Here is a 57,275-nt window from a genome sequence, read left to right as displayed (position 1 = left end):
ATGGTGCGATAGCCGCCGCAGATCGCCGCAATGATCGGCACGACGGCCCAGCTCGCGTTGAACGCGTAATCGGGTTCGAGAAAGTTGATGTAGTGCGCGTTAAATGCGCCCACGAGCCCCGTCATCAGCGCCGAAAGCATCAGCATGGCGAGCTTGAGCATCACGCTGTTCACGCCCACCACGCGCGTGGCGTCCTCCGACTCGTGCATCGCCCGCAGCGCGAGTCCCACATGGCTGCCGCGCAGCCGCGCATAAATCGCGGCGAACACGAGCACGAGCGTGAGCACGACGAGATAGCCGCCGCTCTTGCTCCCGAAGTCGAAGCCCGCGATCTTTGGCAGCCCCGGAATGCTGGAAAGGCCGCTCGCGCCGCCCGTGAGATCGGACCATTCGGTTGCGATGATGCGGAAGATCTGCGCATAGGCGAGGATGGCGAGCGCGAAGTACGGCCCCTTCAGGCGCAGCGCGGGCGCCATGGCGAGCGAGGCGACAGCCGCCCCCACGCCGCCCGCGAGCATCGCGGGAAACACGGGCCAACCCGCCTTGAGCGTGAGGAGTGCCGAGATATACGAACCCACGCCAAAAAACGCCGCGTGTCCAAAGCTCACCATGCCGCCGAGGTTGCCGAGCAGCGCCCACGCGAGCGCCACGCCCGCGATCGTGAGCGAGGCCACCACCAGGCTCATCAGATACAGGTTCTGCCCGAACACGAGCGGCACGCCCGCATAAAGCACGGCCAGCGCCACGGCGAGCGCAGCCAGACGCGGGCTGGACCACGCCGTTGTGGTTTTCAATGTCGACATCGATCTCATCCCCTTCGTTTCGACACACCGAACAAGCCGTTCGGCAGCACGTAGAGCACGAGCAGAAACAGCAGCATGCCCGCGAGTTCCTGCAACGCCGAACTGGCGAGCGTGACGGTCAGCGCTTCGGTAATGCCGAGCAGCATCGCGCCTGCCAGCACGCCAGGAATCGATCCCACACCCGCGAGCACCGTGATGATGAACGCCTTGACGGTAAGCGCTTCGCCAACGGAAGGCTGGATCGCGCTCGACGCGTAGATCGACACGCCCGCGCACGAAGCGAGCAGCCCCGCCACGATGAACGAGATCAGTTCGGTCTTGCGCGGGTCGATACCCATCAGGCGCGCCGCATCGCGGTTGCTGGAGATCGCGCGCACGGCGCGGCCATACCACGAACGCGAGAGCCACCACCAGAGTGCGAGCATCAGCACGACGCTGATACCGAACGAGAGCACTTCGCTGCGCATGGAAAGCAGGTTGCCGAGCATCACGCTGTCCTGCAGCCATGCGCTGCCGGTCGAGTGCACGTCGGCGCCCCAGCCCAGCAGCACGCCATTGGTCAGCACGATGCCGATGCCGTAGGTCAGGATCAGCGAGTTCAGCTCGCGGTCGCGTTTGATGCGGCTAACCAGATACCACGCGGCGGCGGCGGCCGCGCAGACCACGGGAATCGCCACCGGAATCGCGAACACGGGGTTCAGGCCGAGCTTCGTCTCGAACGTGTAGGCGATATAGGCGGCAAGCAGCACCAGCTCGCCGTGGGCAAGATTGATGATGCGCATCGAGCCGAACACCAGCGCGAGCCCCAGCGCGACGAGCGCGTAAGCGCCGCCCACGAGCACGCCCGAATACAGCGATTGCAGCAACAGGTCCGTCATCGCGACTCCTCCTTCGTTGCGCGCGCAATTACCACGGCAGCGCGGGGTAGTTCAACTTGCCCGTGGCGCGCTCCTTCGGCCACACGAGCACGATGCGGTTGCCCTGGATCTGCGCCATGTTGTTCAGGAACGCGGGGTTGTCGCCGTTCGGCGCGAAGCTCACCTTGCCGATCAGCGTGTCGTGCGGCTTCGCGCGCAGTTCGGCGCCAATGCCGTCCTGCTTGAGCGTGCCCGCGTCGGCGGCGCGCGCCATGGCGTCGAACAGCAGCCGCGACTGCACGTAGGCGAATTCGGCCAGGTAGTCGGGTTCCTTGTGATACGCGGCCTGGTACGCCTGCACGAAGGCCTTGCCGTCGGCCGTACCGAAGTCCGCGGGGTACGGCAGCATCGCGCAGCCGATCACGTTGTTCACGAGATCGGGATAGTCGGTGGTCATCTTCGGCGTGACGATGGACCACGCGCCCATCACGGCTTTCAGTTGCGGGCGCAGCACCTTGGCGGCGCGCAAAATGCCGATATAGTCGTTCTCGTACGCGATCATCAGCAGAACTTCAGGTTTGTCCTGCAAGCGCACCTTGTTCACGAGCGGCTTGAAGTCCGTCATCGCCGGGTCGAATGCATGCACCGTCACCGTCACGCCCTGCGCGTGCAGTTGCGTCGAGACTTCGTTGCTGAGGTCGGTGGTGGCCTGCTTCGTCGAGGCGAGAATCGAAACCGACTTCACGCCCATGGCGTTCAACTGCCCCACCACGGCCTTCGAGTAGCCCGATGCGGGCCCGATGCGGAAAAAGTGCTTGAGGCCGCGCGTGGTCATCGCGCTGTCCACGGCCCCCGAGGTGATATAGACGATACCCGCCTTGTCCGCCGCTTCCGAAGCCGGGCTCACCGAATTGGAGCCGTAGCCGCCCGTTATGGCGAGCACGCCTTGCGATGCGAGCTTCTCCACCGCCGAAACGGCCTTGGCGGGCTGCGCCTCGTCGTCGACCACGGTGAGCGCGACCTTGTGCTTGCCGCTGCCGTTGTTGAAGAGATCGGCAGCGAGCCGGATGCCTTCGAGCTGCGCGTTGCCGGCGCGCGCCATCGAGCCGGTGAGCGGCAACTCCACACCCACGGGCAGCGTGTCGGCAAATGCGGCGGGCGTATGGGCGAGCAGCGCGCAGGCGCTTGCGGCGCCCGCGCCGATGCGAAAGAGTGCGCGCACGAGGGCGCGCGGCTTGCTGCGAGTCGCGAAGCGGACCATCGAACCTCCAAACCTGAGTCTCGGGAATAGGCAGCGGCGCCGTTCACATGCGGCGCTCGCCCTGTTTCGTTGTTCTATCTTTTTGTTACCACGGCACGCCCGGATACACCGGTTTCGCCGTTGCGTAGTTCGCGGGCCAGACGAGCGCAAGCTTGCCGTCGCGCGCGAACTGGCCCATGTGCGCCACGTAGTTCGCGTTGTCGCCGCGAGCGTCGAACGCCACCTTGCCAATGAACGTGTCGTCGCGCCGCGTGGCGCGCAGCGTGTCGGCCAGACCGCCCTTGTCGAGCGTGCCCGCCTTCTGCGCGTTCGCGATCGCGTCGAACAGCAGTTGCGCGTAGACGAACGACGTCTGCGACTGATAGTTCGAGCCGGTCTTGAAGAGCCGCTGGTACGTATCGGAGAAGTCGCGCTGGTCCGCCGAGTGGTAGTCGGCCGGCGAGGAGAGCACGGTCGCGCCATACACGTTCGGCACGAGATCGGGGAACGACTGCGCCATCTTCGGGCTCGCGAACGCCCATGGCGCCGCAATCGCCTTCAGGTCGGGCTTGAGCACGCGCGAGGCGCGCAGAATGCCCACATAGTCGTTCTCATAGCCGAGCATCGCCATGGCGTCGGGCTTGTCCTGCAGCTTGACCTTGTTGATGAGCGGCTTGAAGTCGCTGATCGAGGGATCGTAGGCATGCAGGAAGGTCTTCACGCCCTGCGCCTTGAGCGCCGTATCGAGCTGCCTCGCGAGGTCGCTCGTCGCGTCCTTCGTCGAGTAGACGATCGCCACCGACTTCACGCCCAGCGAGTTGAAGAGGCCCACCATGCCCTTCGTGTAGCCGGGCGTGTTGCTCACGCGAAAGAAGTTCTTCAGGCCGCGCGTGACCATGTCATCGCTGGTGCCGCCCGACGTCACATAGACGAGTCCCGCCTTGCTCGCGGCTTCCGAAGCCGGGCCGGCGCAGTTCGAATTGGCTGCGCCCGCAATCGCGACCACGTGCTGCGAGGCAAGCTGCTCGACGGCGGCAACGGCCTTGGCCGGGTTCGATTCGTCGTCGACGGCCACCAGCGTGATCTTGTCCTGCGGATGGCGCCGGTTGTAGATGTCGGCCGCCACCTGAATGCCGCGGTACATTTCGGTGCCCGCCTGCGCGAGCGCGCCGGTGAGCGGGAGTTCCACGCCCACGCGCCACTCCGTGGCGTGCGCGAACGACGGCGCGAGTGCGATGGCCAGCGCCGTCGCCAGCGCGCCGCGCAAGTTCGCCGGTGCGGGCCGTCCGCGTCCCGGTTTGCCGATGCCCACGTGCTGCGTCCTGGGTCCCGTCATGTCTCCTCCTTTGCCTTTGGGGGCTTTTGTGTGCTTTGGAGTGTGCTGCGCGGCGGCCGCCTGATTCGCTTGTGCGCGCCACTGGACAGGTGCCAGTGTGGTTCAGGCGCGCAAAGCCAACAATTCGTTTTCGGGAAAGCGGGCGTTCGGCTGGCTGGAAGTCGGCATTTGTCCCAATGCCTGCACGTGTGCAGCCTGCGGATCCATCAAGGAGGGGCGAAAAAAAACCGCTGCACTGAGGCAGCGGTCATGGAGAAACGGCCCGGCGCACCGCATTCGCGATGCGCCATCAAACGGACGGTCTATGGTGCGCTCAGGCCGGCGCGTTTTCGGTGCTCAGCTTCGTCACCATGCCGGTCTTGGCGTCGTAGGAATAGCCCTGCTGCTCGAGATGGGCGCTGACCGCTTCGACGACCACTTGCTGCTGGGACTCCTTGCGCAGCAGTTCATGCTCCGGCACGACCTGGCCCAGCTCGGCGGCGAGGCGGCGGCTCAGCGAGGCTTCGCCGGCGCTGCGGGCCAGACCCACGATCGCCTTTTCGTTGGCCTGGGCCAGTTGCTGCTTCAGTCCGTTCGCGTACTCGGACCAGCGCTTGATGTTCTCGCGCGCATCGGCAATCGCGGCGGCGTGCTTGGCCGTATCGCTGGCAAGCTGGGCCTTCAGCGCTTCGACTTCTTCGGGATCGGCGGCCGCAGGCTGCGCCTCGGCTACGCCCTCGGCGGCTTCGCTCGACGTCGCGGCCTTGGCGAATTCGCCCAGTTCGGCGAGTTCGGTCGCGCGCTGCTGCGCGGCGTCGGCGCGCTCCTGCGCCTCGGTCAAGCTCGCCGAGAGACGCTCGATTTCAGAGGCGTCGGCCGTGCGCTCGTCGCTCAGGCTGGCGAGCTGCTGCTGGGCATTCTGCAGTTCGGTGGCGGCGGCATCGCGCTCGGCCTGGGCACCGGCGACCTGGTCACGCTGGGCCGCGTGCGCTTCCTGCTCGGCCTGCAGCGCCGCGCGAATCGCTTCGAGTTCGCCTTCGAGCTTCGCAACCGCTTCCGAATGCGCCGCTTCCAGCGCGGCGCGCTCAGCTTCGTCGCTTTCGGTCGAAGCTGCCGGCCCGGCCTGCTCGCTCGCCGCGGCCTCTGCCGCTTCGGCTTCGGCTTCGGCGGTCTGGGCTGCGTGCGCTTCGCGCTCGGCGGCCAGTTCGGCGACCGCGCGCTCCAGTTCTGCCTCGAGGGCCGAAACGCGCTCCGCCAGTTCCTCCGCGCGCTTCTCCGCTGCGTCGGCGCGCTCAATCGCGCTCGCGATGTCTTCCTCCAGACCCGACCCGGCATCGGCCTTGGTCTCGTAGGCGCGCGTCATCTTGTCCAGCTGGACTTGCAGGGCGTCGAGTTCCTGGACCGTGGTTTGCAGCTCTTCGAGCGCGTTGTCGCGTTCATTGCACGCGTCCTCGACGCGCTCGCGCATCGACTGCAGGCGGCGCGCCACGGCGCGCTCGGCCTCGTCCTGCGCCGACGTCCACAGACGGTCGAGCGCGTCGCGCATCGTATCCGTCACGGTTTCCGGCAACGCAGGGCGTTCCACGACTTGCTGCACGCGCGGCGCGCGCTCCTCGCGCCACTTGCGCAGGGAGGCAGCCACCGCGACCACCGAGCCGGTATGAACTTCGGACCAGATGGCCATGGGAGAAACCTTCTGGCCCTCGTCGGCCATCCGTTCCGCGATTTCAGCAACCAGGTCGTCCGTGATCGTAATGCTGCTTGACATATCTGCCTCGAGAAAGTGCGAGCCCACCCCGCGTTTCTAGAGATTGTCGGGCAACCACCTCCCGGTTAATCGCTCGAAAAGCCGGGTTTAAGGGGAGGTGTTCACAGGATTGCGGCGCCAGGCGTGGTTGGCTTCAAACTGGTGCCGGAACCCAGGATGACGCCGCCACGGCGTGCGCGGCGCTGCGCGAGCGTGCGCAACAGAACGAGAAAAGTCCAAAGCCAGGCGCGAGCCGCGGGCGCACAACGTGCTCGCGCGTCACTGCACGCCGCAATTCGTGCGCACCGCGCACGCGGCGCGCGCGCTGCCCGCCACTGTGCGTGGCGTGGGCGAGCTGGGCGCGCTCGCCACGGCCGCCATGATGGCGGGCGGCATGCAACGCGTATTCGACATGACGCTCGGCTACGTGAACGACCGCCAGCAATTTGGCCGCTCGCTCGGCAAGTTCCAGGCCGTGCAGCAACAGTTGAGCGTCATGGCCGAGCATGTGGCCGCCACACGCGTCGCGGCGCAGTTGGGCTGCGCGGGATACCACACGTCGGAACAGCGCATCGCGGCGACCATTGCGAAGGCGCGCGCGAGCCGCGCCGCGCCGCTGGTGGCGAACGGCGCGCACGCGCTGGTGGGCGCGATGGGCATCACCGCCGAGTTCGACCTGCAGCTCTACACGCGACGGTTGCACGCGCAACGTCTTCAGTACGGATCGGAGTCTTTCTGGGACGACGTGGTCGGCACGCACGCCATCGATCATTGGAGCAATGTCGCGGCGGGGGTCATCGGCATTTACGATGCGCTCGATGAGGCCGCGGCAGTCGGGACGTAACCGCGCAACGCGCGGGCCTCACGCCGTGCCAACGCGCTCCAGGACCACATCCAGCAGCACGTTCGCGCCGTCGATGAGTTGATCGTCGTCCGTATGCTCGCGCGGATTGTGGCTGATGCCGCCGCGGCTCGGCACGAAGATCATCGCGGCCGGCGCGATACGCGCGATCATCTGGGCGTCATGGCCCGCGCCCGAGGTCATGCGCCGGTTCGAGAACCCCCGGCGTTCGGCGGCGGCTTCGATGGCGCGTGCGAGCGCCGCGTCGAATACCACCGGTTCGAAACGCACGAGACGCTCGGTTTCGATCTTCACGCCTTCCTTGCGCGCCACCTCGACCAAAAATTCCGCGAGGCGGCGCTCGGCGTCCTGCAAACGCGTTTCATCGGGGTCGCGCAGATCGACCGTGAATACAGCCTTGCGGGGAATCACGTTGATGACGTTCGGCTCGATGCTCAGCATGCCGATGGTGGCGAGCGTCGTGCCGCTCTGAACCGCCAGTTCACGCAAGAACGTGGAGACCGCCGCGGCCACCCAGCCCGCGTCGTGACGCAGATGCGTCGGCGTCGTGCCCGCATGATTGGCGTTGCCTTGCACGCTCACGCGCTGCCACGAGATGCCTTGCAGATTCTCGACCACGCCGATGCGAACGTTCTCCGCTTCGAGAATCGGGCCCTGTTCGATATGCAGTTCGAAATATTCGTGCGGCGTGATGACGCCCGGTTCCATCTCACCCGCGTAGCCGATGCGGGCCAGTTCGTCGCCAAGACGCGTCCCGTCGATGCCGCGCGCGTCGAGCGCCGCTTCCACGGTCAGGCCGCCAGCGTAGACCAGCGAGCCCATCATGTCCGGCTGGTAGCGCACGCCTTCCTCGTTCGTGAACGCGCCCACGGTGATGGACCGGCCCGGCTTCACGCCCGCTTCGCGAAACGCGCGCACCACTGCGAGCCCGGCGAGCACGCCGTAGCACCCATCGAGCGCACCCGCGTTGCGCACGGTGTCGATGTGGGAGCCCATCATCAGCGGACGTCGCGAGCCGGCGTCGGAGCCGGCGTGCAGGGTGCCGAACACATTGCCGATACGGTCGATGCGCACGTCGAGATCGAGTTCGCGCATCCACGCGACTACGCGGTCGCGTCCGGCTTTTTCGTCGTCCGTGAGCGCGATGCGCGTGCGCCCGCCCGCTTGCGCATCGGCGCCGATTTCACCCAGTTCGCGCAGTTGGCGAAGCAGCGCTTCGCCGTTCAGTTTCAACGTATTCATGCTTGGTTGGTTCCGACCGGCAGGGCCAGGCGCGCGATTTCCGCGAAGTAGCGTGCGCCGGTCATCAGGATATCGTCGTTGAAATCGTAGCTGGCGTTGTGCAGCGGAATCCCGCCGCGCTCCGGAGCGTCGCCGTTGCCGATGAAGATGAAATTGCCGGGCACGACCTGCAGGAACGCACCGAAATCCTCGGAGATCATCATTGGCTGCACGTTGGCGTCCACGGCGGCGTCTCCCGCCACGTTGCGCGCGGCGTTCACCGCCACATCGACGAACTGCTCCGAATTCACGGTCGGCGCGAACTCGTGCGTGTACTCGAAGCTGCATTCGGCGCCGTGCGTCTGGCAAATGCCGACGCTGACTTCACGCATGCGGGTTTCGAGCAGCGTTTGCACTGCCTTCGAATAGCTGCGCGTATCGCCCTTGATGATCACGTTCGAGGGAATCACATTGCGAATGCCGTCGGTGATGAATTCCGTGCAGGAAATCACGGCTTGCAGGCTCGGGTCGAGATTGCGCGACACGATGGTTTGCAGCGCGAGCACGATCTGCGCGGCGATGACGATAGGATCGGCGCCCATGTGCGGGCGCGCCGCGTGCGTGCCACGGCCCTTGATATGGATAACGAAGTTATCCTCGCTCGCCATGATGCCACCCGCGCGCGTGGCGAACGTGCCGGCCGGCATGCCCGGCATGTTGTGCGCGCCGAAGATCGCATCGACGGGAAACCGTTCGAACAGGCCGTCCGCCATCATCGCCTTGGCGCCGCGGCCGTGCTCCTCGGCTGGCTGGAAGATGAAACGCACCGTGCCGTCGAAGTCGCGCTGCTCGGCCAGCAGCCGCGCCGCGCCAAGCACCATCGACATATGGCCGTCGTGCCCGCATGCGTGCATTTTTCCCGCGTTCAACGAGGCATGCGCGCGGCCCGACGCCTGCTCCGCGATATTGAGCGCGTCCATGTCGGCGCGCAGGCCGATCACGCGCTTGCCGTTGCCCGCTGTGAGGTTCGCCACGAGCCCTGTGCCGCCAATGCCACGATGCACTTCGAGTCCCAGCGTCTCGAGGATGTTGGCCACGTAGTGGGCGGTATGGATCTCCTCGAAGCTGGTTTCGGGACGTTGGTGCAAATACTGTCGCCAGCTTTTGAGTTGGCCTTGCAGTGTGCTTTCCATCTGGGTGTCCTTTTTTCGGTTACTGCGTGACCTGGCTCAGCCAGGCGTCGCGGCGCGCCGCCACGGTTTGCGCAGACGCGCCGACCAGCTCTGCGTACACGCCCGGCGCCGTCGCGCCCTCGGTGCTGATCAGCAGCACGCGTGAGTTAGCGTCGAGCCCGGCTGCGCGCGCAAGAGCGGGATCGCGCATGAGCGTCGCGAGGCCCGCGAGCCCCGCCGCGCCCGATTCGCCCGACACGACGGGGACGTCGCCTGCCACGCCGGTGGCGAGGCTGCGCATCGCTTCCACGGCGTCCTCATCGTCGATCAGCATGAAGTTGTCGACACACGGCTCGAGTATCTGCCACGCGAGCGGCGAGGTCTCCCCGCATGCAAGGCCCGCCATCACGGAATTGACCGAACCCGTGGCTTTCGCGGCGCGACCGGCGATGGCGCTTTGATACAGGCAGTCGGCCTGACGCGGTTCGACCACGATGAAGCGCGGTCGCGCGGCGCCATGTTGCTCCCACAGGTAGCTGGCTACGCCGGCCGCGAGACCGCCCACGCCGCCCTGCAGAAACACGTGCGTCCACGCATCGCCGGACTGTTCGATCACTTCCGCTGCGATGGTGCCGTAGCCTTGCATGACGTCGCGCGGGATCGCCTCGTAGCCGTCATAGGAGGTATCGGAAACGACGTGCCAGCCGTTCGTCTTCGCGAGTTGCGCCGCATGCTCGACCGATTCGTCATAGTTGCCCGCGATGCGAACGATACGCGCGCCGTACGCGGCAATCGCCGCTTCGCGCTCGGCGCTGACGTTCGCATGCAGAACGATCACGCAGTGGCAGCCAATCGATTGCGCCGCTGCGGCAAGCGCCTTGCCGTGGTTGCCATCGGTCGCGCTGATAACGGTGAGGTTCGCGACCATCTCGCCGTAGCGGCCCTCGATCAGCTTGCGAGGATCGATCTCCTGCAGCGGCCACAGGCGCATGATGAGGCGCATCAGCGCGATGGGTGCGCCCAGCGCCTTGAAGCTGCCAAGAGGAGAACGAAACGATTCGTCCTTGAGGCCGATGCGGGCAACGCCCAGACGCGCGGCCGCGCCGCTCAGGTCCCAGAGCGGCGTGGGCTCCGGGCTGATCAACGCCCACCTGGCGAGCCATGCGCGGCTCTCGTCGCCCGACTTCACGTTCAGGATGTTCCCGAGAGTTTCGGGGTAGGCATGGCGCGTGGCGCGCGGGTTGGCGATCAGCATGGGTTGGCTCCGGTGGACTTGCGATGTCGAAATGATATTGCGCAACCCCCGCGAAAAAGTCTCATAATGCCGGCACGTCACGCAAAAAAATATCGACTTTCAGGCTCCAGCGTAAATGGCGACACATCTCGACTCCTTCGACCGCAAACTCCTGATGGAAGTCCAGCGCGACGCCCAGATTCCCCAAAACGAACTCGGCGCGCGCGTGAACCTCTCCACGGCAGCGGTGAACCGGCGTTTGCGCCGTCTCGCTGACGAAGGCGTGATCGACCATTACGCGGCGATCGTCTCGCCCGAGAAGGTCGATCATCCCATCACGATCGTCGCGACCGTCGAGGTGGAAAGCGAGCAGATCGATTTGCTCGACGCCATGAAGCGCACCTTTGAGCGCTGCCCGCAGATTCAGCAGTGCTACTACGTCGCGGGCGAGTGGGATTTCGTGCTCATTTTCGCGGTGCGAAACATGGACCAGTACACGGAACTCACGCGCGAGCTATTCTTCTCGAACAACAACGTGAAGCGGTTCAAGACGCTGGTGAGCATGAGCCGCGTGAAGGTGGGGCTCGAAGTGCCGCTCGCGCTGGACGGCGAATGAGGAACGCGGGTTGCGACGCTAACGCAACGCGGTCATCTGAAGAACAGGAGCCACGACCCATGAGCAACGCAGTGCATCATGCCGGAGCCATTGAAAGCGAGGAGTTGTTCCACCACCCGGAAGTCGCGACGCTGCGCGCAGATCTAGCGCTCGCGCTGCGTGCCGCCGCGCATTTCGGGCTGGGTGAGGGCGTCTGCAATCACTTCAGCGTTGCGCTGCCCGGCGAAGACGGCCTGTTTCTGCTGAACCCGCGCGGCTTGATGTGGAGCGAGGTGATGGCCGACGATATCGTCATCGTCGATACACAGGGGCGCGTGATGGCAGGCCGCCATGCCGTCGAACCGACGGCGATGTTCATTCACGCCGCCATCCACGGGATCGCAAAGAAGGCCTGTGTGCTGCATACCCACATGCCCTACGCCACGGCCCTCACGCTCACGGAGGACTGCGGGCTCGATACGACCTTGTCGCAGAACGCCATGCGCTATCACGGCCGCGTCGCGCTGGACCGCGAATACAACGGGCTCGCGCTCGGCCCAGAGGAAGGCGAGCGCATTGCGCATGCGCTCGACGGCAAAGATATCGGCTTCCTCGGCAACCACGGCGTGGTGGTGTGCGGCCAGCGCATCGACTACGCGCTCGACGACCTCTATTACCTGGAGCGCGCATGCGCCGCCCAGGTGCTCGCGGGTTCTACCGGGCGCGCGTTGCGACCGGTGGCGGCCGATCTCGCGCAGCGCGTGGCCGACCAGATTCAGGGCGAGCGATTGCAGTCGGAGCTGTTCTTTGCGGCGCTGCGAAGAACGCTCACGCACGCCTGACGAAAGGGGCGCACTACCTCCCCTGCCACACCGCCTTGCGCTTCTCTGCAAACGCCGCCGCGCCCTCTCGCGCGTCGGCGGAAACGAACACCGGGTCCGTGATCTCGCGCTGACGTGCAAACATTTCCGCACTGGACCAGTCGCGCGACTCGCGCATCACGCGCTTGCTCGCGGCCACGGCGAGCGGCCCGTTCGCCACGATCTTCTGTGCGAGTTCGAGCGCGCCCGCCAGCGCTTCGCCCGGCGCGGTGAGACGGTTGACGAGGCCGAATTCGAAGGCGCGTTGCGCGCCGAACATGTCGCCCGTGAGCACGAGTTCCATGGCGATGCGCTCCGGCAACTGCTGCTGCAGACGCAACAATCCGCCCGCCGCGGCGCATAGCCCGCGCTTCACTTCGGGCAGACCGAACTGCGCGTTGTTCGCGGCCACGACGAGATCGCTCGCCAGCACGACTTCGAATCCGCCCGCGAGCGCGTAGCCTTCCACCGCCGCAATGAGCGGCTTGCGCGGCGGCGCTTCAGTGAGCCCGGCAAAGCCGCGGGCCGGCCGGCTCGGCCGTTCGCCTTTGAGGAAGCCCTTCAGGTCCATGCCCGCGCAAAACGTGCCGCCCGCGCCGGTGATGATGGCGAGCCGCAGGTCGTCGCGCTGCTCCAGCTCGTCCAGCGCGGCGGCTATCGCTTCGGCCACCGCCTTCGTGCAGGCGTTGCGCGCCTCGGGACGGTTGATCGTGAGGATCTGGATACCGTCGCGGAACTCGATCAGCAATTCGTCGCTCATGGTCGGCCTCGCTCAGCGCGGCTGCATGCGAATCGCGCCGTCAAGGCGGATGGTCTCGCCGTTGAGCATCGGATTCTCGAGAATGTGCAGCGCGAGCGCGGCGAACTCATCGGCTTCACCGAGTCGCGGCGGAAACGGCACCATGCGGCCAAGCGATTCGCGAATCTCCTCGGGCAGGCGCGCAAGCAGCGGCGTGTCGAACAGGCCAGGCGCGATCGTACACACACGAATGCCCTTGCTCGCGAGGTCGCGCGCGGCCACGAGCGTCATGCCCACCACGCCCGCCTTCGACGACGCGTACGGCACCTGCCCGATCTGCCCTTCGTACGCGGCCACCGACGCGGTGAGCACGCAAGCGCCGCGCTCGCCTCCGGCATCGGGCTCGTTGCGTGCCATCGCCGCCGCCGCGAGGCGCAGCGCGTTGAAGGTGCCGAAGAGATTCACGCGCACCACGTTCTCGTAGGCTTCGAGCGAGCCCGGCGAACCGTCCTTCTCGATCAGGCGCACCGCGCCGCCACGGCCCGCGCAATGCACGAGCGAGCGCAGCGTGCCGCGCTTCGTGGCCGCCTCGAACACGGCGTTCATGTCGTCGGCGCTCGTCACGTCGGCGGGCACGAAGCTCGCGTGAGCGCCGAGTTCATCGGCCACGGCCGCGCCGCGCGAGCTGGCGAGATCGGCGATCACGACCTGTGCGCCTTTTGCCAGCAGCCGCTTCGCGCTCGCGAGGCCCAGCCCCGAAGCGCCGCCCGTCACCACCGCCACCGTGCCGGCGAATTTGTTCTGTTCGTCCATGTGTCGTTTCTCCTTCGTTGTTCGTGGTCGCGCTTTAGAGGCGTTCGATGAGCGTCGCGTTGGCCATGCCGCCCGCCTCGCACATCGTCTGCAGGCCGTAGCGGCCGCCGCTCACTTCGAGCGAATTGAGCATCGTGGTCATGAGGCGCGCGCCCGAGGCGCCGAGCGGGTGCCCGAGCGCGATCGCGCCGCCCGCCGGGTTCAGCCGCGCCGCGTCCGCGCCCAGCGCCTTCTGCCAGGCGAGCGGCACGGCGGCAAATGCCTCGTTCACTTCGAAGTGCGAAATATCGTCGATGGTGAGGCCGCGTTTCTTCAGCAGACGTTGCGTGGCGGGAATGGGTGCGGTCAGCATCATCAGCGGATCGTCGCCGCAGACGTCGAACGCCACGATGCGCGCACGCGGCTTCAATCCCAGTTGCGCCGCCTTCTGCTCGCTCATGATGAGCAGCGCCGAGGCGCCATCCGAGATTTGCGAGGCGTTACCGGCCGTCACGTTCCAGCGGATGCCAGGGAAGCGCGCCGCGAGTTCGGCGCTTTCGAACGAGGGTGCGAGGCCCGCGAGCCGCTCGACGGTCGTACCGGCGCGGATGGTTTCGTCGAGGTCCACGCGACGCACGCCTTCGGCGCCCGGCACATCGATCGGCACGATCTCGCGCGCGAACTGCCCCGCGGCGCGCGCGGCATCGGCGCGGCGGTGCGACTGCGCCGAGTAGGCGTCGAGCGCCTTACGCGTGAGCGCCCACTTCTGCGCCACGAGATCGGCGCTCACGCCCTGCCCGACCATGCCTTCGGGATAGCGCGCGTGGTACAGCGCGCCATACGGATCGCGGCCGATGCGCGACGAGCCCATCGGCACGCGGCTCATCGACTCGACGCCACCGGCCACGACGATCTCGTTGACGCCCGCCATGATCGCCTGCGCCGCGAAATGGATCGCCTGCTGGCTCGACCCGCACTTGCGCTCGATGGTGGTGGACGGCACGTGCTGCGGAAAGCCTGCCGCGAGCCACGCGAGGCGGCCCGGCGTGGAGGCCTGCTCGCCCACCTGGCTCACGCAGCCGATCATCACGTCGTCCACGCTGCCGGGGTCGAGGTCGTTGCGCACGATCAGTTGCCCCAGGACCTGCGAGAGCAGATCCACGGGATGCAGGTCGACGAAGGCGCCGCCCGCCTTGGTCCGGCCCATCGGGCTGCGCACTGCGTCGACGATTACCGCGCTGTTGGTCATGGTTCTCTCAACGATTGGAAGTGACATGAAAAATGAATCGCTTGAATCAAAATACACCTTGCTGACTCACTATTTCAATAGTGGTAAACATATTTCGGCACTACTGGATCATTTTTATTGATTTCTGACTCACGATCCGCAACACTGTTTGGGCGGCTTGACCCCGAGAGATCGAAAAAGGAGACATCAACACGCCGTTACGAGCGGCCCGGCAGCGCGAAGGCAAAAAAATGAGCCAGGCGTCTTAAAAAATTGTTCCGGCGTGCAGCGGAAAGCTAGAATCCGGGGGTTGCCGCGAGCCGCACCGGCGCGCCGCGCCCTTACCCCGACGAAGGACCCGACATGAACGATCAGGCCAACTCCCGCACCGAAGACGCCGCCGACTCGCAGCTCGTGAGCGCGCTCGCGCGCGGCATCCGGATCCTGCAGTGCTTTTCGATGGGAGACGCGGAGCTGTCGGCGCGCGATCTGGTCGAGCGCACCGGGCTGCCCAAGCCCACGGCGCTGCGGCTCATCAACACGCTCTCGGAGTTCGGCCTGCTGCGCTATTCGGAACGCATTTCGAAGTATGTGCTCGGCACGGAAATGCTGAGCCTCGCCGCGCCGGCGCTCGGCCGCATGACGATCCGGCAGATCGCGCGGCCGATGATGCAGGAGCTGGCCGACTACTGCCACGGCCAGGTGACGCTCGCGGTGGGCTACCGCCTGAACATGGCGTACGCCGAAGTGATTCAGGGCGAAGGCAGCGCGGTGTATCGCTCGGAAACGGGCACGCGGCTCTCGCTTTCGCGCACGGCGTCGGGCCGCGCGTATCTGTGGACCGTGCCGGGCGCGGAGCGCGAGCAGTACTTGCAGGAAACGCTCGCGCGCGACCCCGCCAAGGGCGAGTTGCTCGCGCAGCGCCTCGCGCTTGCGCAGCAGGAGTTGCGTGCACACGGCTGCACGCTCTCGCACGGCGACATGCAGCGCGAGATCCATTCGGTGGCGATTCCGTTGTCCGCCCCGATCGACGACGAGTATTGGGTTTTTAGCTGTTCGATTGCAGTTTTCAACATCAGCGGCAACCAGCTGACCGACGACATCGCCCCCCGGCTGATGTCGCTTGTCAGGCGCGTGGAGGCAGCGCTCGGCAGCATGACTGGGGCCGCGCATGACATGGAGACGAGACCGTGGAGCGTGTCCGCGAACTAGCTGTAGCAGCACCCACGCGGGAAGCCCTGTGCTTCCCCGCACTCAACCAGATCATCACCTACAAGGAGCTGGACGAACGCGCGGAACGCATCGCGCACTGGCTCCTCGGCCTCGGCCTGCAACCCGGCGACGGCATTGCACTGCTGTTCGAGAATCACCCCGCGCTCGCCGTCATCGCCATCGGCGCCGAGCGCGCCGGCCTCTATTACACCCCCATCAGCATCCAGTTGAAAACACGCGAGGCCGCGCACGTCCTCGAGGACTGCGGCGCGCGCGTGCTGATCGTTTCGCAGGCCATGCACGCACTCGCCGCCACGCTCGTGGCGGAAGGCGCCGCGCAGGGCGTCGCCTGTTTCGTGGCTGGCGCGGGTGAAACGCTGCCCGGCTTCGCCTCGCTCGAAGCGGCACTCGCCGGGGTCGATGCGAGCGCGCCGCTGCCACCGCTTCCGCGCGGACGCGACTTCCTCTATTCATCGGGCACGACCGGCCTGCCCAAAGGCATCCGCAAGCCGCTCGTGCCGTTCGAGCAGCGCGATGCCGACGACACCGAAACCGCAGCATGGCGCAAGACGTTCGGCTTCAACGCCGATTCCGTCTACCTGAGCACCGCGCCGCTCTACCACGCCGCGCCGCTGCGCTACCTCATGCGCATGCTGCACACGGGCGGCCGCGCCATCGTGCTGCAGAAGTTCGACGCCGAGGCTGCGCTCGACGCCATCGCGCGCTACCGTGTCACGCACAGCCAGTGGGTGCCGACGATGTTCATCCGCCTCCTGAATCTGCCCGGGACCACGCGCGTGCAATACGACGTGAGCAGCCTGCGCGTGGCGATCCACGCCGCCGCGCCCTGCCCGCCGCACATCAAGGAGCAGATGATCGCGTGGTTCGGCCCGGTGATCTACGAGTACTACGCGGGCTCGGAAAGCGTGGGCCTCACGGCGATCGACTCCGACGAATGGCTCGCGCATCGCGGCTCGGTGGGACGCTCGAAATACGGACGGATCCATATCATCGATGATGAGGATCACGAACTGCCTGTAGGCGAGATTGGCCGCGTGTTCTTTGAAGGCGGGCCGGCTTTCGAGTACCACAACGATCCGGTGAAGACGCGCAGCGTCTACAACCGCCACGGCTGGGCGACCTATGGCGACATCGGCCATGTCGATGCCGAAGGCTATTTGTACCTGAGCGACCGGCGCGTGGACCTCATCATCAGCGGCGGCGTGAACGTGTATCCGCAGGAGATCGAGAACGTGCTCGCCGAGCATCCCGCGGTGGCCGATGCCGCCGTGATCGGCGTGCCGCATCCCGAGTTCGGCGAGACCGTGAAAGCGGTCGTGCAGCCGCGCGAGCGCGACGCCGCGAGCCCGCAGCTCGCCGAGGAGCTGATCGCGTTCTGCCGAGAGCGCCTTTCGCCTATCAAGGTGCCGCGCTCGGTCGACTTCGAGGAGGCGCTGCCGCGCCACGACAACGGCAAGCTGCTACGTCGCATTCTCAAGGAACGCTACCGCCAGCCCGCGGCTTGATACGGATAACGAAATAGCAAGAGACACTGGAGACACCCCCGATGCGCACTGTATTCCGTGACGATCACGAGATTTTCCGCGAGCAGGCCCAACGCTTCATCGAGCGCGAAATCGTGCCGTTCCATCATCAATGGGAACAAGAAGGCATCGTGCCGAAGTCGGTCTGGCGGCGAGCGGGCGAGGAAGGCCTGCTGTGCTGCACGATTCCCGAAGAGTATGGCGGTGGCGGTGGCGACTTCGGCCACGCGGCCATCATGATCGAGGAGCTGGCGCGCGTGAATGCGAGCGGCATCGGCTTTCCGCTGCATTCGGACATCGTCGCGCCTTATATCTTCGCGTACGGCAGCGAGGCGCAAAAGCGCGAGTGGCTGCCGAAGCTCGCGCGCGGCGAGCATATCGGCGCCATCGCCATGACCGAGCCGGGCACCGGCAGCGATCTCAAGTCGGTGCGCACCACCGCGCGCAAAGATGGAGACCACTACGTCATCAACGGCCAGAAGACCTTCATCACGAACGGACAGAATGCGAGCCTGATAGTCGTGGTGTGCAAGACCGCGCCCGAACTGGGCGGCAAGGGCGTGTCGCTGATCGTGGTCGAAGAAGACACGCCGGGTTTCAGCAAGGGCCGCAAGCTCGACAAGATCGGCCTGCGCGCGCAAGACACGTCCGAGCTGTTTTTCGAGGACGTGCGTGTGCCCGTCGCGCAGCGGCTCGGCGAGGAAAACCAGGGCTTCTCGTACCTCATGCGCGAACTGGCGCAGGAGCGGCTCGTGATCGCGGTGCGCGCCGCCGCCTCGATCGAGGGCATGCTCGAGCGCACGATCCGCTATACGCGCGATCGCAAGGTGTTCGGCCAGGCTATCTTCGATTTCCAGAATGCACGCTTCAAGCTCGCACATGCGCGCGCGAAGGCGGAGATGGTGCGCACCTATGTCGATCACTGCATCGCGCGGCACCTGCGCCGCGAGCTTTCGCCCGTGGACGCCGCCATGGCGAAGCTCAACGCGACCGAACTGCAGAACCAGCTGCTCGACGAATTCCTGCAGCTGCACGGCGGTTACGGCTACATGTCCGAGTATGTGGTCGGCAGCGCGTGGGTGGACGCGCGCGTGATGCGCATCTACGGCGGCACCGACGAGATCATGAAGGAAATCATCGCGCGCACGCTGTGAGGGCGCGTGAATCGACACACCAGCAAGCAGGCAGGAAAGCACACATGATCAAGCCTCTGGAAGGCGTTACCGTCGTGGAATTCGCGGGGCTCGGCCCGGCGCCGTTCTGCGGCATGCTGCTCGCGCAAATGGGCGCGCGCGTGATCTGCATCGGCCGCGAGGGCGCCCCCGCGCCGTCCGGACCGCTAGCGCGCGGGCGCGAATACGTCGCGCTCGACCTGAAGAGCCGCGACGACATTGCACGCGCACTCGATCTGATCGCGAGCGCCGATGCATTGATCGAAGGCTTTCGCCCCGGCGTGATGGAGCGGCTCGGACTCGGCCCGCAAGTGTGCCGCGCGCGGCGCGCCTCGCTCGTCTACGGCCGCATGACCGGCTGGGGGCAAACGGGGCCGCTCGCGCACACGGCGGGCCACGACATCAACTACATCGCGATTTCGGGGGCGCTGCATGCGGTGGGTCTCGCGGGCGGCGAGCCCGTGGTGCCGCTGAACCTGGTCGGCGATTTCGGCGGCGGCGGCATGCTGCTCGCGTTCGGCGTGGTGGCCGCCATTCTGCTCGCGCGTTCGACAGGCGAAGGCTGCGTGGTCGACGCCGCGATGACCGACGGCGCGGCCATGCTGATGAGCATGATGTACGGTTTCTACGCGGCGGGGCACTGGCAGGACGAGCGCGGTGCGAATCTGCTCGACGGCGGCGCGCCTTTCTATCGCACCTATCGTTGCTCGGACGACCGCTATATCGCCGTGGGCTGCATCGAGCCGCAGTTCTACGCGGCGTTCATGAAAGGCATCGGCGCAGAAGACCTGCTCGAACTGCCGCAGCGCGACCGGACGCACTGGCCGCGCGTGCAGGAGCGCATCGCCCAGGCGGTTGCCACGCGCACGCGCGAAGAATGGACCGCCGTGTTCGAAGACAGCGACGCGTGCGTCACGCCCGTGCTGAGTCTTGCGGAAGCACCGCTCGATGCGCACAACACGGCGCGCGGCGCGTTCGCCCAGCGCGACGGCGCGTGGCAGCCGCAGTGCGCGCCGCGTTTCGTGGACTACGGCAGCGAGGGCGGTTAACCTCGAACCGCGCCCAGCGCTTCTTTATCGTCGGCGAGCAGCGAGAGCTGCCCGCTCGCCACGAGATGGCTAAGCGGCGCCGGTCGGCCGAGCAGGAAGCCCTGCACTTCGTCGCAGCCTTCGTCGGCGAGCAGCGTGAGTTGCGCTTCGGTTTCGATGCCTTCGGCCAGCACCGGAATGCCGAGGCTCTTGCCGAGCGCGAGCACCGCGCGAATGATCGCGGTGGCCTGGCGGCTCGATTCGGCCTCGCTGATGAAAGACTGGTCGAGCTTGATCTTGTCGAACGGGAACGAGCGCAGCGTGTCGAGCGACGAGTAACCGGTGCCGAAGTCGTCCAATGCGATACTCACGCCAATCGCCTTGATTCGCTGCAACACGTCGAGCGAGCGCTCGCGGTCAGCGAAAATGGTCGTCTCGGTGAGTTCCAGTTCCAGCCGCCCGGGCGCGAGGCCGGTCTCGACCAGCACGGTCTCGACGAGCTTCGGCAGATCCGCGTGCGAGAACTGCACGGGCGAGAGATTCACGGCCACCTTGTAAGGCGGCGACCACGAAACGGCACGCGTGCACGCCTCGCGCAGCACCCAGGCGCCAATGCCGAGAATGAGGCCATTCTCTTCGGCGAGCGGAATGAATTCGGCGGGCGAGATGAAGCCGAGCCGCGGATGCTCCCAGCGCAGTAGCGCTTCATAGCCGCAAATTTCGCCGCTCGCGATCGAGGTCTGCACCTGGTAGTGCACGCTTAACTGCTCGCGCGCGAGCGCCTCGCGCAAGTCGTGCGTGAGCGAGCGGCGCGCCCGCGCGATTTCGTCCATCGCCGGCTCGTAGAAGCACACCGACTGCGCGAGGTCCGCCTTCGCGCGATACATGGCGAGGTCGGCGTTGTTGATGAGCACGGTCTTGGTGGTGGCGTCGTCGGGGTAGATGGCGACGCCAAGGCTCGCGCCCGAAAGCACTTCGGCGTCGTCGTAGCGCACCGGCCGGTACAGCGCGTTTTCGAGGCGCGAGAGCAGATCGCCGAGTTCCTCGCGCGAGGCGAAGCGCGTGAGCGCCACGAACTCGTCGCCGCCCACGCGCGCCACGAACTCGCCTTCGCGCATCAGGCTCGAAAGACGCCGCGCGAGAATGCGCAGCACTTCGTCGCCGGCATGATGGCCGTGCAGGTCGTTGATTTCCTTGAAGCGGTTCAGGTCGATGCCGATGAGCGCGAGCTTGCGCGTGTCCTGCGTGCGCGCCAGTTCGGCGTCGATGCGTGCGTTGAAGCTCGCGCGATTGGGCAGGCCGGTGAGCATGTCGCTCATCGCCATCGTGCGCAGATGCTCGACGGATTCGGCGCGCACGCTGTCGTCGAGCAGAAAGCTCACGCAGCCCGCGCCCGCGATCACGAGCGCCATGCACGCCACGGCGAGCGCGAGCGCATGCAACGCGGCGGGATTCGAAAACTGCCCGTCGATCGCCAGCGGCACGACCTGGAACGCGGACATGCCGGTGAAGTGCAGCGCAGCGATGGCGAGGGCGAGCACGCCCGCCACGAGGCGCGCGGACGCGTCGGCGCTTGCCCGCGCGCTGGCTGCGTTCTCCTGCGGGCGCCTCGCGGCCACGCCGGCGAGATGCAACGCAAGCGCGCTGATCGAGACCGCAAACACGATCGACAAGGCGATCCCAATGCGATTCCAGATCACGATGCCTTCCACGCGATACGCGAGCATGCCCGCGTAATGCATGAGCGCGACCGCCAGCCCGACGATCGCGCCGCCCAGCGCGGGCGCCGCGCGCGTGAGACGGTTCGCGGCCTGGCTCGTGGCGAGCAGAAATCCCGCGAAGCTGCCCACGAGCGCGATGAGCAGCGACGTGATGGTCAGCACGGGGTCGAAGGCGATCGGCACGCCCGGCTCGAAGCCGAGCATGGCGATGAAGTGCGTACACCAGATATCGGCGGCCGCAACGACGGCCGCGATGAACGACCAGCCCATGCGCTGCAGCGATCGCGTGGCGAACGAGCGCAGGACGAGCCGCGCGGTGACCCACGAGCCCGCGGCGCAGATCAGCAGCGCGACGACGACGAGCCACAGGTTGTGCTTGTAGACGATGCAGCCCATCACGCTCATCATCGGAAGGTCTCCTTGTTCACCACGTGTTCACCCCGGGCGTCGCACGACATTATCACGACAATGCGACGAGGCCGAGCACCTCTCGCAGCTTCACGCTCGTCGCGTGCAGCGACGACGACGCGGCCGCCGCTTCGTTCACCAAAGCGGCGTTGCGGCGCGTGGTGTCGTCCCTCTGCGCGACCATCGCGTTGACCTGCTCGATGCCCTGCGCCTGCTCGTGGCTCGACGCCGTAATCTCGCCCATGATGTCGGCCGCGCGGCCAATGCTGCGCACTTCGCCGGCGACCACGGCGAAGTTGAGCGCCTGTAGCCGGTCGAACGCGAGGTGATGCACCGCGAAGAATTTCGCGGCGAGCACGACCGCCGCGATAGCGGAGAGAACGAGCGTGGAATACATCACCGCGTCGGCGGCGCGTGCGACGTCGTCGAGCGCGCGAATGGCCACGCGCGGTTGCGAGCCGGACGGTCGAAGCGACTGCGCGCGACCCGGCGAATCTGCCAGCATGAACGACACTCGGATGAGGAAATAAAGTTGCAGGTAGGCGTTAATGCGGCGGCAAATGGTGGACCTTGATGCGCCTGATTGAAATCGGCTGCAAAAAGAGCCGCCGTAATGGCGTCGGCGCGACTCATTGGCGGGCTCGACAACAAAATCGGGACCCGCGCACGAGTTTACGGCAGCAAAAGGGGAAACTTCAGGAAACCCTTTGCAGGACAAGTATTTGCAAACGTTTGCAGCGTTTTGATCCTATTTATTTGCCGCTGGCAGAACGAGCCCCGTTTATTTGAGCATGTAATCGCGGAGATAAACCGTGATATCGGTGGGCGGCACATCGACCGCCATTCTGCGCAGGGTCTCGACGATGAAGCCGCGGTGAAACGTATAGTGATTGACGACGTGCAAGAAAATCTGCGCGCGCGACATGACGCCCTCTGCGCCACCGATGTACTGAAAATGGACCTTCTCTTCGGCTTGTGCTTCGCTCAAGCCGTCGATCCACGCCAGGTACCAGGCGTCCAGATCGCGCTGCATGGTTCGCAGCTCAGGCAGGGTCTTGGTATCTGGAACGAGGCGCTCAGTGAAGCCGTGATCGCGCTGCTCCAGGTGCGCCCTGAAAATCGCGCCTACGGCATAGCCATGCCCCAACGCGCGCAGGAGACTTCCGAAGGTCATTTCGCGTGTGGCCACGACCGCTTCTTCCGGCAGGCGGGCGACGACGCCATGAATGACTTCGTTCGCCCATTGGGTATATCGGGCCAGCATGATTTGATTGGATAACGGCATCTACGCCTCCTTGTCGATTGATCTGGATTGATCGGGTTGTGCGCCGCGAGCCGGCGCGCATGCGAGCACCTCCATGCTAAATTTTCGCTTTCCGTCCCGCACTCGCGATCAGGTCAATCGAGCAACATTTCGGGCCATGTCAGCAACCATTCCGGCAAGCTACGAGGAAGTCCCACGCGACGTCATCACGACCGCGCGCGTCTATCCCTCGGGTTTCGTGCACCCTCACCACACGCATGAACGCGGCCAGTTCGCCTATGCGGCGCAAGGGGCGATGTCGGTCTCGACGGCGGCCGGCAACTGGGTCGTGCCATCGCAATGCGCAATCTGGCTGCCTGCCAACGTCCCACACGAAATGCAGATGAACGGCCAGGTGCGCATGCTCAATGCGTTCGTTCACGCTCGCCTGCGAGAGACACGCTCGCTGCGCCAGCATTGCTGCGTGCTCGGCACCACGCAGTTGCTAAGGAACCTGATGTCGGAAGCCGTGCAGCAGCCCGCGCTGTACGCGCCCATGACGCGCGCGGACCGGATCATGGCGCTGCTGGTCGACGAGATCGCCGCCATGACGCCACTCGCGCTCAATGCGCCGTTGCCGGACGAGCCGCGGCTCGCCGCGCTGTGCCGCCAAGTGCTCGAAGCGCCGTCGATGACGCTCAGCCTCGACGAGGCCGCCAGCCGCGTGGGACTGAGCCGCCGCAGCTTTACCCGTATGTTCCGCGAACAGTTGGGAACCAGCTTCGTCGCCTGGCGCGAGCAAGCGTGCCTGATCGAGGCGGTTGCCCGGCTAAACCGGGGCGAGTCGATCACACGCGTCGCGTACGAACTGGGGTACGGCAGCCCCACGGCGTTTTCGACGATGTTCAAGCGTGTCATGGGGGTGTCGCCGCAGCGATACCTTGGCGGCGAGCCGTAAGGCCGCTGGGTCGCTGCGGCGCTGGCGAAACTACCAATAGCACGATCGTTCTATTTTAGGTAGGCTAGGTGCCTTCTCCTCTCAAGATGCGAGACCGTTCCGCCATGTCGCTGATCCTTTCCCGCCGCGATCTGAACTTCCTGCTCTACGAATGGCTCGATGTCGAAAGCCTCACGCGCATTCCGCGCTACGCCGACCATACGCGCGAGACCTTCGACGCCGCGCTCGACACCTGCGAGAAGATCGCCACTGACCTCTTCGCGCCGCACAACAAGAAGAACGATCAGCACGAGCCGCACTTCGACGGCGAAACGGTCACGATCATCCCCGAAGTGAAGACGGCGTTGAAGGCGTTCAGCGACGCAGGCTTGCTGGCCGCGGGCCAGGACTACGAATACGGCGGCATGCAGTTGCCGCTCGTCGTCGAGAAGGCGGGCTTCGCGTGGTTCAAGGGGGCGAACGTCGGCACGAGCGCCTATCCGTTCCTCACCATCGGCAACGCGAACCTGCTGCTTGCGCATGGCAGCGCCAGGCAGATCGATACCTTCGTGCGCCCCGAACTGGAAGGCCGCTACTTCGGCACGATGTGCCTTTCCGAGCCGCAAGCGGGCTCGTCGCTTTCGGATGTCGCCACGCGCGCCGACTTCGAATGCGACTCCCCGCTCGGCGCGCAATATCGTCTGCGTGGCAACAAGATGTGGATCTCGGGCGGCGAGCACGAGCTTGCCGAGAACATCGTGCACCTCGTGCTCGCCAAGATTCCCGGTCCCGACGGCAAGCTCATTGCGGGTGTCAAAGGCATCTCGCTGTTTGTCGTGCCCAAGTACCTCGTGAATGAGGACGGCTCGCGCGGCGAGCGCAACGACGTCGTGCTCGCGGGCCTCAACCACAAGATGGGCTATCGCGGCACGACGAACTGCCTGCTGAATTTCGGCGAAGGCACGCAGCACACGCCGGGCGGCCGCGCGGGCGCGATCGGCTATCTCGTGGGCGAGCGGCATCACGGGCTCGCGTACATGTTCCACATGATGAACGAGGCGCGCATTGGCGTGGGGCTCGGCGCGACGATGCTCGGCTATACCGGCTATCTGCATGCGCTCGATTACGCGCGCAACCGTCCGCAAGGGCGTCCCGTGGGCGCGGCGGGCAAGGATCCGGCTTCGCCGCAGGTGAGGCTCGTGGAGCACGCCGATGTGCGCCGCATGCTGCTCGCACAAAAGAGCTACGTGGAAGGCGCGCTCGCGCTCAACCTCTGGTGCGCCAAACTGGTGGACGAAGCAAACGCCGCCAGCGGCGCGGAGCGCGAGCCGCTCTCGCTGCTGCTGGACCTGCTCACGCCCATCGCGAAGAGCTGGCCTTCGCAATGGTGTCTCGCAGCCAACGATCTCGCCATCCAGGTGCACGGCGGCTATGGCTACACGCGCGAGTACAACGTCGAACAGTTCTATCGCGACAACCGTCTCAATCCGATCCACGAAGGCACGCACGGCATTCAGGGGCTCGACCTGCTCGGCCGCAAGGTCGTCATCAAGGACGGTGCGGCGCTCAAGGTCTTCGTGGCGCGCGTGAGGGCTACGCTCGAACGCGCCCACGCTTCGGGCGCGGCAGACGAGGCCGGCCACGCCAGCGCGCTCGCAGCCGCACTCGAGCGGCTCACGCAAGTCACGCGGCAGTTGTGGGCAGCAGGCGACCCGGCGGTGACACTCGCCAATGCTTCGGTGTACCTGGAAGCGTTCGGCCACGTGGTCCTGGCCTGGGTGTGGCTCGAACAGGCGCTCGTGGCACGCGCGGCGCTCGCCAAAACCCACGGCGAGGAGGCGGCCTTCTATCGCGGCAAGCTCGCGGCCGCCGCCTACTTCTTCGCATGGGAGTTGCCGAAGACAGGCGCGCAGTGCGATCTGCTCGCCTCGCTCGACCGCACCACGCTCGACATGCAGGACGCGTGGTTCTAAAGCCGCGGGCACGGAGCGAAAGCCAAGCGCCCCAAAAGACCGGACTGGCGTCGGCCTTTTGGGGCGCAGCCCGATGCCTCGCCCGCGGCATCGGATCAGTTCACTAGCGTTGGAGCGTCAGTTCGCCGCCTGCTGCTCGAAACGCCTGAGCAGGTCGTTGCCGCGCGAGTTGGCCGAGTCGAGCGCCTGCTGCGGCGTCTTGGCGCCCGTCCACACCTGTTCGAGTTCCTCGTCCACGATCGTGCGGATCTGGGGCATGTTGCCAAGGCGCAGGCCCTTGGTCCACGGCAGCGGCGGCTTGTTGAGCATCTGCTTCGTGGCCGTGTCGGCGCCCGGATGCGACGCGTAGAAACCCTGTTGCTGCGTGAGTTCGTACGCGGCCTTCGTCACCGGCAGATAGCCCGTGTCCTGATGCCACTTCGCGGCAACGGCCGGCGAGCTCAGGTACGCGAGGAACTTCGCCACGCCCTTGTAGACCTCGGGGTTCTTGCCGCCCAGCACCCACAGGCTCGCACCGCCGATGATGGCGTTCTGCGGCGCGCCCTTCACGCTCGGGTCGTACGGCATCATGCCGGTGCCGAACTTGAACTTCGCATATTGCTGCACGTTCGCCAGCGCGCCCGACGAGCCCATCATGATGCCGCAGTCGCCGCTATAGAACTTGGCCGTGGCTTCGTCCTTGCGGCCCACATAGGTGAAGGTGCCCTGCTTCGCCATGTTCTGCAGGAAGGCGATGTGCGCGACCTGCAGCGGCTTGTTGATTTCGAGTTGCGCGTCGAGCCCGTCAAAGCCGTTGTTGCGCGTCGCGATCGGTGCGCCATGCCACGCGCTGTAGTTCTCGATCTGGATCCAGCCCTGCCAGCCGGTGGTAAAGCCGCAGCTCATGCCCGATGCCTTGAGCTTCGCGGCGGCTTCGGCGACTTCGGGCCACGTTCTCGGCGGCGCGTCGGGCAGGCCGGCCTTCTTGAAGGCGTCGCGATTGTAGTAGAGCACCGGGGTCGAACTATTGAACGGCATCGACACCAGATGGCCCGTCTTCGCGTCGCTGTAGTAGCTCGCGATGGTCGGCACGAACGCCTTTTCGTCGAGCGGCACGCCGGCGGTCTTCATCACGTCGGACACGGGCAGCACGGCCTTTTTCGCGTTCATCATCGTGGCGGTGCCGACTTCGTACACCTGCAGGATGGCGGGTGCGTCGCCGCTGCGATAGGCCGCGATGCCGGCGGCGAGCGTCTGGTCGTAGGTGCCCTTGAAGACGGGCACGATCTTGTATTCACTCTGCGACGCGTTGAATTGCTGCGCGATCGCGTTCACGCGCTCGCCGAGTTCGGACTCCATGGCATGCCAGAACTGGATTTCCGTGGCGGCATGCGCGGCTTGCGCGCCGCCCGCCAGCACCACGGCGGCGATCAGCGCGCGCAAGCGGCCGCGCGAACCTGCGCGTTGTATCTCGTGCTTTTTCATCTGGGTCTTCTTCCTGTTATTGGTCGTTGTCCCGGCGCATGCGCGCTAAAAGGCGCGGCTCGGGACTTTGGTTCAGGACTTCGATTTTCGGCTTCGCTTTTCGGCTTCGATACATCGGGCCGTCCGCCGGCGGTCGTTCGCACACGCGCACAGCACCCTCGGCCCAAGGCAGGGCAAGGGTAGCACAGCGAATGGGACGCCCGTGTGATGGCTTGCCGCGCGGTATCAATGGTCCGCGGGATCGTGGCAACAGACGCAGAGCTTGTTGCCCTCGGGGTCGCGAAAGTACGCGCCGTAGTAGTTCGGGTGATAGTGCGGGCGCAAGCCGGGCGCGCCCTCATCGGCGCCGCCGTGCGCGAGCGCGGCAGCATAAGCGGCGTCGACTGCCACGCGCGAAGGCGCGAGCAGCGCGACCATCTGGCCGTTGCCGGGTTGCGCGGCGTTGCCGTCCCACGGCCGGCCGACGAGGAAGAGCGGACGCGGCACGCCCGGCTCCATCCAGCCCGCCCAGGGGTAGTCGGGCTCGCGGAATTTCAGCACGAAGCCCAGCGCCTGCATGATGGGGGAATAGAACGTAAACGCCTGCTCGAAATCGTTCACGCCGATGTACACGTGAGAAATCATCGCCATCGTTTTGCCTCCTCGTTTGCAGCGGCGCGCGGGGTGGTGTCAACCGCGCGGTTGCGCCATGAACAGCACGGAAGCCGGCTTGCCGCTGCGCGGGTCGAGTGGCTCGCGCAGCGCGCGCAAGTCGAGGCCGCTCACGTCGAGCAATGCGATCCAGCTTTCGAGCGTACGAAAGTACCACGGCGGCGCGTCGCGAAACGCACTGCTGAATCCGGCCCACGATCCGGCGCGCCAGCCGTCGACATAAGGTTCGTCGCCGCATGCCATGAGCGGATGCAGCGTCTGCACGACGAGCGTGCCTTGCGGCTCCAGCAACGCGGGCACCGCGCGCAGCAGAGCATCGACGCAGGTCGAACCGATGAGCGAAAAGTTGCACACCACCGCATCGGCGCGGCAGGGTAATGCGCCCTGCGCGACCTGCTCGTAGGTTAGCAGGCGGCAGTCCGCGAGCCCCGCCGCGCGTGCGGCCGCCACGAGTTCGGGCACCGCGTCCACGCCCGTGACAGCGACACCGCGGCGCGCGAGCGCCAGCGCGAGCCAGCCTTCGCCGCAGCCGAGATCGATCACGCTGCGCGGCGCGCTCGCGAGCACGGCGTCGAGCACCGCTGCGTCGGTCACGAGCCGGCGGCTCGCGATCTCGCCGCCGCGCACGGCGGCGATCCAGGGCGTCGCGTTACGCTGCCATGAGGCGAGAACTTCGTCGTCGGTGCGGATCTCGCGGCTCATGGGTCTCCTGGTAGACGTGGATCGTGGCTGTGCCATCCGAACGCGTATTATGCGCGCCGCCGGACTCCCGGAGCGGCGCGCGAACACGGCTGCAGAAGACCGGCCTCGCGAACTATGAACCGAAGAACGGCACGCAGAAGCCGGCCGGCCCGACGCAATCGCCGGGACCGTTGGGCCGCGGATGCAGGTTCGCGCATCCGGAGAAGGCAGCGGCGACCGTAACGCATAGCGCGGCGCGCAACACATAAGAAAGAATGCGTGATTTCATGAATGGGATGGAATGAGCCGACGTTGACTGGCCGCGATGCGAGGTTCCGTCACGGCGCGCGGCCTGGTTCGCCGCGACGGCAACGCTGCACCGGCGCGTCAGTGATGCGCGTACAGCGTGCGATCGAGCGTCTGGAGCTGCCCGTCGCGTTCGGCCTGCACCAGTTCGTGGCGCACCTGTGCGCGCGTGACTGGCGCGTCGGCCTGCGGGACTTGTGCGCTCGCCAGCTGCTGCACGCTCACCTGCGGTGCGCTCGCCGCCTGGGCATGCGCGAGCGCCGATATCGACAGCATGATTGCGGCGCACGCGCCGCTCTTGAATATCCTCACCTCGTTTCTCCTGTGCGGCCTCGCGGGCCGGGGCTATCGGTCATGGCCGGAAGCGTTGCCCGTTCCGGCATCGAATCGGGTTGCGACTCGTGAGGCAAGGATAGAGGTGCGACTTTCGCCAAACATCCGCACGAAAATGAAGAAATGTTTAATCGGTCACGAGTCAATATCGGTCGCGATATTTAGTTAGAGATTCTTATCAACTGCGAAAATGCGCCGCGAAAAAACAACGCCAGCGCTGGTCGTAGCCTTGTGAATCCGCACTGGCGGCGCCTTCGCGCTCATGCGATTTCTGAAACTCAGTCTTTCCGCTTTTCAAATTCGTCCACGGAAGGCGTTACGCATAATCGCCGCTGAATTTCGGGGCCGTCGGCAAAGCCGCGCCTTAGCGTGCCTTCGCGCGCCGCGATTTCACTCTCACCCATGCCACTCATCAACGAAGACCATTCAATGAAAAGAACCGCTCTCGCCGCCGCCTTCGCACTGGCATCGTTTGTCTCCATCGCTCACGCGCAAAGCAGCGTGACGCTCTACGGCTCGCTCGACACCTCGGTTGCCTGGTTCGGCAACCAGCAAGGCAAGAACGGCTCGGGCGGTACGTTCCAGATGATGTCCGGCAATATGTCGCCGAACCTCTGGGGCCTGCGTGGCACCGAGGACCTCGGCAACGGCCTTTCGGCGATCTTCAAGCTCGAAAGCGGCTTCAACGTCGACAACGGCAAGCAGGGCCAGGGCGGCCGCCTGTTCGGCCGCACAGCCATGGTCGGCCTGAATTCGAGCACGGCGGGCACCGTCACGCTCGGCCGCCAGTACGATCCGCTCATCGACCTGTTGCAGCCACTCACCAACGACGGCGCATTCGGCTCCGCGTTCGCCACGCCCGGCGACATGGACAACTACGACAACAGCTACCGCACCAGCAACTCGATCAAGTATGCGAGCCCCAACTTCGGCGGCCTGCAGATGAGCGCGATGTACGCGTTCGGCGGCCAGCCGGGCAGCACCGGCGCGGGCCAGACGTGGGCCGTGGCGGCCGCGTACAACCATGGCCCGTTCGGCTTCGGCGCGGGCTATTTCAAGGCCAACAGTAACGGCGGCACGGCCGCGACGTTCGATGGCCTGAATCCGAACACCGACGTCAACGTGGATTCCGCCGCCATTACGGGCGGCTTCGTCTCCGCAAATTCGCTGCAGATCATTCGCGCGGCCGGCGACTACACGTATGGGCCGGTGACGGCGGGTCTGGCGTACAGCAATGTCGAGTACGCGAACTATCAGAGCGCGTACGGCGCGAACAGCAACACGAAGTTCAACACGGGCCAGGCCTTCATCAACTATCAGGTCACACCGGTGGCGCTCGTGGGCTTCGGCTACAACTACACGAAGGGTCACGGCAACGGCGTGGACGCGAGCTACAACCAGTTCAGCCTGGGCGGCGACTACTTCCTCTCGAAGCGCACCGATATCTACGCGCTCGCGGGCTACCAGAAGGCGTCGGGCAAAACGATCGACGCGGACACGGGCGAGCTCGTCGACGCGGTCGCCTCGTTCGGCGACTTCGGCAACGATGCGACCAACGACAAGCAGGCGATGGTGATGGTCGGGCTGCGTCACAAGTTCTGATTCGCTTCGCGTGAAGCGAGCGCGGCGGGCGCGCCGGAAATCGCTCGCCGCCTTGAACTTCGGCTATAATCGCCCCCTGTCTTAGGGGAGTAGTCTGCAACGCCTGCTTTGGCGTTGCGCCGCCGTCAACATAATTGGTGCCCCTGCACCATGGCGCCGGCAGCCGTATTGCGGATCATTGCAGCGAATCGCTGCAATTGCGCGGCCTGACGAGACCTATGACGTTTTCCCTTTCACCCGGGCCGGGCGAAGGGAAGCGTCATGGTTTCGGTGCCCGGCTCGCACATCACGGCAAAAACAATGACTCGTCTCGCCCCGCAACTCCTCTTCATTTGCGCCACGGAGCGTTCGTCATGATCTTGACGTTCGCCTTGCTCATTGCCGCGGCCGGCATCATCTACTTGTCCTGCGAGACCTTCGTTAATAGCGTCGAATGGCTCGGCCACAAGCTCAAGGTCACGCAAACCGCCACCGGCACGATCCTCGCTGCGTTCGGCACGGCGCTGCCCGAGAGCGTGGTTACTCTCGTTGCCGTCGCTTTCGGCGGCGATCCCGCGCACAAGGAGATTGGCATAGGCGCCGCGATTGGCGGGCCGCTCGCGCTCAGCACGATCGCCTATGCCGTGGTGGGCTTCGCGTTGCTTGCGACAGCGAAGCGCGTGGGCCGCGAGCGCGCGGCCACCGTCGACGTGAATACGCGCCGTCTGCGCCGCGACCAGCTATGGTTCCTCGCAATCTTCGTCGCGAAGATCGCGCTCGGGCTCGTGGTGTTCAGCTTCAAGCCGTTACTGGGGATCGCGTTTCTCGCGGCCTACGCGTTCTACTGCTGGAAGGAGCTTTCCGCTGAAGATAGCGGCGAGGTGGAAGGCGATCTCGAACCACTGAAGCTGCGCCCGCACGACGACAATCCGGCCATGGTGTGGATTGTGCTGCAGACGCTGGGCGCGCTCGCGGTGATCTTCGCGGCCTCGCATCTGTTCGTGCAGCAGATCGGCGCCGTGGGGCCATGGCTCGGCCTGAGCCCGCAGTTGACCGCCGTGTTGTTCAGCCCGATCGCCACCGAGCTGCCCGAGATCATGAACGCGATCATCTGGGTGCGCCAGGGCAAGGAGCGGCTGGCACTGGCGAACATCAGCGGCGCGATGATGATTCAGGCCACCATTCCCACGGCGTTCGGCCTCTTCTTCACGCCGTGGCATCTCGGCACGCCTGCGATTCTCGCGGCCGTGACGACCATGGTCGCCATCCTGATCCTGCAATGGGCGTTTCGCGCGCCGAAGGTGCGCAGCCGTCAGCTCACGCATGTCGGCTGGCTGTATGCGGTGTTCGCGGCGTTGCTGTTCGTGGTGTGACGCGGTTCTGAGCAAACTCAGGCTGCCGCGGCGGCGCCTGCGTGGTGATGGAGCCAGCGGATCATGTCCGAATGCTTGACCACGCCGACCAGCCGCCGCGCATCGTCCATCACCGGAATGTCGTGGTAGGCATGCTCGATGAAGATCGGCACCAGATGCGCGAGCGGCGTGGCCCGATGGACCGCGTGCACGCCGGCTGCCATCACGGCTTCCACCGTTTCTTCCACGCGCGCCGACTCGCGCAGCAGCGCGCGGCGCAGCGTGTTCCACCATCGCTTGAGGCCCGCCGCCGGCGCAAGGTCGCCGAGCGCGTGATGCGTGACGACGCCGACCACGCGGTCCATCGCGTCGACCACGGGCAGCGTCGAAGCACCGTGGCGGCGGAACATTTCATGCGCCGCCCGCGCGCCCATTGTCGCGGGCACGGCGGGACAGCCAATCGACATGATTTCCTCGCAAGTTAGTTGTTCGAACGATTTTTGCGGAAAATCCAGCGGCTCCAGTAGATGGTGCGAGAGCGCGGCAAGCGGCGCGGCAGCGGCCTCTGGCATGGGACGAAACGCAGCGCGCGGATAGCGATGCCCGGTCAGCGCGTGGAAGGCGAGCGCCGCACTGAGCAACGCAACGGACTGGAACGCGATCGGCGCGAGCACGAAATGAAAGCCGAGCGCATGAACAGCCGGGCCGCCGAGCACGGCGGTCAGCGCGACCGCGCCTGAAGGCGGATGCACGCAGCGGCACAGGAACATTGCGCAGATGGCGAGCGCCACCGCCACGGAAGCCGCCGCAACCGGCGACGCGATCCATTGCGCGCACGCCACGCCCACCAGCGCAGAGACGAAGTTGCCGCCGAGAATCGACCACGGCTGGGCAAGCGGGCTGTCCGACGCGCCGAACAGCAGCACAGCAGAAGCGCCCATGGGCGCCACGAGCAGCGGGATATCGCCCGCGGCACCGAACATCAAGTGAGTGGCGAGTCCCGTGAAGGCGATGCCGATCAGCGCACCGCCGCAACGCCGCCCCCGCTCCTGCCATTGTGGCGCGGCCGGGTTGGGCACGAAACTCGTCAACCATTCGATGATCGCGGTGCGGGACATATCCAGGGGCTTGCTGGTCGGTATGTCGGCCAGATTACCGACGCGCGTCAAATATCAACAATTGATATTTCTGTGCGTACATATAATTCATCCTGTATGCATGTTTGGATTCGCCGCGCGCATTTTTCCCGGCAATTCGGAATCGTTTGGTCTAGAATGACGACATGAAATCCGATACCCGTTCTGGCCCCGGCCGTCCACGCGAATTCGACGAGCAGGAAGTCGTGCAGAACGCGCTCGAGGTATTTCGCGCGCGCGGCTATGCCGCAACATCGCTGCCCGACCTGATCGAAGGGACGCAACTCTCGCGCGGCAGCCTCTATAAGGCGTTCGGCGACAAGCATCAGCTCTTTCTCGCGGCGCTCGACTTCTATACCGAGCGCGGTATCGCGCGGCTCACGCGCAACCTCCGGCACGCCTCGGCGCGCACCGCGCTGCGCGAGGCGCTGCGTCATTACGTGCGCCTTTCCGCCGGCCTCGAAGGGCTTGCGGGCTGCCCGGTGACGGCCGCCGCCACCGAGTGCTTGCCCTTCGACGCCGAAGTGAAAGCCCGCGTGACAGACATGTTCACGCGCATGCAGGCGCTGCTCGCCAGCGCGATCCGGCGTGGCCAGGCAACGGGCGAACTGGCCGCCGACCAGAATGCCGACGATCTCGCGCGCTTCCTGCTCTGCACAATCGAAGGCATGCGCGTGCTAGGCAAGACCGACGCCGGCGAGGACGCGATAGATGCAATTGCTGAAATCGCGCTGGGCGCCATCCGCTAGTTTTTTTGGTTAATTGGGAACTGACTGGTTCCATATAGAGGTCGCATGACGAACCTTTCGACTGTGGAATTGCCGCCCACGCGAGTGGGCGCGCGCACCTGGTGGGCATTGACGGTGCTGCTGATGGGCACGCTGTTGCCGCCGCTCGACTTCTTCATCGTCAACGTAGCGCTGCCGTCGATGCAGGCCGATCTGCATGCCAGCGCCGCCATCGCGCAACTGGTGATTTCGGCCTATGCGGCGACCTATGCGATCTTTCTCATTACGGGCGGCCGGCTCGGCGACCTGTACGGGCGGCGGCGCGTCTTTGTCGTGGGCATCCTTGCGTTCGCGGCAGCCTCGGCCGTTTGCGGGTTCGCCAGTTCGCCCGCTGCGCTGGTGACGGGACGCATCCTCCAGGGCGCCGCCGCGGCCATCATGGCGCCCCAGGCGCTAGCGTCGATCCACGCGCTCTTTCCGGCGCATCAGAAGGGGCTTGCGCTCAGCCTTTTTGGAGCGGCTTATGGGATCGCGGCGGTCGCCGGCCAGGCGCTCGGCGGGGTGCTCGTTTCGGCCAACGTATTCGGACTGGGCTGGCGCAGCATTTTTCTCATCAACCTGCCTGTTGTAATGGCGGCCGCGCCTGCGGCGTACTGGCTCGTGCGTGAAAGCCGCTCGGACCACCCCGCGAAGCTCGATCCCGGCGGCATGCTCCTGCTCGCCGCCGCGCTGACTGCGCTCGTCGTGCCGCTGATCGAAGGTCGCGAGCGCGGCTGGCCGGTCTGGACGTGGGTGTTGCTCATAGCCACCGCGCCCCTGTTCGCGATCTTCTGGCGCTACGAGGCGCGCGTCGCGAACGCCGGGCGCGATGCGCTCGTGCCGCCCGTCATCTTCGCCGCCCCTGGTCTCGTGCGCGGGCTCGTTGCCACGCTCTTCTTCTATTCGCTCGCACCGTTCTTCATGATGTTCGCGATCTACGTGCAGCGTGCGCTCGGGCTCGCGCCGCTCGAAGTCGGATTGCGTATTCTCCCCCTGGGCGTCGGCTTTCTGATCGGGCCGCTGCTCAATCCGCTGATCGCGCGCCAGTTCGGGCATCGTGCGGCAGCGGCCGGCATGGCAATCGAAGGTTGCGGATTACTTTGGACTGCCATTCTTGTTCACGATGAACATCTGCACGCACTGAGCGCGTCGCTCTTTCTGATCGGCTTCGGCCAGGGCGTGGCGCTGCCCGCACTCGTCAGGCGCAACGTCGAATGTGTCGATCGACGCTGGTCCGGTCTTGCCGCCGGGCTCGTCAGCTCGGTTTTGCAGGTGAGTGCTGCGCTCGCCGTGGCGCTGCTCGGTGGCTTGTTTTTCGCGCTTGCCGGGCCGGATTCGGGCAGCGCACACGTGGCTCGTGCGTTTGCGACGACCGTTGCGATTATTGGCATTCTGCTTTTCATCGCAGCGTTTCTCGCCGGCGGGCGCAACAATCACGTGGCGCAATTGCGCAAACAGCACGTATAAGTTTAAGCGCTCCCATCGCACTGCATGAAACGATGGCCATCGGTCGGGTTGCGCTATTAACACGGCCTGCGCGCCATGCCGCCGTGACGGGAAAGCGAATCGTCGCTTTCTAAATTTGTTTTCATCTGGAGTGCGCCGCAACTTAAAGCATGCGTTCCGATTGGGCACCGATAATGCCTTCCAGTTTCAGCACTGCGAGGAACGCAATATGCAAAAGCCGATGTCGATCGAACTCGTCAACGAATACGGCCAGCACGCGGTGTGCGTGAAGGTGAGCGGTCAAGCCGCCCTGCTCGACGCGCCCGATGTGGATGGTCTGATCGAAGAACTCAGCAAGCTGCGCGCGCTCATGCAGCCAGCCGTACCCGAGCAGCCTTTGCGCTCGCATCAATACGTGCTCGAGATCGATCCGTGCTGGTACACGGAACGCAATCCGCTCTTCGACGGCACCGTGGTGTTCCTGCGCCATACCGGACTCGGCTGGGCGGGTTTCGCCATTCCCACCGAAAGCATGCATCGGCTCAAGGCCGCCCTCTCGGCGCACGAAGCCGCCGCGCAGCGCGACGCGCATGCCTATGCGCAGGCGCTGCCTAATTAGGCGCGCTGCCGGCCTACTCATTCTTCCCGTCTGACCACGCCCAAAGCGTGGATGAAGCGTCGCCGCCATGCGCGGCGTCGATGTCCGCGCTCGCCCTCGTGGCGGCGCGTCTGCCCAGGACTATCGCCCATGAACCAGCTCCAAGCCATGCGCGTCTTTACGCGCGTCGTCGATCTGAGCAGCTTCAACCTTGCCGGCAAGCAGCTCGGCATGTCGGCCGCGGCCGTCACGCGCAGCGTCGGCATGCTCGAAGCGCATCTGAACATGCGCCTCCTGAACCGCTCCACGCGCAGCCTTTCGCTCACCGAAGCCGGACGCCTCTATCTGGATGGCTGTCGCGCCGTGATCGAGAAGCTCGATGAAGTCGAATCGGAACTCGTGCGCGCCACGCGCGACCCTAGCGGCGTGCTGCGCATCGCCGCGCCCGCCGTGTTTGCAAGCTCGGGACTGCCCGCGGTGCTCGGCGCGTATCGCGCGGTCAACCCGCGCGTGGAATTCGACGTGACGGCGTACGACACGCACATCGACCTGATCGAAGGCGGCTTCGACGTGTGCTTCGCGACCGACCGCCAGAGCGTGAACGCCTCGCTCGTGAGCCGCAAGCTCACTTCGATCAAGGAGATGCTCGTGGCCACGCCCGCCTGGCTCGCGCGCCACGGCATGCCGCGCGATCCCGCCGAACTGGTCGGGCACGGCCTGCTCGCGGTTTCCGATGCGCCGCGCCACTGGGAGTTCTCGAACGCCGAGGGCGTGCAGCGCATCAACGTGAACGGCCCGATGACGGCCAACGGCTACGCAACCGTACGCGCCGCCGCGCTCGCGGACATGGGCATCGCGCTGCTGCCGCTACCTCTCGTCGCCGACGACCTCGCGCGCGGTGCACTCCTGCCCGTGCTCAACGCGTTCGACGTGAACGGCGGCATGCAGCACATCTCGATCGTCTATTCCGGCCGCAATTACCTCACGATGAAGATCCGCAGTTTCATCGACTTCGCCGTTGAGCAGTTCCGCACGAATGCGGCGCAGACGCGGTCCGCGCCGGCACCGCTGCGCGCCGTTGCCTGATGCAGCTTCCCGTTCCTTTCGTCACCACGCGTGCAAAGCCATGCCCAGAATACTAACCATTGAAGACGACGCCGTGACCGAGCGCAGCGTCGTGCCCACGCTCGCCTCGACCGGCTTCACCGTCGACGTTGCCCGCTCGGGCCGCGAAGGCATTGCGATGGTGATGGCGGGCGACTACGACGTCGTCGCGCTCGAGCGGCGCCTGCCCGACCTCGACGGTCTCACGATCGTCACCACCATGCGTGGCGTGGGGATCGAAACACCCGTGATCGTGATGAGTTCGACCACCAGCGTGGAGGAACGCATCCAGGGCCTGCGGGCCGGCTGCGACGACTACCTCACACGGCCGTTTTCGATCGACGAGATGTCCGCCCGTGTCGAAGCGCTAGTGCGCCGACGCACGCGCCCTGCCACGACGGAAACCGTGCTTCGCGTGGGCCCGCTCGAACTCGATCTCGTCAAGCGCCGCCTCAGTTGCCGCGACAAGGTGCTGCGCCTGCGTCCCACCGAGTTGCGCGTGCTCGAATTCATGATGCGCCATGCGGGCCAGGTGCTCACGCGCACCATGATCTTCGAAGGTGTGTGGGGCGGCCGCTTCGACCCCGGCACCAATCTCGTGGACGTGCACGTGGGACGCCTGCGCAACCGCGTGGACACACCCGGCCAACCCTCGCTCATCCGCACGATACGCGGTTCGGGTTATCTGCTCGGTTGACGCAATCCACTTAATTGCTGCCGCGCTCTCTGCTGCGTTTCATTTCGGAATCCTTCGAGATTCACGAAACCGGCGCACGGCTAAATCTTTTTTCATTTGCCTGGCTCCCGCGTGTTAGGACGCGCCCGACACAATACCGGCGTCGGCTGCACCCACGCGTGGCGCGCGGCTTGGCGCCGATGTCCTGAACGGAGCCCCATCTGATGCTGAAAATCGTCCGGCTAGCCTTGAACCGTCCGTATACGTTCATCGTGCTGGCCCTCCTGATCCTGATCGCGGGCCCGCTCGCGGCGTTACGCACGCCTACCGACATCTTTCCCGACATCCGCATTCCCGTGATCAGTGTCGTGTGGAACTACGCTGGCCTGCAGCCCGACGACATGGCGGGCCGCATCGTCAGCTATTACGAGCGCACGCTCGGCACCACCGTCAACGACGTGGCGCATATCGAGTCGCAGTCGTTTCGCGGCTACGGCGTCGTGAAGATCTTCTTCCAGCCGACGGTCGATATCCGCACGGCCACCGCGCAGGTCACCTCGGTTTCGCAAACGGTGCTCAAGCAGATGCCGCCAGGCACCACGCCGCCGCAGATCCTCAACTACAACGCGTCCACGGTGCCGGTGCTGCAGCTCGCGCTCACGAGCAATACGCTCGACGAGCAGAAGCTCGCGGACTACGCGACCAACTTCATCCGTCCGCAACTGCTTTCGGTGGCGGGCGTCGCCATTCCCACGCCTTACGGCGGCAAGGTGCGCGAGGTGCAGATCGACCTCGACCCACAAGCGCTGCAGGCGAAGAAGCTGTCGGCGCAGGACGTGGCGACCGCGCTCGCGCAGCAGAACCAGATCATTCCCGCCGGTACGCAGAAAATCGGCCGCTATGAGTACAACGTACGCCTGAACAACAGTCCGCTCACGATCGATCAGCTCAACGCGCTGCCCATCAAGACCGCGGACGGCACCGTGATCTATATGCGCGACGTGGCCCACGTGCGCGACGGCTATCCGCCGCAAAGCAACATCGTGCGCGTGGACGGCCACCGTGCCGTGCTCATGAGTATCATGAAGAACGGCTCGGCTTCGACACTCGACATCATTGCCTGCGTGAAGGCGAAGCTGCCGCTCATCGAGCAGTCGTTGCCGCCGGGGCTCAAGCTCGTGGCGCTCTCGGACCAGTCGGTGTTCGTGAAGGGCGCGGTCAGCGGCGTGGCGCGCGAAGGCGTGATTGCGGCCGCGCTGACCTCGGCGATGATCCTGCTGTTTCTCGGCAGCTGGCGCTCGACGCTCATCATCGCGGCCTCGATTCCGCTCGCCGTGCTCGCCGCGATCGCAGGGCTCGCCGCGTGCGGCGAAACGCTCAACGTGATGACGCTAGGCGGCCTCGCGCTCGCGGTCGGCATACTCGTGGACGACGCCACGGTCACGATCGAAAACATCAACTGGCACCTCGAGCAGGGCAAGGACGTGCGCAGCGCGATCCTCGACGGCGCGGCGCAAATCGTCATGCCGGCGCTCGTTTCGCTGCTTTGCATCTGCATCGTCTTCGTGCCGATGCTGCTGCTCGACGGCATTGCGCGCTTCCTTTTCGTGCCGATGGCGGAAGCCGTGATCTTCGCGATGATCGCCTCGTTCGTACTCTCGCGCACCTTCGTGCCGATGATGGCGCGCTACCTGCTCAAGCCGCACGCTTCGCAGGGTCACGCCTCGGGCGAACTGGCCGCCGTCATGGCGCCACATGGTGCGCACGACCACGCACCGCGCACGCGTAATCCGCTCGTGCTGTTTCAACGCGCGTTCGAGCGCCGCTTCGAACGCTTGCGCGCGGGCTATCGCGTCGTGCTCGGTCTCGCGCTCACGAACCGGCGGCGCTTTGTCGTGGGTTTTCTCGCTATCGTCGCACTTTCGTTCGCGCTCACGCCGTTCCTTGGCCGCAACTTCTTCCCCGATATCGATTCCGGCGAAATCGCACTGCACGTGCGCGCGCCCATCGGCACCCGCGTGGAGGAAACCGCCGATCTGTTCGACCATATCGAAGACACCGTTCGCGAAGCCATTCCGCCTGACCAGCTCACGAGTGTGATCGACAATATCGGACTGCCAAACAGTGGCATCAACCTGACTTACAACAACAGCGGAACGATTGGGCCACAGGATGGCGACATTCTCATCTCGCTCGCCAAGTCGCACGCGCCCACCGCGCAGTACGTGCGCGAACTGCGTACGGAACTGCCGCGCCGCTTTCCGGGCACGACGTTCTCCTTCCTGCCCGCCGATATCGTGAGCCAGATCCTCAACTTCGGTTCGCCCGCGCCGATCGACGTGCAGGTGAGCGGACCGAACCAGGCCGCGAACAAGGTCTACGCGAATGAACTGCTGCACAGGATCGCGAGGATCCCCGGCATTGCCGACCCGCGCATCCAGCAGGCTTCGACTTATCCGCAACTCACGGTTGCCGTTGACCGCACGCGCGCCGACGAACTCGGCATTACCGAGCAGGACGTGACCAATTCCGTGGTGGCGAGCCTGTCGGGCACGAGCCAGGTGTCGCCCACCTACTGGCTCAATCCGAAGAATGGCGTGTCCTACCCCATCGTCGCGCAAACGCCGCAGTACCGCATGACCACGCTCTCCGACTTGCAGAACCTGCCGGTGACGGGCAAGAGCGGCGGTTCGCAGATTCTCGGCGGCATTGCCACGATCACGCGCGGCGTGAGCGACGCGGTCGTCTCGCACTACAACATCGAGCCGCTCTACGACATCTACGCGACCACGCAGGGCCTCGATCTCGGCGCCGTCTCCGCGCAGATCGACAAGGTGATTCACGCTACCGCGAAGGACCTGCCGAAGGGTTCGACGGTCACCATGCGCGGCCAGGTGCAGACCATGAACAGCGCGTTCACAGGTCTTCTGCTTGGCCTCGCCGGTGCGGTGGGACTCATCTATCTGCTGATCGTCGTGAACTTCCACTCGTGGAGCGACGCGTTCGTGATCGTGAGCGCCCTGCCCGCCGCGCTCGCGGGCATCGTCTGGATGCTCTTCACCACGCACACGCCGCTCTCCGTGCCGGCGCTCACAGGCGCGATTCTCTGCATGGGCGTGGCGACCGCGAACAGCATTCTGGTGGTGTCGTTCGCCCGCGAGCGTCTCGCCATCACGGGCGACGCCCTGCGCGCCGCGCTCGAAGCGGGCTTCACGCGCTTTCGCCCCGTGCTCATGACCGCACTCGCCATGATCATCGGAATGGCGCCGATGGCGTTCGGCATGGGCGACGGCGGCGAGCAGAACGCGCCGCTCGGCCGCGCCGTGATCGGCGGCCTGCTCTGCGCGACCTGCGCGACGCTGCTGTTCGTGCCGGTGGTGTTCAGCCTCGTGCACAAGGGCCAAAGTGGCGAAAGTGGCCGCAATGACGATAGCAAGCATGACGAATCATCCACGGATCAACCTGCCCTCGAATCGGGAGAAGCCCATGTCTACTGAAATCGACATCGCCTCGCTGCAGCCGCTGCGTCACCTGAAATCCACTGCCGCCATCGCGTTGATGGTGGCGGCCGGCATCGTGTCCGGCGGCATCTTCAGCCGTGTTCACGCGCATCAGGAACTCGCCACGTGGACCGACGCGCAGGCCATTCCGACCGTCGCCACCGTGCAGCCGCAGGCGAGCCCGGCATCGGAGCCGCTCGTGCTGCCGGGGCGCCTCGCCGCCTACATCAACGCGCCCATCTATGCGCGTGTGTCCGGCTATCTGCACGCGTGGTACGCCGACATCGGCACGCACGTAAAGGCGGGCCAACTGCTCGGCGTGATCGACACGCCCGACCTCGACCAGCAGCTTCAGCAGGCGCGCGCCGATCTGCAGAACTCCGTCGCCAACGAAAAGCTCGCCGCCACCACGGCGAAGCGCTGGACCGAGATGCTCAAGCAGGACTCGGTCTCGCAGCAGGAGGCCGACGAGAAAACTTCCGACCTGATCGCCAAGCAAGCCACCGTGGAGGCGAACGAGGCCAACGTGCGGCGGCTCGAGGCGCTCGAATCGTTCAAGCGCATCACGGCCCCGTTCGATGGCATCGTCACCGCACGCAAGACCGACGTGGGCGCGCTGATCGACGCCGGCAGCGGCAGCGGCCCCGATCTCTTCACCGTCTCCGATGCGAGCCAGTTGCGCGTGTACGTGAGCGTGCCGCAAAGCGACGCCGCCTCGATCAAGCCGGGCATGCACGCCACGCTCACCGTGCCCGAGCGCCCTGGCGTAAAGTTCGACGCGAAGCTCGTGGACACCGACCAGTCGATCTCGCCCGCTTCGGGCACGATGCTCGTGCAGCTCGCCGTGGACAACAAGCAAGGCCAGCTCTTCCCCGGCGAGTACACCGAAGTCCACCTCGCGATGCCGGGCGACGCGCACGCGCTGTTCGTGCCCGCAAGCGCGCTGATCTTCCGCGCGCACGGCATGCAGGTCGCCGTCGCGGACGCGCATCAGCACGTGCAGTTGCGCGACGTGACGATCGGCACCGATCTCGGTACGCGCGTGGAGATCACCTCCGGACTGCATGCGGGCGAGCGTGTGATCGACAATCCTCCGGATTCGCTGGCGAGCGGCGACCTCGTGCGCCTCGCGTCCGCTAACGCGCCAGGCGCGCAATCGGCGCAAACCGCGGCCATGCACGACCCGGAGCGTGCGCATGGCTAAGCAGTCTGTGCCTGTGCACACGTTGCGCGCCGTTGCGCTTGCGGCGGCCCTGCTGCTCTCGGCGTGCTCGTTCGCGCCCACGTATCACGCGCCCGCCACGGCCATTCCCACGCGCTTCAAGGAAACGGGCGACTGGCAGACGGCGCGCCCGGCCGACGAGCTCCTGCGCGATGGCTGGTGGCGCGCGTTCGACGATCCCGTGTTGAATCAGCTCGAGCCGCAGGTTGCGAAGGCGAATCCCAATGTCGCGGCAGCGCTCGCGCGTCACGACGAAGCCGACGCGCTCGTCGCGCAGGCGCGCTCCGCCCTGCTGCCGACCGTCGGTGCAGAGGCGAACGTGTCGCGCGAGCGCCAGTCGGCGCTGCGCCCGCTGCGCGGCTCGGATCAGCCCAACGTGTACAACTCGAACACGCTCGACGTGGGTATCGGCTACGACCTCGACCTGTGGGGCAAGGTGCGCAACGAGGTGAAGGCAGGCGAAGCCTCGAGCGTCGCCAGCGAGGCCGATATCGCTTCGCTGCAACTGAGCCTGCAGGCGAAGCTCGCCACCACCTGGTTCGACCTGCTCGGACTCGACCAGCAGTCGAAGCTGCTCGACGACACCATCGCCGCCTATCGTCACGCGCTGGAGCTGACCGAGAGCCGCCATCGCGGCGGCATCTCTTCTTCGCTCGACGTCTCGCGCGCGAAAACGCAGCTCGCCTCGGCGCAGGCCGCAGCCGATGACGTGAGCGCGCGCCGCGCGCTCTACGAGCACGCCATCGCCACGCTCATCGGCGTGCCGGCCTCGCAGTTCAATGTCGCGCCGGACACGATGCGCCCGCATTTGCCGAATCTGCCTGTGGGACTACCATCGGCGCTGCTGCAACGGCGGCCCGATATCGCTGCAGCGGAGCGGCGCGTCGCCGCCTCCAATGCGCAGATCGGCGTGGCGAAGGCCGCATTCTTCCCCGATCTTTCACTCGGCCTCGACGGCGGCTTCCAGAGCGACACCTTCTCGCCGTGGATCGTCGCGCCCAACGAGATGTGGTCGATCGGCCCCACGCTCATGATGACGATCTTCGACGGCGGGCGCCGTGCGGCAGTCGTGCGCGGCGCGCAGGCGAAGCTCGCCGAGAACGGCGCGCAGTACAAGGCCACGGTACTCAATGCGTTCCAGCAGGTCGAAGACAACCTCGCGCTGCTGCACCATCTCGGCGACGAAGCACAGCGCGAAGACGAGGCGCTCACGGCGGCGCAGCGCACCCTCACGCTTTCGATGTCGCGCTACCGCGACGGCGTGGTGAGCTACCTCGACGTCGTGACGGCGCAAACGACCGAACTCTCCACGCAGATTGCCTCGCTGGAACTGGACACACGGCGCCTCGAAGCCACCGTGGGCCTCATACAGGCGATAGGCGGCGGCTGGAGCACGCAGGATCTGCTCGAGGACAAAGCGGCTTCCTGAACGCCCCTGAAGCGGCGCCAGCCGCATTGATCGCCACCCGAACCCCGCCTCTGCGCGGGGTTTTTATTTTCACCGAATCCTCTCGCGCCGATAAACATTTCTTCATGGAGCTGCATCGGGTTCGATAGGGTGACCTAACTATTCTACTCACACCGGGATGCGATTTATCGCATTCGCTGACCGGCTAACCGATCTCACTCCTGGAGGAATAGTCACATGAAGGCTCTCATGATCATCGCTGCGCTTGCCGGTGTCGTCACCGCCACGTCCGCTTTTGCACAAACCCCTGCACCGACGGCCGGCTCGCAGGCCGGCCAGCCCGCGGCAGCCACCCAGGTCGCGGCGAACGACACGGCCCCCACGGTTGCGCCCGGCGGATGGGTACCGCCTTATGGGCAGGCGGTCCATGAAAAGACGCGCGCCGAGGTGTATCACGAACTCGTGCAGGCGGAGCAGGACGGTCAGCTTGCGTACCTGAACTCCACGCTCTACGCGCACTGAGCACGACAGACGGGGCTTTTCAGGCACGGGTGAACGGCACGCTCTCAGCGTGCCGTTTGCTTTTTGATGTTAACAAACCCATGCGTCCGCGCCCGGATAGGTAACCGGTTCCCACAAACGGTTACCTCAGCGCTCGCATCAGTCGAACGTCGGCAAGGTCAGTTGATAGCCGTAGCGGTTGATGGTGTCGATGCGCACATCGATGCCCTCGCGCGCGAGCTTGCGCCGCAGCCGCGAAACGACGAGGTTGACGGTCGAGGCGTCGATGTCGTCCTTCTCGGGCCACGCGTAGCGGATCATCTGGTCGCGCGGCACGGGCACGTTGGTTTGACGCAGCAGGCATTCGACGAGCAGGTACTCGCGGCGCGTGAGTTCCGCGCGGCGTGCGCCCTCCACGATCTCGCGCGTACCCGCATCGAGCTGTGGCGCGTTCTGGACGGGCTGTGCGCCGCTTGCGGCCTGCGCGGGCTGCCCACCCTGCACGCCGCCGCCGCACGCCGCCGTGGTGCGCAATAGCGCGTGCATGCGCTCGTGCATTTCGATGAACGAGAACGGGTAGCGAAAGCACGCGTCGGCGCCCGCGCGCAGCACCTTCGAGCGCTCGCTCGCGCTCGCTTCGACGCCGAGCACGGCGATGACCGTCGCGCCGGCTGCGACCCTGGTGAGCCCGGGCAGGATGCCGTGCAACGCAGGCAGCAGCGCGCCGTCGAGCGCCATGACGATCACCGCATCGAACGGCTCCTCTCCCGCGACGAACACGCCGTCGCGCAAGTCTTCCGCGCGCTGCAGGCTATGCGCGCTTTCGTGCAGGGCCTTCTGGAGCCAGGCGCCTTCGGCGTGATTCGGGGAGACGAGGAGTATGCGCATGACGGCGAGTGCCCGACGGCTGGACGGGAGAGGTCAGGCGAACGAGCGCGGCCAGCATTCCACGCTCATGCGCGTACCCGGGCCGCCGGGCTTCTCGCCCGCCAGTTCGCGTGCGTCGTCGATGCGCAGCGTGAAATCGTGCACGCGCATCACGGCGGCCACGACGCAAAGCCCCAGACCCGAGCCGGCGATATGGCGCACCGCCTCGCCACGATAGAAACGCTGCAGGACCGCCGCGCGCTCGCCAGGCGCAATGCCGGGACCGTTGTCGGCCACTTCGAGCAACGGGCCGAGCGGCGTCGTGCGCAGCGTCACGCTCACCACGCCGCCTTGCGGTGCGAACTTGATGGCGTTGTCGATGAGATTGTTGAACGCCTCGAACAGCAGCGCGCGGTCGCCGTGAATCTCGGCGACGGGCTCGGCCGTGATGCGCCATTCGAGTTCGCGGCTCTCGGCGAGCGGCTCGTAGAGGTCGGCGAGTTCCTGCACCAGTTCGTGCAGGTCGACGGTCGCGAAGCCGCCGCGCCGTTGCAGCGTGCCGATCTCGGAGATGCGCAGCATCGCGCGGAAGCGTTCGAGCAGCTGGCCGGTCTCGGTGCGAGCCTGATCGAGCAGCACCGAACCGGCGGCGTCGCCGCGCACGCTGTCGCGCTCGGCCACGCGCGCGAGCAGCGTGTGCAGATGCACGAGCGGCGTGCGCAGGTCGTGCGCGATGCCGTCGCAGGCGCCCTTCACTTCGCCCATCAGCCGCTCCACTTCGTCGAGCATGTGGTTCACGAGATGGGCGAGCATGTCGAGTTCGTCGTCGCCGCCCACGGGCAGACGCCGATCGAGGTCGCCGCGTGCGATGCATTCGGTCACGCGGCGGATTTCGCGCACGCGCCGGATCTGGCGCATGCCGAGCACGAGGCCGCCCGCCGCGGCCGCAAGCAACGCGAGCACGGCGCCCGCCGCGAGCGTGCGCACCATGATCTTGCGAATGCGCAGCACGCTCGTCATGTCGCGCGCGACGACGAGGCGCAAGCCGCTCGGCCGCACCTCGCCCATGGCGCGAACCACGGGCGAAACATCGCGGTCGAGCAGCTTCACCGTATGCGCGTGCGTGCTGCCTTCGCGCGTATAGGTCAAGTTCGGCGGGGGCGCGAGCAGGTCGCCCGCGATATAGCGGCCATCACTCGTAAAGAGTCCACAATAATTGACGTGCATGCGCTCGTGTTCGAGCCGCTGATGGATCGCCTCGGGCAACTGCGCATCGGGAATCGAATCGAAATAGATGAGTTGCCAGCCCATGATGGAATCGGCGTCGCGCTCGATCGTCGTGCTCGCGGTCAACGCAATGAAGCCGACCAGCAGCGTGAGAAAGACGCCGAACAGCGCGGTGTAGGCGCACAGCCAGCGGAACGTCGTGGTGGGCCAGCGCCGGCGCAACGGCGCGGACGCGGCGGGAGAAGAACGACTCGACAAAGCGGTTTATCCGAGAATGTAGCCGGAGCCGCGCACGGTCTGAATCAGCGGCGGCACGCCCGGCGGATCGATTTTCTTGCGCAGGCGGCCCATGTGCACGTCGATCAGGTTGGTGCCCGGATCGAAGTGGTAGCCCCATACGGCTTCGAACAGCATGGTGCGGGTGATGGTCTTGCCTGCATGGCGCATCATGAATTCGAGCACGCGATACTCGGTAGGCAGCAGCACGACTTCTTCGCCGTCGCGGCGCACCTTGCGCGAAATGAGGTCGAGTTCGAGCGGCCCCACGCGCAGCGCGGTCTCGCGCGCGACGCTCGCGGCCTGGCGGCGGCGCAGCAGCACCTCGAGGCGCGCGGTGAGTTCTTCGGGGTCGAAAGGCTTGGTGAGGTAGTCGTCGCCGCCCGCGCGCAGGCCGCGCACGCGTTCGTCGACGTCACCGAGCGCGCTCAGCATCAGCACCGGCGTCTGAATGCCGACCGTGCGCATGGCCGTGAGGATCGAGAGACCGTCCACGCCCGGCAGCATGCGGTCGAGCGTAATGGCGTCGTACTCGTCGCTCATCGCGCGCGCCATGCCGTCCCGGCCGTTGTCGACCCATTCGACCGCAAAACCGCGCTGCGTCAGCTCGCTGACGATCTCGTTGGCTGTGACGGCATCGTCCTCCACCGTCAATACGCGCACCTGACTCATCTTTCTCGCACTCCGTCGTGCCGGCGGCACGACTATTCAAGAGCCTCGAGTTTACCGTCGCGCCTGCGCCGCACCGGGATTCCTTTCATGAAATTAAATTTAAGGTTGCAACGGCAATACGGTCTCGCATGCGGCGTCTGGGTGCTTACGTATCGATTACGCCGATGATTGTCTCCCGCGCGTGCAGATCGAGTTGATAGCCGTAGCGGTTCACCGTCTCGACGTTCGCATGCGTGCCATGCGACGCGAGTTTGCGCCGCAGACGCGACACGACGAGGTTCACACTCGACGGCTCGACGTCGGCTTTGTCGGGCCACGCATAGCGAATCAGCTGCTCGCGCGCGACGGGCGCGCCCGCATGGCGCAGCAGGCATTCGACGAGCAGATACTCGCGCGTGGTGAGCGGCACGCGCCGCATGCCCTCCACGAGGTCGCGCGTGGACGGGTCGAGGCGCACGAGCGGCGCGCTCGCGTGAACGAGCGCGCCGCGGCGCAGCGCGAGCATACGCTCCTGAATCTCGATAATGGACCAGGGCTGCACGAAGCACGCATCGGCACCCGCGCGCAGCAGGCGCGCGCAGTCCGTGGGGGTCGCGCGCGCGAGCGCAACGACGATTGCCGGCGCGTCGGGCAAACGCGTGAAGCCCGCAAGCGCGCTGGCGATGTCATTGTGCGCCTCGGGCGCGGCAGCGCAGAGGAACACCGTATCGAACGGCTCCTGCGACGCGAGATAGACGGCGTACTCGACGTCATCGGCAATCTCGACGCTGTTCAGGCTCTCGCTCAACGCCTTGTACAGGTAACCTCGCTCGGCAGCCGAGGACGAGCACAGCAGGAGTCGCATCGATTACGGGCCCGCGTGGCCGTGGCGCGTTTGAGGCGTCCAGCAGTCGATCGTCACGATCGTCCCCGGATTCGCGGCGCCAATGGCAAGGTGAAAATCGTGCAGCCGCACGATCGCCGAGACGATGCCAAGCCCGAGGCCGGTGCCCGGGAGGTGGCGGGTGCGCTCGCTGCGGTAGAAGCGCCCCAGCACCGCGGCGCGTTCGCCGGGCGCGATGCCGGGTCCATTGTCGGCGATAGCGAGCTGCGGTCCGCGCGAGCCCGCGCGCAACTCGATCTGCACCGCGCCGCCGCGCGGCGCGAACTTGATGGCGTTGTCGAGCAGATTACTCAACGCTTCGAAGAGCAGCGCGCGGTCGGCGTGAATGGGTTCGACCGGCGCGACGGCGGCGTGCATGTCGATGGCTTTTTCCTCGGCAAGCGGGGCGTAGAGTTCACATAGCTCGCGCACGAGGTCGGACAGGGCCACGCTCGCAAAGCCGCGGCGGCGATCGATGGCGCCGATCTCCGAAATGCGCAGGAGTGCAGAGAAACGGTCGAGCACAGCATCGGCCTCCCCGCGCGCGCCAACCAGCACGCCGGCGAGCACCGCCTCGCCGCGCTGCTCCATCGCTTCGGCGGCGTGTGAGAGGCGCAGGCGCAAGCGCGTGAGCGGCGTGCGCAGATCGTGGGCGATACCGTCGCACGCGCTCTTCACCTCGCCCATCAGGCGCTCGACTTCGTCGAGCATGCGGTTCACGAGGTGCGCGAGCATGTCGAGTTCGTCGCGCCCGGCGACCGGCAGCCGCATCGCGAGGTCGCCGTTCGCGATGCGGCGCGTCGCGCGCTTGATCTGGGCGACGCGCCGGATCTGCCGCATGCTCAGCACGAGTCCGGCGCACAGGCTGCCAGTCAGACACAGGAGACCGCCGCCGATCAACGCCTTCATCAGTTCGTCATGAACGTGGCGCACGTCGGAGAGCGTGCGCGCGACGACGAGGCGCGCGCCATCGGGTCGAATCTCGCCCATGGCGCGCAGGGACGATCGCGCGGAGCCGGGGTCGAGCGCGAACGTCTGGCCGCGCGTGTGCTCGTGCGACTGGCCGTAGTGTCCCAGAGGAAGACCCGTGGGGATCGCTCGGATATCGCCGGCGAGCCAGCGGCCGTCCGGCGCGAACAGGCCGTAGAAGTTGTCGCGCCGGTCGGGGCGTCTGAGGCGCGCGTCGATGGCGTCGGCAAGGCTCGCGTCGCTGCGCGAATCGAAGTAGCGCAGTTGCCAGCGCAGGCCGCTGTCGGTCTCGCGCATCATGGCGCGCGTCACTGAGTATTCGATGACGCCGAGCAGCGCCATGAACGCGAGCGAGAAGATCGCTGCGTAAGCGGTGAACCAGCGGAACGTGGTCGTCTGCCAGTGGTCGCGGCCAATATCCCGCACGTCCGGCGCCGCCCGCGACGACGCTGGAACGAACAGGCCACGCCCGAGCGCCACCCAGGCAGGCAGGTTCATCGCGCGCCTCGAATGCGGGGCCCGGCGTCGTGCAAGACCGGCTCACGCGCGGTCGTGCATCGTGAGCACGGTGCTTTCTCGCAGACTGACATGGCTACCCCCGATGGCAATGAATGGTCGGTTCGACGACTCACTGGCGAACCCACGAACGCGGATGCGCTCGTGCCTGGCCATCATAGGGGCGCGCCCTCGACCCAACGGCATCACGGCAATGAAGAGCGCGTCATCTTCTTACTGCCGCGTGACGCGCACCTGTCATTTTGTCAATTCGTGCGAACACGAGGTCTCGTCTCGAGCGCGCGCGAGGCAGATGAACCTTCTTTCATCCGGCTGAGCCGGATCCAGCGTCGGCACCTCCTTATCCTCGAATCCGCTTTTTCGCGCGTTCGCGCTTTGTCATTTCGTTGCGGGTTCATCAACAGGAGGATGCATCATGAAGTCATGGCTGAAGTTCGTATGGGTGCCGTTTGTGGGAGCGGTGAGCGTAAGCGCGGTCGCCGCGCCGCATCTAACGCAGCAGGAATGTCACAGCTACCCGTTCGTCAAACCGGCCCACGAGGTCACGCATGCCGATCTGATACGGGAACTCACGGAACTCGAGGCGGTGGGCTACGAACCGAACTCGGACGACAACAACTATCCCGCCGATATCGAAGCCGCCCAGCAGCGTCTCGCGGACGTATATCGCAGTGATTGTCTGCCGCAGCACACCGCGGCCGCGGTGACCTTTCCCGCGAATTCGGACTGAGATCGGGGCGCGCTCGGCGGCCCGTAGGTCACCAATAGACTTTGTGCAGTGCACCTTGCCCCGCTGCCGCCAGGCTTTCCGTGATCGCTTTGGGTCGCGGCCCATGTGGACCTTCGGCGGCTCCCATATTTGGTGACCTGAGTTGGGTAACCGGAAATGGGAAGAACGGTTGGTCCACATGGGCGTTCTCCAGGTCGCGCGTCTCCGTGACCTGGATTGAGCGGGTGCCCAGGGCAGGCAGAGCGCTTGCGGTCGCGTTCCAATGGGTTTCGTCGTGATGCAGCCTATCCCATAGACAGTTACCTTTAGACGAAGACCTACACCATAGACGGAGACCATCCGGGTGTTTTTTCCAGTAAATCAATAACCTGGTTCGATATCTAAATGTCGATTCTCAAGAAGAGGGGGCTTAGGTCATGATCTATGGTGCCCGCAAAGCGTTGGTAGACGGGCTAGGTAACCAGGAATGGGGCCACGGAGGTTGGTGACCACTCACATGCGATAAGGTCCCCGGTTTTGGGAGACGTCTTTCTCATCGAACGCGTGTTTCAGTGTTTACCTTTTACGCTTTAACAACTTTAGTAAACCTTTAGGTGCCGCAAACCCTTACCAGGCAAGGCTTTGCGGCCGATTTGGTGGCGTGTTATGGGATTTGCGGTCCCGGGTATGGGAGTTTCGGGTTGTGGATATGGGACTTCGGTAGCCGGGCATGGGGTTTACGGGTTGTGGATATGGGGAGAAGGTTGCCCGTTATGGGAAAAGGAGCAGTTTTGCCTTCAGGTCTCCATTTATGGGAGTCAGCGAAGGTCGCCGCTTATGGGATGGGATGCCTTTCCTGACGGCGTTCAAGAGGCCTGCGTGCCTGAATTCAGGTAACCGTATTTGGGAATCTGCTTGGGTAACCCGATATGGTGGCTTGTCGGGAGACGAATTCCGGCGTCAGCGAGCACCGAATCGGCTCCCCCGCATGAATCCTTGCATGCGGAGAAGCTGGCTGGACAAAGGTAACAGCCTATGGGATCCGGTATGGGTCACCTGTTATGGGAGCTAGGGCTGATTCGCAGACCTTCGGCGCCCTATTTTGCCTCCGTATGGGTAGCCATTTGTGGGAGCCAGTTCAGGTCACCATTTATGGGCGTAATGAGCGTGCCGAGGCATGGGCGACCAGATCCGGGCGACAACCCGGATAGCCACGCGAAAGATCCCATGGACGGCTACCTATCGAGGCTAAATTCACAGAGTGAGTACTCACATCCTGCCTAAAGGTCGCTCGCTATGGGATGATTTTCGGGGCACGGCGATACAAAGGTCACCAGTTATGGGTTCATGTGCGGGGTCTGCTCTGCGTGGCCCAGAGGGGTTCCCGGTGGCCACCAGGGCAGAGAATCTCAGGCTGTCAATGCTCTGCGCCCTTGGGTGTCGTGCCGCGTCACGATTGCGTTTGCGGCCTTGAGTCACCTGTTCGGCTGGTATACAGTTACCAACCGAACAGGTTCCCTTTCAACGTGGGTCATATGGCAAGAAAAAAGGCCGAAGCCGGCGACGCCGACAAACAAGGTGCACTCGTATTCCAGCAAGGCCAGCCGCCTGATCTGTTCCGCAAGGCCGTTCCGGCGATTCATATCGCACCGAAGTCCGGATCGATCAGCCTGCAGCAGCGCAAGATGTTCAGCTCGCTGATCAAGAACGCCATTCGCCAGGATTCCCTCGACCGCGGCCGCTCGTCGTTCGAGATCACGATCTCCGCCCTCTCCCAGGACGTCGATCTGAACAGTAACAACACCGAGTACGTCAAGGAAACGATCAACTCGCTGATCAGCACGGTCGTCAACTGGGACTACCTCACGCAGGACAAGCGCAGCATCTGGAAGGCGTCCGGTTTGCTTGCCGGCGCCGAACTCGAGCGATCGGTATTGCGCTACACCTTCTCCGAGCAGATTCGCGGCGAACTGCTTAATCCTGAAATCTACGCGATGATCGACATGCGCATCACGCGTCAATTCAGGAAGGCGCATTCGCTCGCGCTGTGGGAGAACGTCGTTCGTTACGAGGCCGTGGGTGTGACGGCGCGCTTTCCGCTCGCGACGCTGCGCGACCTGATCCTTGGGCAGGATACTTCGGCGCAATCGTACAAACTCTACAAGCAGTTCAAGAGCCGTGTACTGGTGCCCTGCATCAAGGAAGTCAACGAGATTTCGGATCACATGTTCGAGCTCATCGAGCACAAGGTGGGACGCTCGGTCGTCGCCCTGCAGTTCCGTGTGACCCGCAAGCCGGAGACCGATCCGTCCCAGGAACTGCGTGCAAACGAAACGCTGCTGATCGGCGAGATGTCGAAGTTCAGCATCCCGGTTTCCGAGGCGCGGCGCCTGCTCAAGCAGTACGGCGAGGAGAAGATTCGCACGGCGGTGGCCTATACTGCAGCGCGGGTGGCCCAGAAAAACGCAGCGCCGCTCGCCAACGTTGCGGCGTATTTCCGCAAGGCGCTGACGGAGGGCTACGAGTTGCCCGGTGCGAATGCCGCCGCACCCGCCGCAGACGCTGGCCGCGCGCGAGAAAGTCAGGATCAGGTGAAGGACCGCTATATCGCCGCGAAGATCAATGAGGCGCGCGCCTACTTCAATGAGCTCGAGTACGACGACCAGACTGCGCTGATCAAGCGCTACAACGAGACGGTCGGCATGGACAAGCTCAAGGTGTCGACGGCGAAGGTGCCAAGCAAGATGGCATCGACGAACTTCTTCCGTTGGGTGGTGCTGGACACCTGGGGCCAACCGACGGCTGCCGACCTACTTGAATTCCTGCTGAGCGGACAACAGGCGCCGGCTGGGGGCGAAGGCCTGCAGGCGGCGGAAATCGATTTTGCGTTGAAAGCGCGGGACGAGTGAAGGTTATCGAAGAAACAGGACGGCGGCTTCGGCCGCCGTTTTTTTTTGCACGATTTGCTGTGAGTACACGCAGGTTGCGGGCAAGGAAAATTGGCTAAATATAACAACGTAGAAGTCGTAGCTAAATATATATTTCGCAGTTTCTGCGCGTTAGAGGAGCTGGGTTTACTCGTGGTGCGCCAGGGTTCGACCGCCTGAGTGCTACGGAGTGATGTTTGTGCTTTGTCTCGGCTTGCTGCGACTGCTGATGCCGCTTGGTTAGTTCGTGCTGTTCGCGTTAATCTCCTCGTGGAGAGTCACTGCTTCAAGCGATCAAGAATGTGCGCGTTCGGCGACATGCTGGTGATGGTCGGTACCCGCTTGCTGTCACAACCCATCCTGCCATCCTGGATAGCACCTGCTCACGCATCAGTAACCATCCCGAATGTGGGTTGATGAATCTCCACATGGAGATTCAATAGTTGCGCACACAGACCGAATCGTTTCTAGTTCATCCACATCACGCCCACCACACTGAACTGCTTAAGGTCAAGTCGATGAATCTCCACGTGGAGATTTGCTCGATGCTCCTCAACGCCCTCGGCCAGGGCATACCGCTCCAGTGCTTTCGCCTAACTCGATCCTTCTCCCCACCGTCACAAGCGCATTACATGGTTTTGCAAAGATACTACGTCTCATCGACCTGCGAGCAGGCGGGCGCCGCATCTTCGAAGCCATTCTGCGATCTCCACGTGGAGATCGGTTTCCACCGCTGTTGAAACATCGCGATCCAGTCATTGCGCCCGCGCACCGATCTTCTGTGTTGGGTCCAATCCTTATCCGTTCGGCCAATTGGTTGTGAACTGACAACGTCAGAGACGGAAATCCTAGAATTTACTTTAAGTTGCCATTAGACTCTCGAATGACTTGCTGGAGTCTCCACGTGGAGAGTGCGCCTGGAAGGCTCGTCCGCTGTTGAACAATTGCATGGAGAAACGAATGGGTCTCGTGATAGCCGTAGCGAACCAAAAAGGTGGGGTTGGCAAAACCACCACCAGCATGAATCTGGCTGGGGCATTTCAGGCTGAAGGCTATAAGGTCTATGTCGCCGATGCCGATGGTCAGCAATCTTGCATGAGTTGGTGTGCAGCGGCCGGTCCCGAGACGCCCCTGCCGTTCCGCGTCGGCAGCATTCACAAGCTGGAGAAGATGATTGGGCCGGAGATCGCCGCGCTGGCGAACGACTACGACGTCGTTATCGTCGACTGCCCGCCCAATATCAACGACCTGACTACCGCGCGAGTGCTTGCCGTCGCCGACGCCACCGTCATTCCGACAGATGCATCGCCGATCGACATCTGGAGTAGCGAAGGAATGATGGAGTTGGTCGAGCGAACCCGCGTTGCCAATCCGGCCGGAAAATTCGCAATTTTGCTGAATAAATCTAATTCGAAGACGCTGCTGCACACGCAGATGAGCGCCATCCTCGCCGAGAGCAATGTTCGCGTATTTGCGGCAACCATCAAACAGCGCGAACTCTATCGCCAGACGGCAGCGCTCGGCCGCACCGTCTTCGATGTGCGCGGTGTGCGCGGGGCGAAAGTCGCGAAGGACGAGATCAGCGCCGTCTACAACGAGATCATCGCGCTGGTTCAGGAAGAAGAGGTGGTCGATGGCCGCTAAGCTGAATTTCACCAGCAAGGTCCGCGCGGGCATGGCTGCCGAGCGCGTTTCGGCTGGCGAGCGTCTCGCCGAAGCCGATGTCGTCAATATCGCGCAGCGCGACGCGGGCGCACCCAATGCCGTAGACACAGACACGCCGGCTGCTCAGCCTGCCGAAGTCATCGAGGCACCGCTTTCGCTGCATGCGGTCCGGAAGATTTCGGTCGAAGATGTCGTCTCCAATCCGTACAACCCGCGCGCGTTCTACAGCGCCGAGACGATCGACGAGCTGGCCGAAAGCTTTGCGACGCAAGGGCAGATCACGCCGATCCTGGTCACGAAACTCGCGGCGTTTCCCGGCCAATATGTGATCGTCGACGGCGAGCGGCGTATTCGCGCTGCGCGTTCGCGCGGCGATAAATTCATCGACGCCGATGTCCGCGAGGGTCTCGACAACCAGAACCTGTACCTGCGCGCCTATCACGCCAACAAGGAGCGCGAGGAACAGACGGTATTCGACGATGCGCTCGCGTGGAAGAAACTGCTCGACGATCGCGTCTACGTCGACCAGGTCGAGTTGGGCGTGGCCGTCGGCGAAGATCCGAAGCACATCAGCAAGGTGATTGCGCTCACGTCGCTGCCGCCTTATCTGCTGCAGAGGATGGCGCAGAATCGCAAGGATATCGGGCTCGGACACGCCTACAACATCAAGCTGATCTTCGACCGGGCGGGCGCAACGGTCGCCGAGCATTGGCTTCAGCAGGTGATCGAAGGGAAGGCGAGCGTGCGCAAGCTCGAGGCGGCGGCCTCGGCTGAGGCGGGCGCGCGCAGCGTCGGGCCGCGCCGTACGCACTACCAGTCCCGCGTCCAGTTCAACCGGCCGGACGGCGTCGCGCTGGGCGAACTGAAGCTGTTCGGCGACGGGCGCGCGGAGTTGAGCCTCAAGGGCATCGCGCCTTCGGATCAGCAACGTCTGGCCGAGCGCGTCAAGGCGGTCATCGAGCAGTGGGCTTCGGAAATGGATACGACCGGGACGACGACCTGAGCGTCGCGAGCATCGGCCAACCGCGCAGCAGGGGAGGGCGTCGTCAGACGCCCTTTTTTTGTTGTAGCGGCGATGTGAGCCGTACGCGAGCCACCACCGGGGTCGAATCCGTGAAACAGGCGAGAAAAAATACTGGATCAAGCATAATCATTTAGATTCAATGGGTTAGATCCAGTTTTCTAGAATGTTTCACGAAACATGTTAGTTGAGACAGGGTTAAATTGCGTTTTTTGCATTGCGAGCCATGGAGATATCCACGACAAGCGAAAAACGTAGCAAATAATACGTAGTTTGTAATGCATTACAAGCAACAAGGCTGTGAGCAATTGACAACGCCCGCCCCCCAGGTCATGCTTTGTGAGATGAACTGCCGCCTTTTCACGATTGCGCTGATTATTAGCACCATTCAACGAATGGTGGGTTAGCGCACGTCTGGCAGCAGTGACAACAACCCGCCCCAAGAGGCGGGTTTTTTGTTTCCGCCTCCTGGCCAAAACGAAAGTGAGTACAGGAGCCGTCATGCAGGTGCATCAAAGCCACCCCACCGAAGCCACCGAAGTCGCCGAAGCCACTGATTCCGCTCAGTCTCGACGCGACGAAAACGACTATCTCCGGAAGATTCTCACGGCGCGGGTGTACGACGCCGCCCGCGAGACCGAACTCGAGCGCGCCCCGAACCTCTCGGCGCGCCTGCGCAACGCCGTGTTCCTCAAGCGCGAGGACAACCAGCCGGTGTTCTCCTTCAAGCTGCGCGGCGCCTACAACAAGATGGCGCATCTCTCGCCCGCGCANCTCGAGCGCGGCGTGATCACCGCCTCGGCGGGCAATCACGCGCAGGGCGTGGCGCTTTCGGCGNCGAAGCTCGGCGTGAAGGCCGTGATCTGCGTGCCGGTGACCACCCCGCAGGTGAAGGTCGATGCCGTGCGCGCCCACGGCGGCGCGACCGTCGAGGT

General features: G+C 64.9%; 49 protein-coding genes and 1 riboswitch (1 of these 50 running past the window's edge). Of the genes, 25 read left to right on the top strand and 24 right to left on the bottom strand.

The features are described from left to right. The 5 genes from A3CW_RS0139000 to A3CW_RS0138980 form a co-directional block, all read right to left on the bottom strand. Window positions 1-803: the 5' portion of a branched-chain amino acid ABC transporter permease gene (locus A3CW_RS0139000; protein ID WP_051482016.1), read on the bottom strand. Its footprint begins 187 nt before the window's first position; only the first 803 of its 990 coding nucleotides appear in the window; it begins with the start codon at window positions 801-803; the stop codon falls past the left edge of the window. 5 nt (window positions 804-808) lie between these two features. After that, a complete protein-coding gene (locus tag A3CW_RS0138995) occupies window positions 809-1,681 on the bottom strand; it encodes a branched-chain amino acid ABC transporter permease (RefSeq protein ID WP_028208375.1) in 873 nt (290 codons plus the stop codon). 28 nt (window positions 1,682-1,709) lie between these two features. Continuing rightward, window positions 1,710-2,921, bottom strand: coding sequence for an ABC transporter substrate-binding protein (locus A3CW_RS0138990; RefSeq protein ID WP_081772017.1), 1,212 nt, complete (start codon window positions 2,919-2,921; stop codon window positions 1,710-1,712). Between the two features lie 85 nt (window positions 2,922-3,006). Further along, window positions 3,007-4,236 carry an ABC transporter substrate-binding protein gene (locus tag A3CW_RS0138985; RefSeq protein WP_081772016.1) on the bottom strand — a complete coding sequence of 410 codons (1,230 nt, stop codon included), beginning with the start codon at window positions 4,234-4,236 and terminating at the stop codon, window positions 3,007-3,009. Between the two features lie 313 nt (window positions 4,237-4,549). Next, window positions 4,550-5,983 (bottom strand): DNA-binding protein, encoded by a 1,434-nt coding sequence (locus A3CW_RS0138980; RefSeq protein ID WP_028208372.1) that lies wholly within the window; start codon window positions 5,981-5,983, stop codon window positions 4,550-4,552. A gap of 247 nt (window positions 5,984-6,230) precedes the next feature. Between A3CW_RS0138980 and A3CW_RS49060 the strand changes: the two genes are divergently transcribed. Further along, window positions 6,231-6,806 (top strand): acyl-CoA dehydrogenase family protein, encoded by a 576-nt coding sequence (locus tag A3CW_RS49060; protein ID WP_051482015.1) that lies wholly within the window; start codon window positions 6,231-6,233, stop codon window positions 6,804-6,806. Window positions 6,807-6,824: 18 nt separating this feature from the next. On the opposite strand, the gene A3CW_RS0138970 is transcribed toward A3CW_RS49060, so the two are convergent. From A3CW_RS0138970 to A3CW_RS0138960, 3 genes are read right to left on the bottom strand one after another with little or no spacing between them, the layout of a single operon-like run. Next, a complete protein-coding gene (locus A3CW_RS0138970) occupies window positions 6,825-8,066 on the bottom strand; it encodes a Zn-dependent hydrolase (RefSeq protein ID WP_028208371.1) in 1,242 nt (413 codons plus the stop codon). Next, window positions 8,063-9,238 carry a M20 aminoacylase family protein gene (locus A3CW_RS0138965; protein ID WP_028208370.1) on the bottom strand — a complete coding sequence of 392 codons (1,176 nt, stop codon included), beginning with the start codon at window positions 9,236-9,238 and terminating at the stop codon, window positions 8,063-8,065. The genes A3CW_RS0138970 and A3CW_RS0138965 overlap by 4 nt, the downstream gene beginning before the upstream one ends. 19 nt (window positions 9,239-9,257) lie before the next feature. Further along, window positions 9,258-10,472 (bottom strand): diaminopropionate ammonia-lyase, encoded by a 1,215-nt coding sequence (locus tag A3CW_RS0138960; RefSeq protein ID WP_028208369.1) that lies wholly within the window; start codon window positions 10,470-10,472, stop codon window positions 9,258-9,260. Window positions 10,473-10,587: 115 nt separating this feature from the next. Here A3CW_RS0138960 and A3CW_RS0138955 point away from each other — a divergent pair, with 115 nt between their 5' ends. Together A3CW_RS0138955 and A3CW_RS0138950 are read left to right on the top strand one after the other, a co-directional pair. Continuing rightward, window positions 10,588-11,067, top strand: coding sequence for an Lrp/AsnC family transcriptional regulator (locus A3CW_RS0138955; protein ID WP_028208368.1), 480 nt, complete (start codon window positions 10,588-10,590; stop codon window positions 11,065-11,067). Between the two features lie 59 nt (window positions 11,068-11,126). Continuing rightward, window positions 11,127-11,888 carry an aldolase gene (locus A3CW_RS0138950; RefSeq protein WP_051482014.1) on the top strand — a complete coding sequence of 254 codons (762 nt, stop codon included), beginning with the start codon at window positions 11,127-11,129 and terminating at the stop codon, window positions 11,886-11,888. A 13-nt stretch (window positions 11,889-11,901) separates the two neighbouring features. Here A3CW_RS0138950 and A3CW_RS0138945 read toward each other — a convergent pair whose 3' ends face one another. Genes A3CW_RS0138945 through A3CW_RS0138935 form a run of 3 tightly spaced genes read right to left on the bottom strand, consistent with a single transcriptional unit; the run spans window position 11,902 to window position 14,686 of the window. Next, entirely contained in the window at window positions 11,902-12,666 is a 765-nt protein-coding gene (locus A3CW_RS0138945) for a crotonase/enoyl-CoA hydratase family protein (protein ID WP_028208366.1), read from the bottom strand. A 12-nt stretch (window positions 12,667-12,678) separates the two neighbouring features. Then, window positions 12,679-13,458 carry an SDR family NAD(P)-dependent oxidoreductase gene (locus tag A3CW_RS0138940; RefSeq protein ID WP_028208365.1) on the bottom strand — a complete coding sequence of 260 codons (780 nt, stop codon included), beginning with the start codon at window positions 13,456-13,458 and terminating at the stop codon, window positions 12,679-12,681. Window positions 13,459-13,492: 34 nt separating this feature from the next. Further along, window positions 13,493-14,686, bottom strand: a complete 1,194-nt coding sequence (locus A3CW_RS0138935; RefSeq protein ID WP_028208364.1) for a thiolase family protein — start codon at window positions 14,684-14,686, stop codon at window positions 13,493-13,495. A 342-nt stretch (window positions 14,687-15,028) separates the two neighbouring features. Here A3CW_RS0138935 and A3CW_RS49055 point away from each other — a divergent pair, with 342 nt between their 5' ends. From A3CW_RS49055 to A3CW_RS49045, 4 genes are read left to right on the top strand one after another with little or no spacing between them, the layout of a single operon-like run. Beyond that, on the top strand, window positions 15,029-15,877 hold the full coding sequence (locus A3CW_RS49055; protein ID WP_051482013.1) for an IclR family transcriptional regulator: 849 nt from the start codon (window positions 15,029-15,031) through the stop codon (window positions 15,875-15,877). Further along, window positions 15,856-17,403, top strand: coding sequence for an AMP-binding protein (locus tag A3CW_RS49050; protein WP_035515238.1), 1,548 nt, complete (start codon window positions 15,856-15,858; stop codon window positions 17,401-17,403). Before A3CW_RS49055 ends, A3CW_RS49050 begins: the two co-directional genes overlap by 22 nt. 41 nt (window positions 17,404-17,444) lie before the next feature. Beyond that, window positions 17,445-18,575: an acyl-CoA dehydrogenase family protein gene (locus A3CW_RS0138920; RefSeq protein WP_028208363.1), complete on the top strand. Its 1,131-nt coding sequence runs from the start codon at window positions 17,445-17,447 to the stop codon at window positions 18,573-18,575. A gap of 44 nt (window positions 18,576-18,619) precedes the next feature. After that, on the top strand, window positions 18,620-19,642 hold the full coding sequence (locus A3CW_RS49045; RefSeq protein ID WP_154678171.1) for a CaiB/BaiF CoA transferase family protein: 1,023 nt from the start codon (window positions 18,620-18,622) through the stop codon (window positions 19,640-19,642). Here A3CW_RS49045 and A3CW_RS0138910 read toward each other — a convergent pair. The 3 genes from A3CW_RS0138910 to A3CW_RS0138900 all read right to left on the bottom strand — a co-directional run bounded on the left by A3CW_RS0138910 (window position 19,639) and on the right by A3CW_RS0138900 (window position 23,035). Next, window positions 19,639-21,750, bottom strand: a complete 2,112-nt coding sequence (locus A3CW_RS0138910; RefSeq protein ID WP_081772015.1) for a putative bifunctional diguanylate cyclase/phosphodiesterase — start codon at window positions 21,748-21,750, stop codon at window positions 19,639-19,641. The two genes, A3CW_RS49045 and A3CW_RS0138910, sit on opposite strands and share 4 nt — an antisense overlap. A gap of 52 nt (window positions 21,751-21,802) precedes the next feature. Next, entirely contained in the window at window positions 21,803-22,255 is a 453-nt protein-coding gene (locus tag A3CW_RS54485) for a hypothetical protein (protein WP_028208361.1), read from the bottom strand. Between the two features lie 276 nt (window positions 22,256-22,531). After that, complete coding sequence (locus A3CW_RS0138900) at window positions 22,532-23,035, bottom strand: DinB family protein (protein ID WP_028208360.1); 504 nt, start codon at window positions 23,033-23,035, stop codon at window positions 22,532-22,534. Between the two features lie 136 nt (window positions 23,036-23,171). On the opposite strand from A3CW_RS0138900, the gene A3CW_RS0138895 reads away from it, so the two are divergent. Both A3CW_RS0138895 and A3CW_RS0138890 read left to right on the top strand, forming a co-directional pair. Further along, window positions 23,172-23,951 (top strand): AraC family transcriptional regulator, encoded by a 780-nt coding sequence (locus A3CW_RS0138895; RefSeq protein WP_028208359.1) that lies wholly within the window; start codon window positions 23,172-23,174, stop codon window positions 23,949-23,951. Window positions 23,952-24,055: 104 nt separating this feature from the next. After that, window positions 24,056-25,903, top strand: a complete 1,848-nt coding sequence (locus A3CW_RS0138890; RefSeq protein WP_028208358.1) for an acyl-CoA dehydrogenase — start codon at window positions 24,056-24,058, stop codon at window positions 25,901-25,903. 117 nt (window positions 25,904-26,020) lie between these two features. Here A3CW_RS0138890 and ugpB read toward each other — a convergent pair whose 3' ends face one another. The 4 genes from ugpB to A3CW_RS0138870 form a co-directional block, all read right to left on the bottom strand. Continuing rightward, entirely contained in the window at window positions 26,021-27,367 is a 1,347-nt protein-coding gene (gene ugpB / locus A3CW_RS0138885) for a sn-glycerol-3-phosphate ABC transporter substrate-binding protein UgpB (RefSeq protein WP_051482012.1), read from the bottom strand. A 225-nt stretch (window positions 27,368-27,592) separates the two neighbouring features. Next, window positions 27,593-27,991, bottom strand: a complete 399-nt coding sequence (locus A3CW_RS0138880) for a VOC family protein (protein ID WP_028208356.1) — start codon at window positions 27,989-27,991, stop codon at window positions 27,593-27,595. Window positions 27,992-28,036: 45 nt separating this feature from the next. Further along, on the bottom strand, window positions 28,037-28,720 hold the full coding sequence (locus A3CW_RS0138875) for a class I SAM-dependent methyltransferase (protein ID WP_028208355.1): 684 nt from the start codon (window positions 28,718-28,720) through the stop codon (window positions 28,037-28,039). Between the two features lie 366 nt (window positions 28,721-29,086). Further along, window positions 29,087-29,317 carry a DUF4148 domain-containing protein gene (locus A3CW_RS0138870; RefSeq protein WP_028208354.1) on the bottom strand — a complete coding sequence of 77 codons (231 nt, stop codon included), beginning with the start codon at window positions 29,315-29,317 and terminating at the stop codon, window positions 29,087-29,089. A 450-nt stretch (window positions 29,318-29,767) separates the two neighbouring features. Here A3CW_RS0138870 and A3CW_RS0138865 point away from each other — a divergent pair, with 450 nt between their 5' ends. Beyond that, window positions 29,768-30,940, top strand: a complete 1,173-nt coding sequence (locus tag A3CW_RS0138865) for a porin (protein WP_028208353.1) — start codon at window positions 29,768-29,770, stop codon at window positions 30,938-30,940. 72 nt (window positions 30,941-31,012) lie between these two features. Next, window positions 31,013-31,117, top strand: a riboswitch (yybP-ykoY riboswitch). 176 nt (window positions 31,118-31,293) lie between these two features. After that, complete coding sequence (locus A3CW_RS0138860) at window positions 31,294-32,292, top strand: sodium:calcium antiporter (RefSeq protein WP_028208352.1); 999 nt, start codon at window positions 31,294-31,296, stop codon at window positions 32,290-32,292. A 17-nt stretch (window positions 32,293-32,309) separates the two neighbouring features. Here A3CW_RS0138860 and A3CW_RS0138855 read toward each other — a convergent pair whose 3' ends face one another. After that, entirely contained in the window at window positions 32,310-33,389 is a 1,080-nt protein-coding gene (locus A3CW_RS0138855) for an HPP family protein (protein WP_028208351.1), read from the bottom strand. 164 nt (window positions 33,390-33,553) lie between these two features. On the opposite strand from A3CW_RS0138855, the gene A3CW_RS0138850 reads away from it, so the two are divergent. From A3CW_RS0138850 to A3CW_RS0138810, 9 genes are all read left to right on the top strand, one after another. Then, window positions 33,554-34,156 carry a TetR/AcrR family transcriptional regulator gene (locus tag A3CW_RS0138850; RefSeq protein ID WP_028208350.1) on the top strand — a complete coding sequence of 201 codons (603 nt, stop codon included), beginning with the start codon at window positions 33,554-33,556 and terminating at the stop codon, window positions 34,154-34,156. A gap of 45 nt (window positions 34,157-34,201) precedes the next feature. Beyond that, on the top strand, window positions 34,202-35,641 hold the full coding sequence (locus A3CW_RS0138845) for an MFS transporter (RefSeq protein ID WP_051482011.1): 1,440 nt from the start codon (window positions 34,202-34,204) through the stop codon (window positions 35,639-35,641). Between the two features lie 208 nt (window positions 35,642-35,849). Further along, entirely contained in the window at window positions 35,850-36,239 is a 390-nt protein-coding gene (locus tag A3CW_RS0138840) for a hypothetical protein (RefSeq protein ID WP_028208348.1), read from the top strand. A 129-nt stretch (window positions 36,240-36,368) separates the two neighbouring features. Beyond that, complete coding sequence (locus tag A3CW_RS0138835; RefSeq protein ID WP_028208347.1) at window positions 36,369-37,304, top strand: LysR family transcriptional regulator; 936 nt, start codon at window positions 36,369-36,371, stop codon at window positions 37,302-37,304. Between the two features lie 40 nt (window positions 37,305-37,344). After that, window positions 37,345-38,019 (top strand): response regulator transcription factor, encoded by a 675-nt coding sequence (locus tag A3CW_RS0138830; RefSeq protein WP_028208346.1) that lies wholly within the window; start codon window positions 37,345-37,347, stop codon window positions 38,017-38,019. A 203-nt stretch (window positions 38,020-38,222) separates the two neighbouring features. Next, window positions 38,223-41,495: an efflux RND transporter permease subunit gene (locus A3CW_RS0138825; protein WP_028208345.1), complete on the top strand. Its 3,273-nt coding sequence runs from the start codon at window positions 38,223-38,225 to the stop codon at window positions 41,493-41,495. Next, complete coding sequence (locus A3CW_RS0138820; protein WP_028208344.1) at window positions 41,485-42,702, top strand: efflux RND transporter periplasmic adaptor subunit; 1,218 nt, start codon at window positions 41,485-41,487, stop codon at window positions 42,700-42,702. The genes A3CW_RS0138825 and A3CW_RS0138820 overlap by 11 nt, the downstream gene beginning before the upstream one ends. Then, a complete protein-coding gene (locus tag A3CW_RS0138815) occupies window positions 42,695-44,149 on the top strand; it encodes an efflux transporter outer membrane subunit (protein ID WP_035515236.1) in 1,455 nt (484 codons plus the stop codon). The genes A3CW_RS0138820 and A3CW_RS0138815 overlap by 8 nt, the downstream gene beginning before the upstream one ends. 216 nt (window positions 44,150-44,365) lie before the next feature. Continuing rightward, window positions 44,366-44,650, top strand: a complete 285-nt coding sequence (locus A3CW_RS0138810) for a DUF4148 domain-containing protein (protein ID WP_028208342.1) — start codon at window positions 44,366-44,368, stop codon at window positions 44,648-44,650. Window positions 44,651-44,788: 138 nt separating this feature from the next. Here the strand turns inward: A3CW_RS0138810 and A3CW_RS0138805 are convergent, their stop codons facing one another. From A3CW_RS0138805 to A3CW_RS0138785, 5 genes are all read right to left on the bottom strand, one after another. Beyond that, window positions 44,789-45,517: a response regulator transcription factor gene (locus tag A3CW_RS0138805; RefSeq protein ID WP_028208341.1), complete on the bottom strand. Its 729-nt coding sequence runs from the start codon at window positions 45,515-45,517 to the stop codon at window positions 44,789-44,791. A gap of 33 nt (window positions 45,518-45,550) precedes the next feature. Continuing rightward, a complete protein-coding gene (locus tag A3CW_RS0138800; RefSeq protein WP_051482010.1) occupies window positions 45,551-46,981 on the bottom strand; it encodes a sensor histidine kinase in 1,431 nt (476 codons plus the stop codon). Between the two features lie 6 nt (window positions 46,982-46,987). Further along, the gene (locus A3CW_RS0138795) at window positions 46,988-47,662 is read right to left on the bottom strand and encodes a response regulator transcription factor (protein ID WP_028208339.1); all 675 of its coding nucleotides are present in this window, start codon (window positions 47,660-47,662) and stop codon (window positions 46,988-46,990) included. A gap of 154 nt (window positions 47,663-47,816) precedes the next feature. After that, a complete protein-coding gene (locus A3CW_RS0138790) occupies window positions 47,817-48,515 on the bottom strand; it encodes a winged helix-turn-helix transcriptional regulator (RefSeq protein WP_028208338.1) in 699 nt (232 codons plus the stop codon). Window positions 48,516-48,518: 3 nt separating this feature from the next. After that, window positions 48,519-50,000 carry a sensor histidine kinase gene (locus A3CW_RS0138785; RefSeq protein WP_081772012.1) on the bottom strand — a complete coding sequence of 494 codons (1,482 nt, stop codon included), beginning with the start codon at window positions 49,998-50,000 and terminating at the stop codon, window positions 48,519-48,521. A 433-nt stretch (window positions 50,001-50,433) separates the two neighbouring features. Between A3CW_RS0138785 and A3CW_RS0138780 the strand changes: the two genes are divergently transcribed. The 5 genes from A3CW_RS0138780 to A3CW_RS49030 form a co-directional block, all read left to right on the top strand. Continuing rightward, window positions 50,434-50,748, top strand: a complete 315-nt coding sequence (locus A3CW_RS0138780) for a DUF4148 domain-containing protein (protein ID WP_035515234.1) — start codon at window positions 50,434-50,436, stop codon at window positions 50,746-50,748. A 1,514-nt stretch (window positions 50,749-52,262) separates the two neighbouring features. Beyond that, window positions 52,263-53,636, top strand: coding sequence for a replication initiation protein (locus tag A3CW_RS49040; RefSeq protein ID WP_051482009.1), 1,374 nt, complete (start codon window positions 52,263-52,265; stop codon window positions 53,634-53,636). 978 nt (window positions 53,637-54,614) lie between these two features. Continuing rightward, the gene (parA, locus tag A3CW_RS0138770) at window positions 54,615-55,298 is read left to right on the top strand and encodes a ParA family partition ATPase (RefSeq protein WP_028208335.1); all 684 of its coding nucleotides are present in this window, start codon (window positions 54,615-54,617) and stop codon (window positions 55,296-55,298) included. Further along, window positions 55,288-56,322 (top strand): ParB/RepB/Spo0J family partition protein, encoded by a 1,035-nt coding sequence (locus tag A3CW_RS49035; protein ID WP_035515232.1) that lies wholly within the window; start codon window positions 55,288-55,290, stop codon window positions 56,320-56,322. The genes parA and A3CW_RS49035 overlap by 11 nt, the downstream gene beginning before the upstream one ends. A gap of 519 nt (window positions 56,323-56,841) precedes the next feature. Then, window positions 56,842-57,275, top strand: a 434-nt coding sequence (locus tag A3CW_RS49030) for a pyridoxal-phosphate dependent enzyme (RefSeq protein WP_035515231.1), incomplete at its 3' end; no start/stop codon positions are given.

Origin of the sequence: Paraburkholderia nodosa DSM 21604, from assembly GCF_000519185.1 — a bacterium.
GTDB classification, from domain to species: Bacteria; Pseudomonadota; Gammaproteobacteria; order Burkholderiales; family Burkholderiaceae; genus Paraburkholderia; species Paraburkholderia nodosa.
The sequence above is the reverse complement of the archived record's forward strand: the minus strand, read 5'-3'. Positions and strand labels throughout refer to the sequence as shown.

Excerpts from the sequence above, each read along its gene's own strand:
- A3CW_RS0138995 (WP_028208375.1), bottom strand. The coding sequence starts at position 1,681 with ATGACGGACCTGTTGCTGCAATCGCTGTATTCGGGCGTGCTCGTGGGC.
- A3CW_RS0138990 (WP_081772017.1), bottom strand. The coding sequence starts at position 2,921 with ATGGTCCGCTTCGCGACTCGCAGCAAGCCGCGCGCCCTCGTGCGCGCA.
- A3CW_RS0138985 (WP_081772016.1), bottom strand. The coding sequence starts at position 4,236 with ATGACGGGACCCAGGACGCAGCACGTGGGCATCGGCAAACCGGGACGC.
- A3CW_RS0138980 (WP_028208372.1), bottom strand. The coding sequence starts at position 5,983 with ATGTCAAGCAGCATTACGATCACGGACGACCTGGTTGCTGAAATCGCG.
- A3CW_RS0138970 (WP_028208371.1), bottom strand. The coding sequence starts at position 8,066 with ATGAATACGTTGAAACTGAACGGCGAAGCGCTGCTTCGCCAACTGCGC.
- A3CW_RS0138965 (WP_028208370.1), bottom strand. The coding sequence starts at position 9,238 with ATGGAAAGCACACTGCAAGGCCAACTCAAAAGCTGGCGACAGTATTTG.
- A3CW_RS0138960 (WP_028208369.1), bottom strand. The coding sequence starts at position 10,472 with ATGCTGATCGCCAACCCGCGCGCCACGCGCCATGCCTACCCCGAAACT.
- A3CW_RS0138955 (WP_028208368.1), top strand. The coding sequence starts at position 10,588 with ATGGCGACACATCTCGACTCCTTCGACCGCAAACTCCTGATGGAAGTC.
- A3CW_RS0138950 (WP_051482014.1), top strand. The coding sequence starts at position 11,127 with ATGAGCAACGCAGTGCATCATGCCGGAGCCATTGAAAGCGAGGAGTTG.
- A3CW_RS0138945 (WP_028208366.1), bottom strand. The coding sequence starts at position 12,666 with ATGAGCGACGAATTGCTGATCGAGTTCCGCGACGGTATCCAGATCCTC.
- A3CW_RS0138940 (WP_028208365.1), bottom strand. The coding sequence starts at position 13,458 with ATGGACGAACAGAACAAATTCGCCGGCACGGTGGCGGTGGTGACGGGC.
- A3CW_RS0138935 (WP_028208364.1), bottom strand. The coding sequence starts at position 14,686 with ATGACCAACAGCGCGGTAATCGTCGACGCAGTGCGCAGCCCGATGGGC.
- A3CW_RS49055 (WP_051482013.1), top strand. The coding sequence starts at position 15,029 with ATGAACGATCAGGCCAACTCCCGCACCGAAGACGCCGCCGACTCGCAG.
- A3CW_RS0138920 (WP_028208363.1), top strand. The coding sequence starts at position 17,445 with ATGCGCACTGTATTCCGTGACGATCACGAGATTTTCCGCGAGCAGGCC.
- A3CW_RS49045 (WP_154678171.1), top strand. The coding sequence starts at position 18,620 with ATGATCAAGCCTCTGGAAGGCGTTACCGTCGTGGAATTCGCGGGGCTC.
- A3CW_RS0138910 (WP_081772015.1), bottom strand. The coding sequence starts at position 21,750 with ATGATGAGCGTGATGGGCTGCATCGTCTACAAGCACAACCTGTGGCTC.
- A3CW_RS54485 (WP_028208361.1), bottom strand. The coding sequence starts at position 22,255 with ATGCTGGCAGATTCGCCGGGTCGCGCGCAGTCGCTTCGACCGTCCGGC.
- A3CW_RS0138900 (WP_028208360.1), bottom strand. The coding sequence starts at position 23,035 with ATGCCGTTATCCAATCAAATCATGCTGGCCCGATATACCCAATGGGCG.
- A3CW_RS0138895 (WP_028208359.1), top strand. The coding sequence starts at position 23,172 with ATGTCAGCAACCATTCCGGCAAGCTACGAGGAAGTCCCACGCGACGTC.
- A3CW_RS0138890 (WP_028208358.1), top strand. The coding sequence starts at position 24,056 with ATGTCGCTGATCCTTTCCCGCCGCGATCTGAACTTCCTGCTCTACGAA.
- ugpB (WP_051482012.1), bottom strand. The coding sequence starts at position 27,367 with ATGAAAAAGCACGAGATACAACGCGCAGGTTCGCGCGGCCGCTTGCGC.
- A3CW_RS0138880 (WP_028208356.1), bottom strand. The coding sequence starts at position 27,991 with ATGATTTCTCACGTGTACATCGGCGTGAACGATTTCGAGCAGGCGTTT.
- A3CW_RS0138875 (WP_028208355.1), bottom strand. The coding sequence starts at position 28,720 with ATGAGCCGCGAGATCCGCACCGACGACGAAGTTCTCGCCTCATGGCAG.
- A3CW_RS0138865 (WP_028208353.1), top strand. The coding sequence starts at position 29,768 with ATGAAAAGAACCGCTCTCGCCGCCGCCTTCGCACTGGCATCGTTTGTC.
- A3CW_RS0138860 (WP_028208352.1), top strand. The coding sequence starts at position 31,294 with ATGATCTTGACGTTCGCCTTGCTCATTGCCGCGGCCGGCATCATCTAC.
- A3CW_RS0138855 (WP_028208351.1), bottom strand. The coding sequence starts at position 33,389 with ATGTCCCGCACCGCGATCATCGAATGGTTGACGAGTTTCGTGCCCAAC.
- A3CW_RS0138850 (WP_028208350.1), top strand. The coding sequence starts at position 33,554 with ATGAAATCCGATACCCGTTCTGGCCCCGGCCGTCCACGCGAATTCGAC.
- A3CW_RS0138845 (WP_051482011.1), top strand. The coding sequence starts at position 34,202 with ATGACGAACCTTTCGACTGTGGAATTGCCGCCCACGCGAGTGGGCGCG.
- A3CW_RS0138840 (WP_028208348.1), top strand. The coding sequence starts at position 35,850 with ATGCAAAAGCCGATGTCGATCGAACTCGTCAACGAATACGGCCAGCAC.
- A3CW_RS0138835 (WP_028208347.1), top strand. The coding sequence starts at position 36,369 with ATGAACCAGCTCCAAGCCATGCGCGTCTTTACGCGCGTCGTCGATCTG.
- A3CW_RS0138830 (WP_028208346.1), top strand. The coding sequence starts at position 37,345 with ATGCCCAGAATACTAACCATTGAAGACGACGCCGTGACCGAGCGCAGC.
- A3CW_RS0138825 (WP_028208345.1), top strand. The coding sequence starts at position 38,223 with ATGCTGAAAATCGTCCGGCTAGCCTTGAACCGTCCGTATACGTTCATC.
- A3CW_RS0138820 (WP_028208344.1), top strand. The coding sequence starts at position 41,485 with ATGTCTACTGAAATCGACATCGCCTCGCTGCAGCCGCTGCGTCACCTG.
- A3CW_RS0138815 (WP_035515236.1), top strand. The coding sequence starts at position 42,695 with ATGGCTAAGCAGTCTGTGCCTGTGCACACGTTGCGCGCCGTTGCGCTT.
- A3CW_RS0138810 (WP_028208342.1), top strand. The coding sequence starts at position 44,366 with ATGAAGGCTCTCATGATCATCGCTGCGCTTGCCGGTGTCGTCACCGCC.
- A3CW_RS0138805 (WP_028208341.1), bottom strand. The coding sequence starts at position 45,517 with ATGCGCATACTCCTCGTCTCCCCGAATCACGCCGAAGGCGCCTGGCTC.
- A3CW_RS0138790 (WP_028208338.1), bottom strand. The coding sequence starts at position 48,515 with ATGCGACTCCTGCTGTGCTCGTCCTCGGCTGCCGAGCGAGGTTACCTG.
- A3CW_RS0138785 (WP_081772012.1), bottom strand. The coding sequence starts at position 50,000 with ATGAACCTGCCTGCCTGGGTGGCGCTCGGGCGTGGCCTGTTCGTTCCA.
- A3CW_RS0138780 (WP_035515234.1), top strand. The coding sequence starts at position 50,434 with ATGAAGTCATGGCTGAAGTTCGTATGGGTGCCGTTTGTGGGAGCGGTG.
- A3CW_RS49040 (WP_051482009.1), top strand. The coding sequence starts at position 52,263 with ATGGCAAGAAAAAAGGCCGAAGCCGGCGACGCCGACAAACAAGGTGCA.
- parA (WP_028208335.1), top strand. The coding sequence starts at position 54,615 with ATGGGTCTCGTGATAGCCGTAGCGAACCAAAAAGGTGGGGTTGGCAAA.
- A3CW_RS49035 (WP_035515232.1), top strand. The coding sequence starts at position 55,288 with ATGGCCGCTAAGCTGAATTTCACCAGCAAGGTCCGCGCGGGCATGGCT.